At 70.6% G+C, this 57,474-nt stretch carries 48 protein-coding genes (1 of these 48 only partly in view); 27 read left to right on the top strand and 21 right to left on the bottom strand.

What is annotated here, in order from left to right; translation table 11 throughout:
- The 9 genes from ACIBH4_RS33480 to ACIBH4_RS33440 form a co-directional block, all read left to right on the top strand.
- Positions 1–849: the 3' portion of an ABC transporter permease subunit gene (locus ACIBH4_RS33480; RefSeq protein ID WP_362511035.1), read on the top strand. It extends 144 nt beyond the left edge of the window; only the last 849 of its 993 coding nucleotides appear in the window; the start codon falls outside the window, past its left edge; the stop codon is at positions 847–849.
- On the top strand, positions 843–1,718 hold the full coding sequence (locus ACIBH4_RS33475; RefSeq protein WP_362511032.1) for a carbohydrate ABC transporter permease: 876 nt from the start codon (positions 843–845) through the stop codon (positions 1,716–1,718). The genes ACIBH4_RS33480 and ACIBH4_RS33475 overlap by 7 nt, the downstream gene beginning before the upstream one ends.
- Positions 1,719–1,779: 61 nt before the next feature.
- A complete protein-coding gene (locus tag ACIBH4_RS33470; RefSeq protein ID WP_399173468.1) occupies positions 1,780–3,417 on the top strand; it encodes an extracellular solute-binding protein in 1,638 nt (545 codons plus the stop codon).
- 79 nt (positions 3,418–3,496) lie between these two features.
- Complete coding sequence (locus ACIBH4_RS33465) at positions 3,497–4,174, top strand: hypothetical protein (protein WP_362511026.1); 678 nt, start codon at positions 3,497–3,499, stop codon at positions 4,172–4,174.
- 70 nt (positions 4,175–4,244) lie between these two features.
- Positions 4,245–5,378, top strand: a complete 1,134-nt coding sequence (locus tag ACIBH4_RS33460; RefSeq protein WP_362511023.1) for a Gfo/Idh/MocA family oxidoreductase — start codon at positions 4,245–4,247, stop codon at positions 5,376–5,378.
- 2 nt (positions 5,379–5,380) lie between these two features.
- The gene (locus ACIBH4_RS33455) at positions 5,381–6,304 is read left to right on the top strand and encodes a PmoA family protein (protein WP_362511020.1); all 924 of its coding nucleotides are present in this window, start codon (positions 5,381–5,383) and stop codon (positions 6,302–6,304) included.
- An 84-nt stretch (positions 6,305–6,388) separates the two neighbouring features.
- Positions 6,389–8,089 carry a GAF domain-containing sensor histidine kinase gene (locus tag ACIBH4_RS33450; protein WP_362511017.1) on the top strand — a complete coding sequence of 567 codons (1,701 nt, stop codon included), beginning with the start codon at positions 6,389–6,391 and terminating at the stop codon, positions 8,087–8,089.
- A 132-nt stretch (positions 8,090–8,221) separates the two neighbouring features.
- Positions 8,222–9,076 (top strand): universal stress protein, encoded by an 855-nt coding sequence (locus ACIBH4_RS33445; protein ID WP_362511014.1) that lies wholly within the window; start codon positions 8,222–8,224, stop codon positions 9,074–9,076.
- 327 nt (positions 9,077–9,403) lie between these two features.
- Positions 9,404–9,958 (top strand): hypothetical protein, encoded by a 555-nt coding sequence (locus tag ACIBH4_RS33440; RefSeq protein WP_399173464.1) that lies wholly within the window; start codon positions 9,404–9,406, stop codon positions 9,956–9,958.
- 174 nt (positions 9,959–10,132) lie between these two features.
- Here ACIBH4_RS33440 and ACIBH4_RS33435 read toward each other — a convergent pair whose 3' ends face one another.
- The 6 genes from ACIBH4_RS33435 to ACIBH4_RS33410 all read right to left on the bottom strand — a co-directional run bounded on the left by ACIBH4_RS33435 (position 10,133) and on the right by ACIBH4_RS33410 (position 16,414).
- Positions 10,133–11,032: a cation diffusion facilitator family transporter gene (locus ACIBH4_RS33435; RefSeq protein ID WP_362511011.1), complete on the bottom strand. Its 900-nt coding sequence runs from the start codon at positions 11,030–11,032 to the stop codon at positions 10,133–10,135.
- Positions 11,032–11,388, bottom strand: coding sequence for a metalloregulator ArsR/SmtB family transcription factor (locus tag ACIBH4_RS33430; RefSeq protein ID WP_362511008.1), 357 nt, complete (start codon positions 11,386–11,388; stop codon positions 11,032–11,034). The genes ACIBH4_RS33435 and ACIBH4_RS33430 overlap by 1 nt, the downstream gene beginning before the upstream one ends.
- A 143-nt stretch (positions 11,389–11,531) precedes the next feature.
- Positions 11,532–12,605, bottom strand: a complete 1,074-nt coding sequence (locus ACIBH4_RS33425) for a thiopeptide maturation pyridine synthase (protein WP_362511005.1) — start codon at positions 12,603–12,605, stop codon at positions 11,532–11,534.
- The gene (locus ACIBH4_RS33420; protein ID WP_362765316.1) at positions 12,602–13,660 is read right to left on the bottom strand and encodes a lantibiotic dehydratase C-terminal domain-containing protein; all 1,059 of its coding nucleotides are present in this window, start codon (positions 13,658–13,660) and stop codon (positions 12,602–12,604) included. Before ACIBH4_RS33420 ends, ACIBH4_RS33425 begins: the two co-directional genes overlap by 4 nt.
- A complete protein-coding gene (locus ACIBH4_RS33415; protein ID WP_362765313.1) occupies positions 13,653–16,244 on the bottom strand; it encodes a lantibiotic dehydratase in 2,592 nt (863 codons plus the stop codon). The genes ACIBH4_RS33420 and ACIBH4_RS33415 overlap by 8 nt, the downstream gene beginning before the upstream one ends.
- Before the next feature lie 11 nt (positions 16,245–16,255).
- A complete protein-coding gene (locus ACIBH4_RS33410) occupies positions 16,256–16,414 on the bottom strand; it encodes a hypothetical protein (RefSeq protein WP_362510995.1) in 159 nt (52 codons plus the stop codon).
- Between the two features lie 605 nt (positions 16,415–17,019).
- Between ACIBH4_RS33410 and ACIBH4_RS33405 the strand changes: the two genes are divergently transcribed.
- On the top strand, positions 17,020–18,132 hold the full coding sequence (locus ACIBH4_RS33405; RefSeq protein ID WP_362765310.1) for a transposase: 1,113 nt from the start codon (positions 17,020–17,022) through the stop codon (positions 18,130–18,132).
- A gap of 43 nt (positions 18,133–18,175) precedes the next feature.
- Here ACIBH4_RS33405 and ACIBH4_RS33400 read toward each other — a convergent pair whose 3' ends face one another.
- Positions 18,176–18,889: a CBS domain-containing protein gene (locus ACIBH4_RS33400; RefSeq protein WP_362510989.1), complete on the bottom strand. Its 714-nt coding sequence runs from the start codon at positions 18,887–18,889 to the stop codon at positions 18,176–18,178.
- Positions 18,890–19,147: 258 nt separating this feature from the next.
- Positions 19,148–19,576: a pyridoxamine 5'-phosphate oxidase family protein gene (locus ACIBH4_RS33395; RefSeq protein ID WP_362510986.1), complete on the bottom strand. Its 429-nt coding sequence runs from the start codon at positions 19,574–19,576 to the stop codon at positions 19,148–19,150.
- 310 nt (positions 19,577–19,886) lie between these two features.
- Here ACIBH4_RS33395 and ACIBH4_RS33390 point away from each other — a divergent pair, with 310 nt between their 5' ends.
- Complete coding sequence (locus ACIBH4_RS33390) at positions 19,887–20,552, top strand: CBS domain-containing protein (protein WP_362510982.1); 666 nt, start codon at positions 19,887–19,889, stop codon at positions 20,550–20,552.
- A 303-nt stretch (positions 20,553–20,855) separates the two neighbouring features.
- On the opposite strand, the gene ACIBH4_RS33385 is transcribed toward ACIBH4_RS33390, so the two are convergent.
- On the bottom strand, positions 20,856–21,725 hold the full coding sequence (locus tag ACIBH4_RS33385; protein WP_362765307.1) for a universal stress protein: 870 nt from the start codon (positions 21,723–21,725) through the stop codon (positions 20,856–20,858).
- A gap of 332 nt (positions 21,726–22,057) precedes the next feature.
- Here ACIBH4_RS33385 and ACIBH4_RS33380 point away from each other — a divergent pair, with 332 nt between their 5' ends.
- On the top strand, positions 22,058–22,945 hold the full coding sequence (locus ACIBH4_RS33380; protein WP_362510975.1) for a universal stress protein: 888 nt from the start codon (positions 22,058–22,060) through the stop codon (positions 22,943–22,945).
- Positions 22,946–23,050: 105 nt separating this feature from the next.
- Here ACIBH4_RS33380 and ACIBH4_RS33375 read toward each other — a convergent pair whose 3' ends face one another.
- A complete protein-coding gene (locus ACIBH4_RS33375; protein ID WP_362510972.1) occupies positions 23,051–23,758 on the bottom strand; it encodes a CBS domain-containing protein in 708 nt (235 codons plus the stop codon).
- Between the two features lie 313 nt (positions 23,759–24,071).
- Here ACIBH4_RS33375 and ACIBH4_RS33370 point away from each other — a divergent pair, with 313 nt between their 5' ends.
- The gene (locus tag ACIBH4_RS33370; protein ID WP_362765304.1) at positions 24,072–25,784 is read left to right on the top strand and encodes a GAF domain-containing protein; all 1,713 of its coding nucleotides are present in this window, start codon (positions 24,072–24,074) and stop codon (positions 25,782–25,784) included.
- A 9-nt stretch (positions 25,785–25,793) separates the two neighbouring features.
- Here the strand turns inward: ACIBH4_RS33370 and ACIBH4_RS33365 are convergent, their stop codons facing one another.
- The 5 genes from ACIBH4_RS33365 to ACIBH4_RS33345 form a co-directional block, all read right to left on the bottom strand.
- Positions 25,794–26,471 (bottom strand): CBS domain-containing protein, encoded by a 678-nt coding sequence (locus tag ACIBH4_RS33365; RefSeq protein ID WP_399173458.1) that lies wholly within the window; start codon positions 26,469–26,471, stop codon positions 25,794–25,796.
- 126 nt (positions 26,472–26,597) lie between these two features.
- Positions 26,598–27,380, bottom strand: coding sequence for an HAD-IA family hydrolase (locus tag ACIBH4_RS33360; RefSeq protein ID WP_362510963.1), 783 nt, complete (start codon positions 27,378–27,380; stop codon positions 26,598–26,600).
- A gap of 146 nt (positions 27,381–27,526) precedes the next feature.
- Positions 27,527–28,201, bottom strand: coding sequence for a pyridoxamine 5'-phosphate oxidase family protein (locus ACIBH4_RS33355; RefSeq protein WP_362510960.1), 675 nt, complete (start codon positions 28,199–28,201; stop codon positions 27,527–27,529).
- Between the two features lie 300 nt (positions 28,202–28,501).
- Positions 28,502–31,150, bottom strand: coding sequence for a GNAT family N-acetyltransferase (locus ACIBH4_RS33350; protein WP_362765299.1), 2,649 nt, complete (start codon positions 31,148–31,150; stop codon positions 28,502–28,504).
- 173 nt (positions 31,151–31,323) lie between these two features.
- A complete protein-coding gene (locus ACIBH4_RS33345) occupies positions 31,324–32,817 on the bottom strand; it encodes an AAA family ATPase (RefSeq protein ID WP_362765297.1) in 1,494 nt (497 codons plus the stop codon).
- Between the two features lie 432 nt (positions 32,818–33,249).
- On the opposite strand from ACIBH4_RS33345, the gene ftsH reads away from it, so the two are divergent.
- The 3 genes from ftsH (at position 33,250) to ACIBH4_RS33330 (ending at position 37,241) form a co-directional block, all read left to right on the top strand.
- Complete coding sequence (gene ftsH, locus ACIBH4_RS33340; protein WP_362510951.1) at positions 33,250–35,157, top strand: ATP-dependent zinc metalloprotease FtsH; 1,908 nt, start codon at positions 33,250–33,252, stop codon at positions 35,155–35,157.
- Between the two features lie 120 nt (positions 35,158–35,277).
- Positions 35,278–36,636 carry a phosphoribosyltransferase family protein gene (locus tag ACIBH4_RS33335; protein ID WP_362765294.1) on the top strand — a complete coding sequence of 453 codons (1,359 nt, stop codon included), beginning with the start codon at positions 35,278–35,280 and terminating at the stop codon, positions 36,634–36,636.
- Between the two features lie 149 nt (positions 36,637–36,785).
- Positions 36,786–37,241 carry a cation transporting ATPase C-terminal domain-containing protein gene (locus ACIBH4_RS33330; protein WP_399173454.1) on the top strand — a complete coding sequence of 152 codons (456 nt, stop codon included), beginning with the start codon at positions 36,786–36,788 and terminating at the stop codon, positions 37,239–37,241.
- A gap of 6 nt (positions 37,242–37,247) precedes the next feature.
- On the opposite strand, the gene ACIBH4_RS33325 is transcribed toward ACIBH4_RS33330, so the two are convergent.
- The 6 genes from ACIBH4_RS33325 to ACIBH4_RS33300 all read right to left on the bottom strand — a co-directional run bounded on the left by ACIBH4_RS33325 (position 37,248) and on the right by ACIBH4_RS33300 (position 42,582).
- Positions 37,248–37,799 (bottom strand): hydrogenase maturation protease, encoded by a 552-nt coding sequence (locus tag ACIBH4_RS33325; protein ID WP_362765290.1) that lies wholly within the window; start codon positions 37,797–37,799, stop codon positions 37,248–37,250.
- A 25-nt stretch (positions 37,800–37,824) separates the two neighbouring features.
- Positions 37,825–39,111 carry a Ni/Fe hydrogenase subunit alpha gene (locus tag ACIBH4_RS33320; protein WP_362510939.1) on the bottom strand — a complete coding sequence of 429 codons (1,287 nt, stop codon included), beginning with the start codon at positions 39,109–39,111 and terminating at the stop codon, positions 37,825–37,827.
- Positions 39,101–39,892 (bottom strand): oxidoreductase, encoded by a 792-nt coding sequence (locus ACIBH4_RS33315; protein WP_362510936.1) that lies wholly within the window; start codon positions 39,890–39,892, stop codon positions 39,101–39,103. The genes ACIBH4_RS33320 and ACIBH4_RS33315 overlap by 11 nt, the downstream gene beginning before the upstream one ends.
- On the bottom strand, positions 39,892–40,710 hold the full coding sequence (locus tag ACIBH4_RS33310; RefSeq protein WP_362510933.1) for an FAD/NAD(P)-binding protein: 819 nt from the start codon (positions 40,708–40,710) through the stop codon (positions 39,892–39,894). Before ACIBH4_RS33310 ends, ACIBH4_RS33315 begins: the two co-directional genes overlap by 1 nt.
- Positions 40,698–41,771, bottom strand: a complete 1,074-nt coding sequence (locus tag ACIBH4_RS33305; protein ID WP_362510930.1) for a 4Fe-4S dicluster domain-containing protein — start codon at positions 41,769–41,771, stop codon at positions 40,698–40,700. Before ACIBH4_RS33305 ends, ACIBH4_RS33310 begins: the two co-directional genes overlap by 13 nt.
- Positions 41,772–41,895: 124 nt before the next feature.
- Positions 41,896–42,582, bottom strand: a complete 687-nt coding sequence (locus ACIBH4_RS33300) for a CBS domain-containing protein (protein ID WP_362765287.1) — start codon at positions 42,580–42,582, stop codon at positions 41,896–41,898.
- Between the two features lie 320 nt (positions 42,583–42,902).
- On the opposite strand from ACIBH4_RS33300, the gene ACIBH4_RS33295 reads away from it, so the two are divergent.
- From ACIBH4_RS33295 to ACIBH4_RS33245, 11 genes are all read left to right on the top strand, one after another.
- Positions 42,903–45,044, top strand: coding sequence for a glycosyl hydrolase family 65 protein (locus ACIBH4_RS33295; RefSeq protein ID WP_362765284.1), 2,142 nt, complete (start codon positions 42,903–42,905; stop codon positions 45,042–45,044).
- 26 nt (positions 45,045–45,070) lie between these two features.
- The gene (locus ACIBH4_RS33290; RefSeq protein ID WP_362510921.1) at positions 45,071–45,862 is read left to right on the top strand and encodes a universal stress protein; all 792 of its coding nucleotides are present in this window, start codon (positions 45,071–45,073) and stop codon (positions 45,860–45,862) included.
- 120 nt (positions 45,863–45,982) lie between these two features.
- Positions 45,983–46,849: a universal stress protein gene (locus tag ACIBH4_RS33285; protein WP_362510918.1), complete on the top strand. Its 867-nt coding sequence runs from the start codon at positions 45,983–45,985 to the stop codon at positions 46,847–46,849.
- Positions 46,849–47,331, top strand: a complete 483-nt coding sequence (locus tag ACIBH4_RS33280) for a CBS domain-containing protein (protein ID WP_362510915.1) — start codon at positions 46,849–46,851, stop codon at positions 47,329–47,331. Before ACIBH4_RS33285 ends, ACIBH4_RS33280 begins: the two co-directional genes overlap by 1 nt.
- A gap of 111 nt (positions 47,332–47,442) precedes the next feature.
- On the top strand, positions 47,443–49,740 hold the full coding sequence (locus tag ACIBH4_RS33275; protein WP_362510912.1) for a heavy metal translocating P-type ATPase: 2,298 nt from the start codon (positions 47,443–47,445) through the stop codon (positions 49,738–49,740).
- 231 nt (positions 49,741–49,971) lie between these two features.
- Positions 49,972–51,006 (top strand): 3-oxoacyl-ACP synthase III family protein, encoded by a 1,035-nt coding sequence (locus ACIBH4_RS33270; protein ID WP_362510909.1) that lies wholly within the window; start codon positions 49,972–49,974, stop codon positions 51,004–51,006.
- On the top strand, positions 51,003–51,236 hold the full coding sequence (locus ACIBH4_RS33265; protein WP_362510906.1) for an acyl carrier protein: 234 nt from the start codon (positions 51,003–51,005) through the stop codon (positions 51,234–51,236). The genes ACIBH4_RS33270 and ACIBH4_RS33265 overlap by 4 nt, the downstream gene beginning before the upstream one ends.
- On the top strand, positions 51,233–51,988 hold the full coding sequence (locus ACIBH4_RS33260; protein ID WP_362510903.1) for a 2-oxo acid dehydrogenase subunit E2: 756 nt from the start codon (positions 51,233–51,235) through the stop codon (positions 51,986–51,988). The genes ACIBH4_RS33265 and ACIBH4_RS33260 overlap by 4 nt, the downstream gene beginning before the upstream one ends.
- On the top strand, positions 51,985–53,067 hold the full coding sequence (locus tag ACIBH4_RS33255) for an alpha/beta hydrolase (protein WP_362510900.1): 1,083 nt from the start codon (positions 51,985–51,987) through the stop codon (positions 53,065–53,067). The genes ACIBH4_RS33260 and ACIBH4_RS33255 overlap by 4 nt, the downstream gene beginning before the upstream one ends.
- A complete protein-coding gene (locus ACIBH4_RS33250) occupies positions 53,064–53,828 on the top strand; it encodes an alpha/beta fold hydrolase (protein WP_362510897.1) in 765 nt (254 codons plus the stop codon). Before ACIBH4_RS33255 ends, ACIBH4_RS33250 begins: the two co-directional genes overlap by 4 nt.
- Before the next feature lie 111 nt (positions 53,829–53,939).
- On the top strand, positions 53,940–57,474 hold a 3,535-nt coding region (locus ACIBH4_RS33245; protein WP_362510894.1), incomplete at its 3' end, for a beta-ketoacyl synthase N-terminal-like domain-containing protein.

Here is a 57,474-nt window from a genome sequence, read left to right as displayed (position 1 = left end):
ATCCTCCCATTGCTGTTCTTCGCGATATTCCGGTATCTGCCGATGATCGGCAACGTGATCGCCTTCCGGAAGTTCGAGCCCGGTGGCAGCGTGCTGGGCGAGGAGTGGGCGGGCCTGCGCTACGTGCGGATGTTCCTGAACGACCCGACGTTCTGGCAGGTGTTCACCAACACGCTGGTGCTCGGCGCCCTGACCCTGCTGTTCTGCTTCCCGATGCCGATCGTGCTCGCACTGCTGATCAACGAGGTGCGGCAGCGGCGCCTCAAGCGGTTCGTCCAGTCGATCTCCTACCTGCCGCACTTCCTGTCGATCGTGGTCGTGGCCGGTCTCGTCATAGAACTGCTCTCGGTCGACGGGCCGGTGAACCAGATCCTGCGCGCGGCGGGCGACGATCCCATCTCGTTCCTGCAGCAGCCGGAGTGGTTTCGGACGATCTACGTCTCCTCGGAGATGTGGCAGACCGTCGGCTGGGGGACGATCCTCTATCTCGCCGCGCTCACCACCATCGACGAGCAGTTGTACGAGGCGGCGAGGATCGACGGCGCGGGCCGGTGGCGCCAGACCTGGCACGTGACCCTCCCCGGCATCCGGCCGACCGCGGTCACCTTGCTGATCCTGAACATCGGCGCGTTCATGGCGGTCGGGTTCGAGAAGGTCCTGCTGCTCTACAACCCGCTGACGTACCCGACCGCGGACGTGATCTCCACGTACCTGTACCGCATGGGCGTCGTTTCCAACAACTTCAGCTACGCCACGGCGATCGGCCTGTTCGAGGCCCTGATCGGGCTGATCCTGGTCCTGTCGGCGAATCTCATCTCCCGGCGCACGGTGGGGACGAGCCTGTGGTGACCGTGGACGCCTCCAGGGGCTACCGGGTGTTCCAGGCGGTCAACGCCGTCGTTCTGGCCACTGTCGTGATCGTGACGCTGTATCCCTTCGTCAACGTCGTCGCCCGTTCGCTGAGCGACGAGACCGCCATCCGCTCGGGTCAGGTCAGTCTCATCCCTCGCGGGTTCACCCTCACGACGTACGAGTACGTGATCTCTGACCCGACGTTCTGGACGAACTACCGCAACACCGTGGTGTACACGGTCGTGGCCACGATGATCGCGATGTTCATGACCACCTGTTACGCCTACGTCCTGTCCAAGAAGCACCTCAAGGGGCGCAGGTTCCTGATCGGGATCGCCGTCTTCACCATGTTCTTCTCCGGCGGCATCATCCCCAACTACGTCCTGATCACCAGTCTCGGGATGAAGGACAGTATCTGGGCCATCGTCCTGCCGAACGCCATCAGCGTCTTCAATCTTCTGATCATGAAGGCGTTCTTCGAGGCGCTGCCGGTCGAGCTGGAGGAGGCCGCCGCGATCGACGGCATGAGCACCTACGGCATCCTGCTGCGCATCGTGCTGCCGCTGTCGAAGGCGGTGATCGCCACGATGGTGCTCTTCTACGCCGTCGCCTTCTGGAACTCGTGGTTCGCCGCCTTCCTCTACATGAGCCAGTCCGATCTCTTCCCGGTGACCGTCTTCCTGCGCAACCTGATCGCCGGAGCCACCGGCGCGTCGTCGGTGGGCGCCGACGCGATGAACATGACGGTGGCCGCCAACATCAAGGCGGTGACGGTGGTGCTCACCATCCTGCCCATCCTGGGGATCTACCCCTTCGTGCAGCGCTACTTCGTCACCGGTGTCACGCTCGGCGCGGTCAAGGGATAGCCCCGCCGCCCTCACTCAACCCGTTTCCGATTCCGAGAAATAAGGGGCTTCCATGTACCAGATGAACCGGCGTCAGGCGATGGTCACGATGGGCGCCTTCGCCGTACTCGTGGGCTGCGGCAGCGACGACTCCAAGAAGCAGGCCGACGACCTCTCGGCGAACCGGGAGGGCGCGATGCCCGGCTACGGCGCCGGTACCGGGTTCAAGGCTGCCGCCCCGCTCTCGTTCACCGTCCTGTACAACAACCACCCGATCTACCCGATCAAGAACGACTGGCTGTTCTGGTCGGAGCTCGGCAAGCGGACCAACGTGACGTTCCAGCCGAGTGTGGTGCCGCTCAGCGACTACGAGAACAAGCGCAGCCTGGTGATCGGCGCGGGTGACGCCCCGCTCATCATCCCCAAGACGTATCCCAGCCAGGAGACCCCCTTCGTCGCCTCCGGCGCCATCCTGCCGGTGAGCGACTACCTGGATCTGCTGCCGAACTTCAAGGAGAAGGTCGCCAAGTGGAACCTGCAGCCTGATCTGGACACGCTGCGGCAGTCCGACGGCCGCTTCTATCTCCTGCCCGGTCTTCACCAGGAGCCCTGGGTGGAGTACTCCCTGGCGATGCGCGCGGACATCCTGGAAGAACTCGGGCTGGAGATCCCGGGGACCTGGGAGGAGTTGCGCACCGTGCTGAAGGCGATGAAGGAGAAGTATCCCGACTCCTACCCCCTGTCCGACCGCTGGGGAACCCTCACGCCCGGAGCCAGCCTGCTGAACGTCATCGGCACCTCCTACGGCGCCCCCGGCGGCTGGGGCTACGGGGAAGGGGTGAAATGGGACCCCGCCCTGCAGAAGTTCGCCTTCACCGGCGCGATGGAGCAGTACCGGCAGATGCTGGAGTATCTGCACACGCTGGTGGAGGAGAAGCTGCTCGACCCGGAGAGCTTCACGCAGTCCGACGACCAGGCGATCCAGAAACTGGTCTCCGGCAAGTCCTTCGTGATCAGTTCGAACGCGCAGACCCTGGTCAACGAGTACCGGCCGCCGCTGGAGAAGGCGAACCCCAAGGCGAGGCTCGTGAAGATCCCCGTGCCCGTCGGCCCGCTCGGACCCATCAAGTACGGCGCGGGCAACACCCGCCTGGAGAACGGCGTCATGATCTCCAAGAAGGCTCGCGACAGCAAGAACTTCGTCGCCATGATGCAGTTCATCGACTGGCTGTGGTACTCCGACGAGGGGCAGGCGTTCGCCAAGTGGGGCGTCGAGGGGGTCACCCACACCAAGGACGCGTCGGGGAAGTACAAGCTCGCCCCCGACGTCGACTTCGTCGGACTCAACCCCAAGGCGCCCAAGCACCTGCAGAAGGACTTCGGCTTCTCCAACGGCGTCTTCGCCTACGGCGGGTCCACCGAGCTGCTGCAGTCGACCTTCTCCGAGGAGGAGATCGCGTTCCAGAAGGAGATGAACGCGAGGAAGACCCTGCCGGTGCCGCCCCCGCACCCGCTCACCGACGAGGAGCGCGAGCAGGTGACGCTGTGGCAGACACCGCTGAAGGACCACGTCACCCAGAACACGCTCCAGTTCATCCTCGGCAAACGCGATCTGAGCGAGTGGGACGCCTACGTCAAGGAACTCGAGGCGAACAACATGCTCTCCTTCGTCAACATGGTGAACGGCGCCTACGAGCGGTACAAGAAGCAGCACGGGTGACGTCCCCCCTCCCGGGAGGGAATTCCCGCTTCACCGCCGGTCGTCCGCCAGGACGAGGTTTTCACGCTGGAGATGTTCGATGACCGACACGACGGCCGGAATCCGGTTCGGCGAAGGGCCCCTGGCGCGCGTCTGCGCGCTCGTCTACACCCTCGTGGTGGTCGAGTCGCTCTTCCTGCTCACGGCCGTGCCCGGCCTGGTCGGGCTGGTGCTGCTCGGCCGTGACGCCGGCAACGTCCCGCTGGCGGCGCTCTGCCTGATCCCGGCCGGTCCCGCCCTCTCGGCCGCGCTGTACGCGCTGCACCACCGCCGCCTGGATCTCACCGATCTCCGTCCCGGGGCGGCGTTCTGGCGTGGCTACCGGGCCAACCTCCGAGGGGTCGTGAAGCTCTGGGTCCCCTGGCTGCTGTGGATGGCGGTCATCGGATCGAACCTCGCCGTCGCCGGCGTCGGGGGATGGTGGGCGGTGTCGTCGGTCGTCATCGCCGTGGCGGCGACCCTCTGGGTCGCGAACGTGCTGGTGATCACCTCTCTTTTCGCGTTCCGCGCGCGAGACGTCGCCCGCCTGGCCGCGTACTTTCTCACCCGTTCCCCCCGGGCGTCGCTGGGCAACGCCTGCCTGCTGGTCCTGGTGGCGGCCGTCACGCTGATCGCCTCCGAGGTGGCGGCGGTGCTGCTCGCCTCGGTGCTGGCATCGCTGCTCCTGCTGAACGGCCGCACGATGATCGCCGAGGTGAGGGAGAGATTCACGGCCTGAGCGCTCGGCGTCGAGAGGTCGCCTCCACCGTCAGGTGGCCGCCGTCAAACCCAAAGGAGTCTCACATTCGATGACGAAGAGAACACCCGTACGGGTCGCGATCGTCGGCACCGGCGGAATCGCGACGATCTGTCACCTGCCCGCGCTGAAAGCCCAGGGCGACCGGGTACGGATCGTGGCGGCCTGCGACGTCGACACCGAACGCGTCAAGGCCTTCTGTGCCGAGAACTCCATTCCCGGTGTCCACACCGACCTGGCCGAGATGCTGGACGTCGCCCGGCCCGACCTGGTGCACCTGTGCACCCCACCGGGGCTGCACGCCCGGCAGGCCGAGCAGTGCCTGCTCGCCGGGGCCTGGGTGTGGCTGGAGAAACCCCCGTGCCTGTCGCTGGCCGAGTACGACACGATCACCGCGGCCGAGCAGGCCCGCGGCGCCTACGCCAGCGTCGTCTTCCAGCACCGGTTCGGCGCGGCGGGCCTGCACGCCGCGAAGCTGATCGCCTCCGGTGAGCTGGGCCGTCCCCTCGTCGCGCACTGCAGCACCACCTGGTACCGGCCGCACTCCTACTTCGAGGTGCCCTGGCGCGGGCGCTGGGACACCGAGGGAGGCGGCCCGACCATGGGCCACGGCATCCACCAGATGGACCTGTTGCTGGCGTTGCTCGGCGACTGGTCGGAGGTCACCGCCATGGCGGGGCGCCTGGACCGCGACGTCCAGACCGAGGACGTGTCGGTGGCGAGTGTGCGTTTCGAAAGCGGGGCCCTGGCGACGATCGTCAACAGCGTGCTGTCGCCACGGGAGGAGAGCTACCTGCGCGTCGACCTCGTCGAGGCGACCGTCGAGCTCAGGCACCTGTACGGCTACGGCAACGACGACTGGACCTACACCGCGGCGCCGCACCTGGCCGGCGCCGAGGACGGCGCGGCACGCCAGGAGCGCTGGTCGGCTCCCGGCTCTGAGACGCGCAGTTCCCACACCGCGCAGCTGACCGCTCTGCTCGACGCCTACGACCGGGGAGAACGGCCTCCGGTCAGCGGCCACGACGGGCGCCGCACGCTCGAACTCGTGACGGCGATCTACCGTTCGGCGTTCACCGGGACCACGGTGGCGCGCACCGACCTGATCCCCGGCGACCCCTTCTACCACCGGCTGCACGGCGACGTCGACGGCTGGGCGCCGACGGCCACCACAGGAGGAAACTGATCGTGCCCTCGACCGAATCCGCTCTGGCACTGACCCGCCTGGACGACACCGCCTTCACCCTGACCGGGCATGGCGTCGAACTGCTCGGCTACACCTTCGGCTCCGACGTCGCGCCCTCGGAGTGTCCGGCGCCCTACTTCCATCCGCTGCGTACCCTGGGCGGCCAGGTCGTCTCGGGGCACCGGCCGCACGATCACCGCTGGCACAAGGGCCTGGCCATGACCCTTTCCCACCTGTCCGGGCAGAACTTCTGGGGCGGCCCCACCTTCGAGGGCGGCCCCGGACACGGCTACGTTCAGCGCGACAACGTCGGGACCCTGCGCCACGAGGGATTCGACGCTCTGGAGTGCGACGGCCGGGAACTGACGTTCGCCGAGCGGGTCACCTGGCTGACCGCGCGCGGTGAGCGGTGGATCACCGAGCTGCGCACCGTGCGCGTCCACGACGTCGACCTCGCGAGCCGATCATGGATCCTGGAGTTCGGCACCGAGCTGACCAACGTGCGCGGGCAGGAGCTCAGGATCGGCAGCCCCACCACGGCGGGCCGGCCGAACGCCGGATACACCGGCCTGTTCTGGCGGGGGCCCCGCGACATGACCTGGGGGGGCATCCTGGCCGAAGGGGACCTCGAAGGCGAGGAGGTCATGGGACACAGAGCGGGCTGGCTCGCCTACGGCTCGCCGCACGACGAGGTCGACGCCGCCTCCACCCTGGTCTTCGAGCAGCACCCGGACAACGCCGACGCGCCCACCCACTGGTTCGTGCGCAACCAGCCCTTCCCCGCGGTCGCCCCCTCCCTCGCCTTCCACGAGGAACTCGTCCTGCCGGACGGCGACACGCTGGCCCGCCGTTACCGGATCATCGTCGCCGACGGGCTGTGGGGGCGAGACACCGTCGAGGGCCACCTCAAGGACCACCCGTGGTGATCTTCACCGCCAGGACCACGGTGTCCTGGTCAAAGAGCGGCACCCGACTGTCCTAAGCGTTGCCCGGATGCGAGACTTCGCGCTATGACGGAAAAGGAGCCGCGTTCCCTGATCCCGAACATGCGGCTGGACGAGTTGCTGTCAGAGTTGCAGGGGCGTCTGGAGGCGGTGCTGGCGACCCGTGACCGGGTGCACGCGCTGCTCGAGGCCGTGGTCGCGGTGGGCAGCGACCTGGATCTGGAGACGGTGCTGCGCAGGATCGTGGAGACCGCCACCACCCTCGTCGACGCCACCTACGGCGCGCTGGGGGTGGCCGGTGAACAGAACACGCTCGTCCAGTTCGTCCCGGTGGGGCTGAGTGAGGAGGAGATCGCGCGGATCGAGCACTGGCCGCACGGGCTGGGCCTGCTCGGGTTGCTGATCAAGGAGCCGCAGGTCCTGCGGCTGGCCCACATCACCGACCATCCCGCCTCCTACGGTTTCCCGCCCGGCCATCCGCCGATGGGGTCGTTTCTGGGGGTGCCGGTCCGGGTGCGTGAGGAGGTGTTCGGCAATCTCTATCTGACCGAGAAGCGCGGTGGCGGGGCGTTCGACGAGGAGGACGAGGCGATCGTGACGGCGCTGGCCACCGCCGCGGGTGTCGCGATCGAGAACGCCCGTCTGTACGAGGAGACGCGGCGCAGGGAGATGTGGCTGCAGGCGTCGGCGGAGGTCACCACCAGCCTGCTGTCGGGTGCGGAGCCACGCGAGGTACTCGGGCTGATCGCGCGGCGGGCGCGAGACCTGGCCGCCGCCGACATCACGATGATCATGCTTCCCGACGCGGGCCGCGAGGTCCTGCGAGTGATGATCGCCGACGGTCCGGAGTCCGGCGGGCTCGACCGGGCCGGGGTGGACGTCACGGGCTCGCTCCCCGGCCGGGCCCTGCTGGGCGGCGAGCCCGTCATGGTCGCCGATCTCGGCGAGGCGGACCTGCCCGCGGCACTCATCCGGGATCTGACGGTGGGACCCGCCGCCGCGGTGCCGCTGGGCGTGGCCGGGGTGGTGCGAGGAGTGCTGGTGCTGGGTAAGCGACCGGGCCGCATCCCGTTCAGCGGCAGCGAACTGCGGGCACTGCACTCCTTCGCCGGGCAGGCGGCGGTCGCGCTGGAGCTGGCCGAGGCCCGTCAGGACGCCGAGCGGCTGGGGTTGCTGGAAGACCGCGACCGGATCGCCAAGGACCTGCACGACGTCGTCATCCAGCGGCTCTTCGCCATCGCGATGACCTTGATGAGCATCGTGCGCTTCGTCGAGCATCCGGAGGCCTCCGAGCGGCTCCAGCACGGGATCAACGAGCTGGACGAGACCATCCGGCAGATCCGCTCGACCATCTTCGCCCTGCAGACCCCCCGCGATGCCGACGAGCCCAGCCTGCGCGCGCGGATCGTGGAACTGGTCGAGGGCGCGCGCGGGCACCTGGGCTTCATGCCCGGCCTGCGGATGGAAGGACAGCTCGACCACAAGGTGCCCGCGCCGGTCGCCGAGCACCTGCTGGCCGTCCTGCGCGAGGCGCTTTCCAACATCGTGCGCCACGCCAAGGCTTCCAAGGCCGACGTCTTCGCCGAGGCGGCCGATGACCGGCTCACCCTCACCGTCACCGACAACGGCGTCGGCCTGCCCGGCGAGGGCAAACGCAGCGGCCTGCGCAACATGCGGGAACGCGCCACGGCGCTCGGCGGCTCCTTCGAGGTCGACTCCTCCCCGCGAGAGGGGACCCGGCTGACCTGGCACGTCCCCCTCACCTGACGGGCGGGGCGGCGCCCGCACCTCGGACACGGTGACGGAGGTTCCTCGGCCAAGGGATCTTTACCGCCGTCGTGGGCCGGTCGCCCGCCGCTGCGATGATGCCTTGGACACCATGGGGAGAGGGAGGACATCATGATCGTAGTGGGAGTAGACGGTTCGCAGGCCGCGCTCGCGGCCGCGGGCTGGGCGGCGCGGGAGGCCGCGGCGCGTGGTGGCGCGCTGAGCGTCGTGCACGCCATGCCCGCATGGCCCTTGGAGATCTCAGAAAAAGACCGTTACGCCGATGTGGGCCGCTGGATGCGTGAAGGGGCCACGTCCATGCTGGACGCGGCGATGGAACGCGTCCGGCAGGAGGATTCACGCGTCGTGGCGGAGCCGCGGCTGCTGGGCGGCGACCCGCGCGCCATCCTGATCGAGGCCGCCGCGGACGCGGAGCTACTGGTGGTCGGCAATCACGGGCTGGGTGGTTTCACGGGGATGCTGCTCGGTTCGGTCGCGCTGGGGGTCGTCGGACGGGCCGCCTGCCCGGTGGCCGTCATCCGCGACCCGTCCGCCTGGCCTGCCGGGGAGGTGGTCGTCGGTGTCGACGGTTCGGAGGCGGGCACGGGCGCCCTGAGCTTCGCCTTCGCCGAGGCGTCTCTGCGCGGTGTCGGCCTGCGGGCGGTGCACGCCTGGAGCCGTCCGGTCGTCGGGGGCGATCCCTTCGCGGAGGATACGGCCGAGGTCGAACGCCGTCTGCTGGCCGAGGCCCTCGCCGGCTGGGGCGAGCGCTATCCCGACGTCAAGGTCACCGAACAGCTCGAAGACGGTCACCCGGCGCGCGTCCTGGCCGAGGTCTCGGCCCGTTCCGGCCTGCTGGTCGTCGGCTCACGCGGTCGCGGCGAGCTGACCGGGCTGTTGCTGGGGTCGGTGAGCCATTCGCTGCTGCACCACGCCACCTGCCCTCTGGTCGTCACCCCCGCCCCGGCCTCTCCCGGCTCCTCCTGACCGGTCCCTCCCGCGACCGGTGTCCCCTTCGGGCGGCGGCGGTCAGGGAGCGGCATGGCCGAAGGCCGTGCGTGTCGCCGACGTTCGCGGATCCGCGAACGTCGGCGACTTCGCCGGCGTTCGCATGCGTGCCGTCCTCTTCCCTGTGGTGAGATTCCCGGTTCCCGTCGTGCTCGGCGTGACAGGGCCGAAGGTCCCGCGCCGAGGGGACGTTCGAGAGCGTGACGCGGTCCGTACGGCACTGTGGCCGGGCTCCGGGAAACGGTGTGATGAGTACGTCACGAAGACCGCTGAACATCACGCGACAACATGGAAAGGGGAGCCGTCATGGCCACCACTCACGGGCACGACGTTCACACCGGGCCGGTCATGGACACCGTCCCCGCGCCGGCCGTCAGGCGTCCGGTCGACTACGTCTGGGCGATCGCCCGGATCAGCCTGGGCTGGATCTTCCTGTGGGCGTTCCTGGACAAGACCTTCGGCTGGGGGTTCGCCACTCCCGCCGAGCGCGCCTGGATCAACGGCGGCAGCCCCACCACCGGCTTCCTCAAGGGCACCGGCGAGAACGCCCTGGGCGGACTGTTCAGCGGCCTGGCCGGACAGGCGTGGGTGGACTGGCTGTTCATGCTCGGCCTGCTGGGCGTCGGTGCCGCCCTGCTGCTGGGCGCGGGTCTGCGCGTCGCCGCCGTGGCGGGCGGCCTGATGATGGTCCTGATGTGGGCCGCCGAACTCCCTCTGCAGACCAACCCCTTCATGGACGACCACCTCGTCTACGCCGTCGTGCTGACCGGCCTGGCCCTGAGCGGCGCCGGCACCACCTGGGGCCTGGGCGCCTGGTGGGCCACCACCCCCCTGGTGCGTCGCTACCCCGTCCTCAGATAACCACCCCCGGACACATCCATCCCCTGAACACCACCCCCGGATCACACAAGGCTCGCCCCCCCGTACGGGGAGCGGGCCTTCTCGTGTCGGTCTGGGGTGGCCCGGACGTCCTCCACCGTGCCGACACCGTCATGCCGACACCGTCGCCGCGTGAGCGCGGCGACGGTGAGGTTCTCACCAGCCCAGTTCGTCGCAGCCCAGGTGGTCGGCCGGTTCGACCTGCAAGGTCGCGTGGGCCACGTTGTGGCGCCTGAGCAGCAGGTCGCGGGCCTGGTCCAGGACGGCGTGGCTGTCGGCGCCCTCGGAGGTGACCAGGTGGGCGGTGGCGACGTTCATGCCGGAGGTCAACGTCCACAGGTGCAGGTCGTGGACGTCGCGCACGCCCTCGACGGACTCCAGGTCCCTGGCGACGGCGGAGGCGTCCATCCCGGCCGGGACGTGCTGGCCAAGGACCGCGAACACCTGCCGTCCGAGTGAGACGGCGCGCACCGCGACGAAGGCACCGATGGCGAGCGCGATCAGCGTGTCCCAGATCGGCTGGCCGGTCGTCGCGACCAGCCAGCCGGCGACGATGACACCGACCGACCCGGCGGTGTCGGCCACCACCTCGTAATAGGCGCCCTTGACGTTCAGGCTCTCGGCCGCGCCCGCGCGCAACAGCAGCAACACGATCACGTTGATGACCAGGCCGATGGCTCCCACGACGAGCATCGGGCCGAAGGAGACCTCGGCGGTGGCGCCGATGCGGCCCACCGCCTCGGCCACCACGTACACCGCCACGCCGAGCATCAGCAGCACGGCCAGCAGGGAGGCGAACACCTCCGCGCGGTAGGAGCCGTAGCTACGGCGCCCCGTGGTGTCGGGACGGGTGGCGATGCGGGTGGCCACCAGGGCGGCGCCCAGCGTCACCACGTCGGCGGCCATGTGCCCGGCGTCCGACAGCAGTGCCAGCGAGCCCGACAGCAGCCCGTAGACCAGCTCGACCACGAAGAAGGAGCCGATCAGGGCGAAGGAGACCGCGAGCCGCCATCGGTGCCGGCCCGCCGCGTGTCCGTGGCCGTGCCCGGTGCCCATCAGCGGGTTCCGTCGCGTTCGGGGTGGATGGCCTGGGTGTGCTCGGTGTGGGCGAGCGCGAGGTCGAGCAGCATCCGCACGTGCGCGTCCTCCAGCCGGTAGAAGGCCATCCGGCCGGCCCGGCGAGCCGTCACGACGCGGTGCGCCCGCAGCAGCCGCAGCGCGTGGGAGACCGCCGACTCGCTCTGGCCGCTCACCGCGGCCAGATCGCACACGCACATCTCGCCCTCCAGCAGAGCGAGCAGCAACCGCAGGCGGCCGGGATCGGACAGCAGCCCGAACACCTCGGCGGTGTCGGTCAGATCCTGCGCGGCGGGCATCCGCTCACGCACCGCCGCCACCCGCGGCGCGTCCACGATCCGGGCTGTACACCCATCTATCGCCACGAATCGCTCATCTGAAGAACTATTCATATATAAAGATTAGCGTTCGCCGGAGGCGGCCTGTCAAGCGGTGCCGTGCCCGGGGACGGCCCACGGCCTGTCCGGCGGGTGGCGGCTCAGCCACTGAGCAGGTAATCGCGGGCCCTCTCCAGCGGGGAGACGCCGTACTCCTCCTCCACCGCCGAAGCGATCAGATGGCAGAACAGGTGCCGCTGGATCGGGGTGACGCCGAGCCGGGCCAGATGGGCGTAGAGCATGTTGACCGCGAGGCGGTGGGCGAGGAACCAGTCCGATTCGAGGATCTCGGTGCGGTGCCGGTCGGTGGACATGAGCACGTCGAAATAGTCGACCCGGTGGCGCTGGAGCACCGGCTGGTCGGAGACGTCCAGATCGATCTCCTTGCGGGCCAGCAGCGGCAGGGCGATCTCCTTGTGGCGGTGGGTGAAGGCGATCCAGTCGCGTACGTGCGGCGCCGGGTCGCCCGCGTCGATCGATGCGACCACGTCGACCACCGTCGCGCGCATCTGCCTGGCGTTCTCGCGGTACCTGGCCTCGAACGCGGCCATGATCGCGTCCCGGTTCTCACAGCACGAGGCCGCCGCCGCGACGTGAGATCGATAGGACATGTAACCGCGGCTGACCGGAGGGACGCTCACGTGCGCCACGGCGACCATGAGGTCGATGGCGACCGCGAACAGCGCGAGCTCACCCCGGCGGACCAGGTCCAGCGTGCCGAAGACGAGCCGGGTGCTCTCCGCGGCGGACGCGTCGATCAGGTTCGCCAGCGACCGGCCGCCGAAGACGCGCAACCGGTCGTCGTACGGCTCGATCTGCAGGGAGTTGTCCGGATACCACGGCCGCAACGGCCCGGTCTCGTGCTCCCGTACGGCGAGCAGGCGGTGGGCGGCGAGGTGCTCGTGCTCGTCGAGGCGGGTGGTGGAGGGATGCTCACGCAGATAGCCGGTGATCGCTTCGGTCGCGACGGGGAGGATCTCGCGTTCCCAGTCTCGCGGGGTCGCGCGGAAGTTGAGCCGCAGGTGCGGCCCTCGGCGCCAGTGGCGGACGAGGTAGGGCTGCTGGATGAGGCCGTCCAGACGCTGGAACAGCGGGCGGACGCAGTCCAGGATCAGCGCGTCCTTGTCCTGGTCGTAGTAGCGGATCTGGATGCCGTGCCAGGGGAGTTCGCTCACGAGGTTTCCTCGCATCGTGCCGCCCCCTCCAGGGTGACTGCGGTGAGGTAGCGCAGGTGCGCCTCTTCGGCGATCGACAGGCCGAGACGGTTGCAGAACAGGTGGACGCACCGGTCCAGCACGCTCAGGATGTCGTGGCGGTCCGTGTCCGCCGGGGCGTCGACGGCGCCGGAAGTACGGAACGCGCCCTGGGCGCGGACCGGGGAGAAGCGCCCGGCCCGCTGGAGCGCGACAAGGCGCCGGTGCAGGGTGTCGACCGAGCGCCACCAGGCGCCGGGCGAGTCGTACGTGTCGCCCGTATCGAGGACGCCGCCAAAAGATGGCCCGCCGACGGAACGGCCGGCCGTGGCGTGGTTCTGGGAGGAGACGGCGCGGGCGGCGATGAGCCGGCACCTTTCCGCCTGCGCGGTGAGGGCTTCGCGCTGCCTCGTGAAGATCTCCACCTGCCGGGCACGGGCCGGTGCCGGATCCCAGCGGTCACGTTCCCCGGCCAGCAGAGGGCCCAGGCGGCGGGGGTCGGGCTCCCAGGCGATGAGGGCGAGCATCATCGCGGAGAGGGCGTGGCCCAGCCGCCGCCGGTGGTCGTGCTCGCCGCGCAGGATCGCGAGCGCGATCCGGCTGGAGTCGGTGAAGTGCCGCTCGACGGCGGCGATCGCCTCCGGCCCGCCGAACGTCGCGTACTCGGGCCGGTAGGCGACGGCCTCCACGTGGTCGTCGGGCCGCAGCCGCCGGTCGTAGGTGTCCATGCCCTCCCGCCCGGCGAACTCCCGGGCGAGCAGCGCGTAGCCCTCGCGATCCCACGGGTCCGTCGTCGGATGCGCCGCGAGGTGCTCTTGGAGCACGGCTGTGGCGCGTTTCTCGATCGTCGTCGCGTCGCCGGGGACGCGCGGCAGCAGGCGGAGCCGCAGATGCGGGCCGCCCTCCCAGTACCGCAGGAAGAAGAACCGGTCGAGCCGTTCGTCCAGCTCCCGCACCAGGCCGTGGACGGCCGTGCCGAGCAGCAGGTCGGTGTCGGTCCGGTGGAAGGCGTGCAGGGAGATCCAGCGGTCAGGCATGGCCCACCTCGACCACGTACTCGCTCACATGGCGGCGGCGATCGGGGTGGTCGCCGTCTCCTCCGAGGTCGGCCGCCGCCTCGAAGTCCGGGAGTGGCTCACGAAAGACGACCATCGATCCGCTCGCGTCCAGCCCCCGGTCGAACAGCGCGACCAGCGCCGGATCGGCCAGATCGAGATAGGTCGGTTTGGCGAGCCGCCCCACGCGCAGCCTGTCGCGGACCGGCGCGCCGGGATCGGCAGAGGAGACGAAACAACGTTCCGGCAGGGCGTGCTCGGCGAACCAGGCCGCGAGCGCGAGCAGGTGCGTCGCGGCGGAGTCGCCCCTGCCCCGGCGCGGGATCTCGCGCACCGGGACGTACCAGGCGGCACGGGCCACGGTGACCCGGCCGACCGACACCCGGGCCGTACGCCCGACGCGGGCCGGCACCGCCTCCGGCGGCCGGGAGAAGATCGACTCCAGCCCCATCACCGGGCTGGGCATGTCGCCGAAGAGCTGGAGCAGGAGGCGTGCCGTACGCGGCAGCAGCATGGGCGCGACCATTCCGGTGTACACCGGCAGGAGCGGGGTGTCGTGCCCGGCGTGCGTCAGAACGAGACCGCCGGCGCCTGGCTCGTGCCGGACGGCGAGGTCACGCAGGCCGAGCACGGCCGGGCCACTCGGGACCACGCCCGGATAGCCGATCTCCTGGGTCGCCACCGCGGAACGCAGGTTGACGTTGCTGCCGAACAGCCCGGTGATCTCCACCGGCACGCCGCGTTCCGTCCCGAGCGGACGGTTCTCACCGGCGGGAACCCCGGCGACCCGCAGCAGGCGGTGCACGCGGCTGCGCATCGCGCCGTGCCCGGGGCCGAACCCGTTGAGCACCAGCCGAACCGGCGTGTCCTCCGGCGGGCCGATCGTCTGCACGAAGCATGACAGCGACCCGACGGGACGGACGAACGCGGGACGGCCGGCGGTAAGACCGGCCAGCACCGTCGGATCGACGGTGAGCGGGTCCGGGGTCTGGGGCAGCAGCCCGCGCACCGCGGCCAGCGCCGCCGCGCGGGCGTCTCGAAGCTCGTCGAGCCGGGGCACGGCGGGCGTCCGGCCTTCTGGGTGCCGCTCCTGCCACGGATACATGAGCGCGTGCAGTTCACCGGCGAGGGTGCCGGGTACGGCCCGATGGGTTCGCTCGGCGAGCGTTCGGTGGAACCGGCCGAACGACACCCGCGCGCCGGCGCCGAACCACTGCGCGAACAGGTCGGCGGCGAGCAGCCGGGCGACGCCGTCCCGATCGAAGACCGCGGCGAAGTCGGTGATCGCGTGCAGGTCGCCCAGGGCGGGACGCCAGGCGGCCAGGCCCAGCCGAGGTCCGGGCGTGGTGACCACCGCGTTCTCGTGGAAGAGGTTGCGGTCCGGCAGGCGGTCGGCGTCGTCTTCGGCCAGCCGGGTGAACGCTGAGCGCACCTTCCGTCGCAGCGCCTCGCGTTCCGACACGCGGGCCGCCTCCGGGTAACGGGCGAGCGCCTCCTGCGCGGCGGCGAGCGCCTTGCCCGCGGGATGTGTGCCGAGCCGATCGGTCAGGTCGGCGAGGTGCGCGGCGGCCTGGTCGGCGACCGGGGGATGGAGTTCCAGCACTCCCAGGTCGAGCAGCCGGCCGAGCGCGTCACCGGCCCCGGTACGGAGATCGCCGTACGGCGGGCGCAGCAGCCGCCGGAGCGGTTCGGAGGCGGCGATGCCGTTGTAGGCGTCCTCCTGGCCGGTCACGTACCACAGGCGGCCGTCGTCCTCGTCGAGGCTCGGGTTGGGCCTGATCTCGAAGAGGTCCGCGAGGCCGTCGTCGGCGCGGGCCAGGTCGGTGAGCAGCCGCAGCAGCAGGGGGACATTCGGCTCGACCGCGCTGCGCCACGCCCACGGCCCGTCCCAGCGGACCGGCTCGCCGTCGTCGCTCCACCGTCCGAGAGCCGCCATCATGAAGGTCGCGTGCGGGCTCGTCTTCGCCACGACGCGGGCCAGGTAGCGGCTGAGGCGGAGCGCGACCTGGCGCGGCGGGGCGGTGCCGGGCGGTGCGGCCAGCCACCGGCGCAGCGCGGCGGACATCGCCGGTCCCGCCTGGAGCACGCCGTGGCCGAAGGCGTCGGTGCCGACCCATCGGCGCAGCGCCTCGTAGGTGCCCCGGCACTCCTGATCGAGCTCCTCCGGTAGCCGCCGGACGAGCGCGTCATGCCGATCGAGGTCCGCGATCCAGGCCGCGACGCGCGGAGCGAGGCCGGAGCCGACCTCCACCGGCCAGGCGCGGCCCGCCGGGCGTCTCGCGTTGTACAGCGCCCGGCGCAACGCCACCAGCGCCGGCCGCTGCGGGCCTGGCCCGACCGCTCCGATCACCGTCTCCAGCTCGTCCGCGAGCCGTCGGCCCTCGTCGGCCAGCCGATCACGAATCGCCAGGATCTCCTGGACGCTCCGCCACGTGGCCGTGCACCTCAGCTCCGCGAGCGCCGCCACCGGTAGCGCGGCGATTCTGGCGACCACGGTCGCGTCCACCGTGCGATGAGCCGCGTCGATCTCGACGCGTCCCGGCAGGCCACGACGCGTCGAGACCATGTGCGGGGAGCCTAGACGAGCCAGCTCGTGCGCCCGGTGATGCCCGAGGCGCCCACTTCGGTGTTACCGAGACCCATGCCCAGGGCCTTCACGAGATCCTCGCCGGGGAGCTCGACCGTCATCACGTCGAGCGCCTCCAGATCGAGGTGGAGTGGTTCGTTCGTCGCCATCTGCACTCCCATTCCTGCCCGCCGGAGCGGGCTGTGTCGGTGACGATCGTTATCGTAGGCGCGGTCAACGATCTCGTCACTCGGTGGAAGGGGGAATAAATGACCGGGAGGCGCGGAGGTCGAATGTTAATCGCCCCTCGGTGTCGCGGTGATGAGTGTCGTCGCCTTTTCCACCAGGCATGAATAACCATCAGTGAGATCGCCGAACCATTTGGTTCCACGATGGTAAGAGATTGCTGTCCATCGAAGTAGGGGCATTTATCGGTGCCCATGGAGGGTCTTCGGGCAAGCGGCAGAGTGGTCCTTTATTAAGCTTCGGAAGGCCGATGTGATTAACGGTGAGTCATCGCGTGTTACGTTCTTGTTTCGCTGTCGCACGGTCGTGGGATCGCGAAGCCGAATCGCGTGGCCTCGCGCTTTCCGGCGACCGGGTCGCGTTCTTCTTCCAGGATCGTTCGCCGCTCGGGAGGATCCTGGCCGGGACGCGTGAGGGGCGGGGGAGCGACCGGTTCAGCATGTCACTTGCGAGGAGCCCCGGGCCTTCGGGCCCGGGAGGAATCGCATACGGACCGCACGTGTCGGCCTGAGTGGTTACGCTTCGCAGCGTGAAATTCGTGGTGCAGGTCCGGCTGTTCCCCACGCCCGCCCAGGAGGCGGCGCTGGCGGACACGCTGCGCCTGTGTAACGAAGCAGCCAACCTCGTCGCCGGTATCGCGTGGCAGACGAAGACGTTCCGCAACTACGACCTGCGCAGGCACACCTACGGCCGGCTCAAGGAGATGGGCCTGTCGGCCCAGCCCGCCCAGCACGTCATCAAGAAGGTCACCGACGCCTACACGACGGTGAAGGCGCAGGCGAAAGCGAAGCTGCGCAAGCCGGTCGCCTTCCGCGCCGACGCCGCCCAGCCGCTCGACGACCGGTGCCTGTCCTGGCAGACCGCTGAGCGGACCGTGAGCATCTGGACCACCGGCGGCCGGATGAAAGGCGTCCGATTCGGCTGCTCCGATGAGCAGGCCCACGCGCTGGCCGCCTACCGCAAGGGCGAATCCGACCTCATCCACCGCGACGGCCTGTGGTTGTTGATCGCCACCTGCGATATCCCGGACACCGAGGTCATCGAACCCGACGGATTCCTCGGCGTCGACCTCGGCATCGCGAACATCGCCACCACCAATGACGGCGAACACCACTCGGGCAAGCACTTGAACGCCGTCCGGCACCGCAACCGAGAGCTGCGGCGGCGCCTGCAGGCCAAGCAGACCAAATCCGCCAAACGGCTGCTGAAGGCACGCCGCCGAAAAGAGGCCCGCTTCGCCCGCGACGTCAACCATGTCATCTCCAAGCAGATCGTGACCGAGGCTGCACGCACCGGACGCGGCATCGCCCTGGAAGACCTCCAGGGCATCCGTGAGCGGGTACGGCTCCGCAGGCCCCAGCGGGTCACGCTGCACTCGTGGGCGTTCCACCAACTCGGTGCGTTCATCGCCTACAAGGCCGCCCGTGCCGGGGTCGCCGTGGTCCACGTCGATCCCGCGTACACCTCGCAGGGGTGTTCGGCGTGCGGCCACATCGACAAGAAGAACCGGCCCGATCAGGCCACCTTTTCCTGCATGTCGTGCGGCTTCGCTGAGCACGCCGACGTCAACGCGGCCCGCAACATCGCCGCACGCGGCGTTGCGAGCTGGGCAGTGAGTCACGCTGCCGACGACGCGGCCTGAACCGTCGAATCCATCGACGGCGAGGAGCCGCAAGCTCGGTCGTTTACGACCGAGAAGCTGACCCTCCGCTCCAGGTGTCGTCGTCCTGGAGCCAGCGCACCTCGTTCACCACGTCGACGACGCCGTTGACGCGGCCGACCACCCGGGCCGCTATCTCGGCTTCGCTGCGACGTTCCATGGTGCCCGTCAGGGTGACGACACCATGGTCGACCCGGACGTTGACCTGCGCGGTCTCCATCCGCAGGGAGCGGCCGAGGACCTCCTCGCGCACCTCGTCGGCGATGTCGGAGTCGGGCCGGACGAAAACCCTGATGAGGTCGCGGCGGCTGACGATGCCCACCAGGCGGCCATCCTGGTCGACGACGGGGAGCCGCTTGATGCCGTGCGCCTCCATGAGCCTGGCGGCGCCGACCGTCGGCGTCTTTCCGGTGACGGTGATCGCGGGGGAGGACATCAGCTCGGCGGCGACGTCGCCCCGTGCCTTGGCCTTCGGGGCGCGGACCTCCTGGTTCAGCCGGTGCCGCAGCCGGGCGCGCAGCGGCGGCTGGTAGCCCTCACGGTAGTACTGCTCCCGGAACTCCTCCTTGGCGAGCAGATCCGCCTCGGAGACGATGCCGATGACACGGCCCTCCCCGTCCACGACGGGAACGGCGCTCACCGCGCACGCGATGAGCGTCTCGGCGATGTCCTTGAACGGGGTGTCGGCGGTGACCAGCGCCACGTTCCTGGTCATGACGTTCTCTACCTTGGTGCGCATGGCATGTTCTCCACCCGTGATGGTGCGGGCCTGCTCGCCCGGCTCGAAGGTCCGCCGGGCGGAGTTCTCCGGGAACGGCCCCTTTCCGCTCCCTGCGGACAAGTGATGAGTGTGGTCATCTGCCCGGCTCCGTGACCGTCTCTTCTCATCTCCATCTCACGCCCGGTGGACGGCGGGATGTAGGGCCGGAGGTCCCTGTCCGGCCGCCATTGGTCGCTGCCACCGGACGCGGCTGTGGGCGGTGCCGGAAACGGGCTGTCAGGTCTCCCGCTCGTCATGCCTGGACGAGAGGAGGCGGCCGGTTATCTGCTCGGCGCGTACCACGATGTAGTGGTCACGGTTGGCCGGCGCCCAGGTGCGCAGGGGGAGTGCGGACAGGCGCTCGATCTCGTCCGGTTCGCGTACGGCGCGTGCGGGGCCGACGGCGGTGACCGACCAGCCGGTGCGGGCGGTGAGGTCGAACTCGTCGGCCTCGAAGGCGACGATCGCGTCGCTGGCCGCGGCGGCGAGCTTGGATCCGAAACCCGTGCGGATCACGATGTTCTCGCCGTCGAGCACGAAGTTGACCGGTTGCACCGCGGGCAGGGCCCGGTCGGTGAACACGATGCGCCCGATCGAGGCCGACGCCAGGAGCGTGACGCACTCCTGGCGCGAGAGGATCTGCAGACCTGCCGAGTCGAGCTTCATGCCCTCAAGGCTGCCCGGTCGCTCTCCAGCGACGTTAGGGGCGAAAGTCCCCTTCATCACCGACGATCTGCCCTCAGGCCGGGCGCCGACGGGACATCGGGCGATGACGCGTACCGGGTCCGGGACGAAAGACTCTGCCCTCACGCGGTGAGATCGGGACCTGTGGCCCTGGAGCGGACCGCCGGGAGGGATGTCTGATGGGAGAGAAGACGGAGGATGCCACGCGCATCGCGGTGTGGCGATCGTCCACTCCGGGCGGCGCCCGGAGGGCGGGAGCATCCGTGAGGACTCGCAGGAATTGGAGAAGAAAATGTCGATCACCGTGAGTGACGTGATGGGGCGCACCGCCATCGCCGTGCGGCAGGACGCGGGTTTCGCCGACATCGTGGCCGTGATGCGACGCTTCGCCGTGGGCGCGGTGACGGTCGTCGACGTGGAGCGCCGTCCGGTCGGGGTGGTCTCCCAGGACGACCTGTTGCTCAAGGAGAGCGACGCGGTGCGTCACAGCATCTCCATCTTCGAGAGCGCCGCTCGCCGGCGCGAGCACGAGAAGGCCGCGGCGGTGGTGGCCAAGGACCTGATGACCTCGCCCGCGATCACCGTTACGCCGGGCATGCCCGCCAGGGAGGCGGCGCGACTCATGCACGACAAGAGGATCCAGCAGCTTCCGGTGATCGACCCGGTGACCGGCCGCCTCGCCGGCATCCTGCACCGGGCGAACCTGTTGCGCGTCTTCGACCGCGCCGAGGCCGAACTGCGCGCCGAGGCCGAGGCGGTCGCCAGCGACCTGACCACCGGATCCGAGGTGGTCATCGGCGTCGAGAACGGTGTGGTGACGCTCGACGGCAAGGTCGAACGCCGCTCACAGGTCGTCCAGCTCGTCGAGGCGATCCGCCTGCTCGAAGGCGTCGTCGACGTCACCTCACGGCTTGAGCACGGTGACGACGACCTGCTCGTCCTCCCGCCCCTGCTGTAGGCCCCTCGGGATCATCGCCGGACACGGCGGGGCATGCTCTGCGCCGCCGTGTCCGGCGGCGGTCGCGCGTGTCCGGAAGGTTCGAGGGGGTGAAAGACATTGCTGATCTACTTTGTAAAGGGAACGGGTTAGTTCAAAACCGACAAACAAGACAAAAAGGACTAAAGGGAGCGCTGAAAAAGCAGGGCCAGCGTGCGCTACGTGAGGGCCGGCCATCGTTCGCTCGTGAGGTGCCCGGTGCCGGGACATGTGCTTTCTCGTCGTACGGCAGGCGGTGCCACGGCGGTCTCGCGCCGGGAAGGCTCAACTCCGGGGAGCGTGCGAGGTGCGATGGACGGCGACGGGCGCCCGAGCGTGGTGGAGCAGGGCGCGTACGGTCGAGTTGAGGAACATCGCCCGGTCGCGGGCGCCCACGACGACCAGCTCAGCGGTCTCGGAGGCGTCGATGAGCGCCTTGGCCGGATGCTTGTGCACGACCTGCTCGATGAGGGGCACGTCGGGGAACCTCTCCCGCCAGCCACCGAGCGACTCGGCCAGCAGGCGGGCCTCCTCGTCGCCGACGTCTTCGACGTCGTAGACGAGTGGCTGCATGTCGCCGGGTGCTCTGCTGGCCGGGTGGGTCCAGGCGTGGACCGCTCGCAGTGGGCGCCGGTGCAGGGACGCCTCGCCGAAGGCGAACTCCAGGACGGGGTCCTGGTCGGCACGTCCGGTGACGCCGACGACGATCTCGCTGCCCCGGGTGGTGTGCGGTTGATTGACGATCACTACCGGGCACGGGGATCGGGCGGCCAGGTCGTGGCTGACCGAGCCCAGTAGCAGCCCGGCGAATCCGCCCAGGCCTCGGTGGCCGACGACGACCAGCTGTGCGTTCTCGGCCACGGCGGCGATCGCCTCGGCGGCGTTTCCGTCGAGGATCTCGGTGGTGACCTTCAGCGCGGGGTCGTGGGAGCGGACCTGTTCGGCTGCCCGGTGAAGGAGCTCCTCGCAGGCGGCTTCCTCGGCGGGGCCCCAGTGGCCGGGTTGGGGGACGAGCGGGACGTCGTAGGCCCAGCGCAGGGCGGCGTGGACGACGCGTAACGGCGCCTTTCTCAGGGTCGCCTCTCGCGTTGCCCAGGTCAGGGCCTGTAGCGAAGGCGTCGAGCCGTCGACGCCGACGATGATGGGTGCTGTCATGGTCACCGCCCTCGGTGCGTTGTCAGGGGTCGGTGCTCTGTCCCGGTGGCTGGGGCCGGGATCTGGCGGGTCTTGCGTGTTGCACGCCCCTGGCCCGTCTCATTCTTCGTGGCTCCGTCGTTCGCCGGGTAGGGACGAAGGTCCCCTGGGTTTCCTCGGGGGCCGCCTCGTCGCCCGGCCGGGTGAGGGTGGGTGGAGGATCAGGGTTCGTCGCCTGGGTTTCGCGGGTGGGCGCCGTGGGGTGAGCAGGGCGGAAGGTCCCACCGTGGTGGGACCTTCCGCCCTGCTCTTCTGCGTGTGCCCTGGCGAGCATGGAGAGGGAGGTGAGGGCGATGAGCGATATTCGTGAGGTTGTCGTCGGCTATGACGGTTCCGACTTCTCCATGCAGGCCCTGGAGTGGTCGATGGACGAGGCCGAGCTCGGGAGGTTGCCGCTGAAGGTGGTTCACACGTGGCGGTGGCCGTATGGGGAGGCCGATGAGGATGCCAGGCTTCACCTGCGTAACGCCGCCGAGCATGTGCTGTATCACGGGGCCGACTGCGCTCGCGCGTGTAGCACGCTGACCGATATCACGACGGATCTGTATGAGGGCGCGGCCGCCGAACGGCTGGTCGAGCTGTCGGAGCGTGCGGCGATGATCGTCGTGGGTTCTCGGGGCATGGGCACCCTGGCCAGGACCGTTCTGGGGTCGGTCGCTGGGTATGTGGCGGCTCATGCGGGGTGTCCGGTGATCGTGGTGCGCGGGCCCGGTCCGATCCCGGTGCCGAGGGAGCGTGGTGCCGTGGTTCTGGGGATGAGCGGCGACACCCCTGACGGGGTGATCGAGTTCGCTTTTCGTGAGGCCGCCCTCAGGCGGTTGAAGCTGACGGCGGTGCATGCCGGGCGCCTGCAGCCGTTGGTGCACGACACGCGGGTCGCGGCGAACGCGGCGGAGGACGGCATGCTGGAGCGGCTGGGGCCATGGCGGATCACCTGTCCAGGAGTGTTGGTCCGTACCTGTTTCGCCGCGACGTCCGCGAAGGACCTGCTGGAGGACGTGTCCAGGGAGGCGAGCCTGGTGGTGGTCGGCGGAGCGCGTGATCACGGCAGGCTCGGCTCGACCTCGAGGTCGGTTCTTCAGCATGGCTTCTGCCCCGTGGCGGTCGTTCCCGCAGGCTGGGAGAGTCCGTCGCGGAACGAGCCCGTCCTGTCGGGTTCCGACACCTCCGGTGATCTCTAGGGTCTCTTCGGGTGTTCGGAAGGGCTGATGGGGTGAGGGCTTCAGGTCTTCGGGAGCCGCCCGGGTCACGGCCGAGGGGCTGAAGAACCCGGGGGAGGTGAATTTTTACCTTCGGTGTCTTGTCCGGGCTGGGACGTCGTCGACGTCCCACTCCAGGTTGTCGATCACATCGACGACTCCGTTCACCCGCTGGGTTATCCGTACCGCGAGTTGGGCGTCCTCGCGTCGGTGCATGTGGCCGCTCAGGGTGACGACGCCGTGCGCGACGGTGGCGGTGGCGGTGTTGGGGGCGGCCCACAGGGAGTGTCCGAGAATGTTCTCCTCCACCTCACGGGCGATGTCGGCGTCACCGCGGACGAAGACCTTGAGCAGGTCGTGGCGGCTGACGATGCCCTGGAGCGATCCGTCGGCATCTACTACCGGCAGCCTTTTGACTCCGTGTTCGATCATGAGGCGTATGGCGGACACGACGGAGGCGTGCTGCTGGATCGTGATCGCGGGGGCGGTCATCAGGTCGGCGGCGGTGTCGCCACGGGCCTTGGCGCGGCCGTCGCCGCCCTTCTGGCCCAGGCGGTGGAGTAGCCGGATGCGTAGCGGTGGCTGGTAGCCCTCGCGGTAGTAGCGCTCCTTGAAGCCCTCCTTGTGGAGCAGGTCCTCTTCGGAGACGATGCCGATGACGTGCCCTTCGTCGTCGACGACGGGAAGCGCGCTCACCGTGTGGGTGATGAGCGCCTCGGCGACGTCCTTGAACGGGGCGTCGCCCCTGACCGACGTCACCTTCGTGGTCATGACGTCTTTGACCGTGGCGTACATCGACGACCTCCTTCGGGACACGCGGGTCCTTCGTGGTGTGATGGGCGGCCCTGCGCGGATCGGGGGCGGCTCGCCGCTGTCCGCCGGGTTCCCGGATCTCCATCTCACTGCCGGGAGGGCCGTTCGGGCAGAGGCCACAGGTCCTCGATGTGGAGGTCTTTCGGCCACCGGGTGCCGGGATCCCGAGCGGGCCGACGAGGTCGTGTCTTGTCGGTCAGGTGTTCGTCATCGGAGGGTAAACAATGGCCGGAAGAGTGGACACGGTCTCCTTGGCGGGGCGGGTGTCCGCGTGCCCGGGTGCGAAACTTGGGGTATGGCGAAGATCGAGCCGGGTGCGTTGATCACGCACATGCGCCTGGACGAGCTCTTGGCGGAGTTGAGGGTGCGTCTGGAGGCGGTGCTGGCGACCCGTGACCGGGTGCACGCGCTGCTTGAGGCCGTGGTCGCGGTGGGTGGCGATCTGGATCTGGAGACGGTGCTGCGCAGGATCGTGGAGGCCGCCACCGCGCTGGTGGACGCCACCTATGGGGCGTTGGGGGTGGCCGGTGAGCACAGCACGCTCGTTCAGTTCGTTCCGGTGGGGCTGAGTGAGGAGGAGATCGCGCGGATCGAGCACTGGCCGCATGGGCTGGGCCTGCTCGGGTTGCTGATCAAGGAGCCGCAGGTTTTGCGGCTGGCCCACATCACCGACCATCCCGCCTCCTGTGGCTTTCCGTCCGGCCATCCGCCGATGGGGTCGTTTCTGGGGGTGCCGGTCCGGGTGCGTGAGGAGGTGTTCGGCAATCTCTATCTGACCGAGAAGCGCGGTGGCGGGGCGTTCGACGAGGAGGACGAGGCGATCGTGACGGCGCTGGCCACCGCCGCGGGTGTCGCGATCGAGAACGCTCGCCTGTATGAGGAGACGCGGCGCAGGGAGATGTGGCTGCAGGCGTCGGCGGAGGTCACCACCAGCCTGCTGTCGGGTGCGGAGCCACGCGAGGTGCTCGGGCTGATCGCGCGGCGGGCGCGGGAGATGGCAGGGGCCGATGTCGTGGCTGTTCTGCTGCCTGATGAGGGTGGCCGGGTTCTGCGTACGTTGATCGCCGAGGGGGAGGCCTGTGATCAGGTGGCTCATGCCGAGGCGTTGATCGCCGATTCTCTGGCCGGTCGCGCTTTCGTCACCGGTGAGCCGCTCATGGCGACTGATCCGGGCGAGGTGAAGGTTCCGGTGGTGATAGCCGGATACATCTCGCTCGGCCCGGTGGCCGCGGTGCCGATCGGAGCGTCGGGAGGTGTGCGGGGGGTGTTGTCGCTGGGTAAGCGTTCGGGGCGTCTCCCGTTCAGCGGGGATGAGCTGCGCACCCTGCACTCTTTCGCGGGGCAGGCCGCGATCGCCTTGAAGCTGGCCGAGAGCCGGATGGACGCCGAGCGGCTGGGGCTGTTGGAGGATCGCGACCGGATCGCCAAGGACCTGCACGATGTGGTGATTCAGCGGTTGTTCGCCGTGGCCCTGACCTTGATGAGCACGGTGCCGCTGATCGAGCGGCCGGAGGTCTCGTCGCGGCTGCGTGGCTCCATCGACGAGCTCGATGGCACGATCCGGCAGATCCGTTCCACCATTTTCGCCTTGCGTGCCTTCCCTCAGGAGGGCGATCCCGGTTTGCGTGCGGGGATCGTGGCCCTGGTGGAGGGGGTGCGCGGCGAACTGGGTTTCATTCCGGGCCTGGAGATGGGGGGCCGGCTGGACGGCGCGGTGCCGGAGCCGTTGGCCGAGGACCTGCTGGCCGCGTTGCGTGAGGCGTTGTCCGATGTGGTGCGTCATGCCGAGGCCTCGAAGGTGGAGGTATCGGTGGACGCCGGTCAGGAGCGGCTCGTCTTGACCGTGGTCGACAACGGGGTCGCCGTGTCCGCGGACGGCGGGCACGATGGGCTGCGTGATCTGCGGGAGCGGGCCGAGCGGCTGGGTGGGTCCTTCGTCGTCGGCTGCTCGCCGGAGGGTGGCACCCGGCTCATTTGGAGCGTTCCACTGGGTGAGGGCAGGTCGTGATCGCGAAGTTCACAGCCGTTCTTCGGTGCGGGTGTTGTCCCGGTCCCAGGCGAGTTCGTTGATCACGTCGATGACTCCGTTGATCTGGCGGGTCATCTCCAGGGCGATCCTGGTGTCCCCGCGCAGGGTCATCCGTCCGCTCAGTGTCACCATGCCGTCCTTGACGGTGACCTGGACGAGGGAGGTGTCCATCCACAACGAGCGTGTCAGGACGTCCAGGCGGACTTCGCGTTCGATGTCGTGGTCGGAGCGGATATATGCCTTCAGCAGGTCGCAGCGGCTGACGATGCCCGCCAGGCGGCCTTGTCCGTCGACCACCGGGAGCCGTTTGACGTCGTTCTCCCTCATGAGGTGGCCGGCGTCCGTCACCGGGGCGTCCTTCGAGATCGTGATCGCGGGGGCGTGCATCAGCTCCCTGGCGACGTCGCCTCCGGTTCGGTGTGCGTAGGGCTGCCGTTCGTGCGGAGTGGGTGGTGGAAGGTGCTCGCCGGAGAGCGTGTCCTTGGCTTCCTGTCTGCGGAGCAGGTCGGCCTCGGAGACGATCCCCACCACGTGGCCGTCGCCGTCCACGACCGGCAGGGCGCTCACCGTGTGGGTGAGAAGCGTTTCCGCGATGTCCTTGAAACAGGTGTTCTCGCCGACAGAGATCACCTTTCGGGTCATCACGTCCTTGACGGTGAGGTGCATCTCGCCTCCGAACAGGTGGTGACACGGGCCGGCCTGGTCATCGGGGCTTCCGCGCTCGTCGGCCGTGACTCGTCCATACGGGCAGCATCGTTCGGGTTCGCGGCGTTTTCCAGGGTCCAAGGGCTCTTATGAGCCGGGACTGTCGGCTCTAAGGGGGTGCGGGGCGCCTGAGCGATCAGGGGGCGGTTTCAGTCGTAGTTCGGCCAGGTCGGTGACGGTCAGGTCGGCTCCGGCGGCCCGCAGGGCCTGTCCCCGGGTGTGCCGATCGACGCCGATGACGAGTTTGAAGTGGCCTCGCCTGCCGGCTCGCACACCGGCCAGGGAGTCCTCCACGACGGCCGCCCGGCTCGGGGCCACCCCCAGTCGCCGGGCCGCGTACAGGAACAGTGCGGGATCGGGTTTGCTCGCGAGTCCAAGCCGGGCGGCGGTCACGCCGTCGACCAGGATGTCGAACAGGCCGGTGGCGTGCGCGGCGTCGAGCACCCGTGCGCAGTTGCGGCTCGCGGAGACGGCGGCGGTGAGTACTTTTCTGCGTCGCAGTTCGCGAACGAGTGCAAGGGTCGAGTGGAAGGGGGTCACGCCGCGGGTGTCGAGTTCGGCCAGGAAGAAGGCGTCCTTCGAGGCGGCGAGATTCGCCGCCGTGTCCGGATCGATGGTGATGTTTCGGGATCGTAGAAAGTCGTTCACCCCGTCCAGCCGGGATTTGCCGTCGACGTGAGACAGATAGTCCTCGTCGGCGTCGAACATCCGGAACGGCTCGCCGGACCGTTCGGCGTGCTCGCACAGGAAGGCGTCGAAGATCTGTTTCCACGCGGCGGCGTGCACGGTGGCCGTGTCGGTGATGACCCCGTCGGTGTCGAAGATCATCGCGGAGATCTCTTCTAGGTCCACCACTGCGGGAGGCGTCATGGAGCGGTCCCTTCCCGCCGGGTGCGGCGGCTGCCCGATCCCGCCGTCGGGGCCGGTCGGCCCTGACGGTCCCGCGGGCCGGCGCCCTTTCCCAAAGGCGACGTGCCGGAGGTGGACGGTCGCCCGGGCGGCCGCACCGGTGTGGATCACGGGCCGTGCAGGATGCGGCGGCCGGTGATCTCGGAAGGGGTGATCTTGACGTAGAGTTCGCGGTCGCCACCGGCCCAGGGGTGGACGCCCAGGGTCATCACGGCCGCCTGTTCCTCGGCGGTGGTGACATGATGGACGCCGCCTCGGATGAGGACGCTCCAGCCCTCGCGGTTGGCGTCGTCGATTCGATCGACCTCGAAGGCGACTTTGAACTCGACCCCCTTCACGCCGGTCCTCAGGCTCTCGTCGAGCGGGCCGCCGAAGGCGGTACGGAAGATCACGCAGCCTTCGTGCAGGACGTAGTTGACCGGCAGGATCATCGGGCCGCCGAGGTCGTCGAAGGCCAGCCGGCCGACCCCGCCGGGGGAGATGAGCCGCAGGCACTCCTTCGCGTCCAGGCGCTTCAGCTCAGGGTGGAGTGCGGCTCGTCCCTGCCCGGGGGGCTGGTCGACGGTCCCTCCGAGGAGTTCGGCGGTGCTGGTGTCCAGGGCGGAGGCGAGGCGCTCGATGGTCTCGATGGCGGGTGCGGCCGCCCTCTGCTCCACGTAGGCGAGGTAGGAGGGGTTGATTCCCGCGCGCTTCGCCAGTTCTTCCCGGTCGAGGCCGAGGCTTTCACGTCGCCGGGTGATCCGGCGGCCGAGGTCACCGGGAGCGGCGAGGCGTTCAGCCATGGGGTTTTCCCCTTTCAAGGTGGGTGTCGTCCGCGGAGGCGGGCGTTTCATGCCGTCGCGGTGTTTTTCAAACCTCCCCGCATGCGACGCCGGGCTCTGGTGGCCGGCCTTCGGGGAATCTCTTCACTGGGAACGCTATGGCGCGAGGAGGGGGCGGTAACAGGGTCGAAAGTCCTGTGCGCCGCGGCCAGGTGACCTTGTCGGCCGCATGTCGGCCGCATGTCGGCCGCATGTCGGCCGCACGCCGGCCGCACGCCGGGTCGCATGCCGGTCGTGTGCCGGTCGTGGGACGCCGGCTCGTCAGCGGAGCCGGCGGCGCAGGGGGGAGGGGACGGGCGAGGCCGGGGCCAGCCGGATCCGCGCGTCCACCACGACGGCGTCGGCGGGACCGGCGACGATCGGGTTCAGGTCCAGCTCGGCGATCTGGGGAAGGTCTTCTGCGAGTTTCGCCACCCTGACGATGTGATCTTCCAAAGTGGCGGTGTCGGCCACCGGGCGACCCCGGTAGCCGAACAGGAGTGGGGCGCAGTGCAGCTCCCGGATCATTTCCGCGGCGTCCTGGCCGCTCAGCGGGGGGCTGCGGAAGGCGCGGTCGGTGAGCAGCTCGGCGCTCACGCCTCCCAAGCCGACCATGACCAGAGGGCCGAAGGAGGGGTGGCGGACCGCGCCGACGATGATCTCCACACCGTCGGGGACCATCCGCTGGACGATCGCGCCGGTCATCTCCTGGCCGACCATGTCCTTCATCGCCCGGTAGGCGCCGCGAACCTCCGCCGGGGTGCGCAGCCCGAGCCGGACGCCGCCGACGTCGCTCTTGTGCACCGGTCCCGTCGCCTTCAGCGCGACGGGGAATCCGAGGTGGGTGGCGGCGAGGGCGGCCTCTTGCGGAGTGTCCGCCTCGATGAACTTCGCCACGGCTACCCCGTAGCAGCCGAGAAGCCGGGCGGCCGTCACCGGGTCGAGCCAGCGGCCCTGAGGATGGCGCGACAGGTCTTCCTCGACGAGTTCCCGTGCCGCCTGGATGTCCGTCCCCGCTGGGGGGACGAAGGGCGGGACCGGACGTGAGCGCCACCGCGCGTAGGCCGCGGCCCGGCTCACCGCCTGCACGGCCTGCTCGGGAAAGGCGTAGACGGGCACCGGGCCGGTCGTCCCGTCACGGCCCACCACGCAGGCGACGACGGTCTTGTTCGCCGAGCCGGCCACCCGTGCGATCGCCTCACGGGTCCGCTCGGGACCGGAACCGAACGGCGGGGTGTAGACGATCAGCACGGTGTCGATCTTCGGGTCTTCCAGCGCGGTCAAAGCGGCGAACTCCAGCTCCTCGGCCTGCCCGTCGGCCGTCAGGTCGACCGGGTTGGCGACGGCGGCGGCCGGGCGCAACCCGGAGCGCATTCGTCGCCGGGTGCCGGGCGACAGTTCCGGGACGAGAAGGCCGTGGCGTTCACAGGCGTCGGCGGCGAGCGCCTGTGGCCCGCCGGAGTTGCCGACGATCGCCACCCGGCCTCCGGCGGGCAGCGGCTGGGTGGCCAGCAGTCGTGCGGTGTCCAGCAACTCCTGCATGCCGTCGACGCGGATGACTCCGGCGGCGCGCAGCAGGGCGTCGACGGCGACGTCCGGGGTCGCGGCGGCGGCGGTGTGCGAGCGTACGGCCCGGTCTCCCGAGGTGCTGCGGCCGCTCTTGATCGCGACGATCGGCTTGTGCCGTCCCACCCTGCGGGCGATCCTGCCGAACCTCCGCGGGTTGCCGAAGGACTCCAGGTACAGGGCGATGACCTTGGTCTGGGGGTCGTCCTCCCAGTACTCCAGCAGGTCGTTGCCGCTGACGTCGGCCTTGTTGCCGACCGAGACGAAGGAGGAGATCCCGATGTCGAGTGTGGTGGCCCGGGCGACGAGCCCGGCGGCCACCGCTCCGGACTGTGACATCAGCGCGACGGCGCCTGGAAGCGGAGGGTGGGGCAGGAAACTGGCGTTGAGGGCGGCGCCGGTGTTGACGATTCCGAGGCAGTTGGGGCCGATCAGCCGCATCCCTCCGGTACGGCAGATGCGCAGCAGTTCCGCCTGGCGCTTCGCGCCAGGCGGGCCGGTCTCCGCGAAGCCGGCGCTGACCACGACGAGCCCGGCCAGGCCGTGGCCGGCGCACTGGCGCGCGACGTCCAGGACCGCGCTCGCGGGCGTGGCCACGACGACCAGGTCGACCGGCTCGTCGATCGAGGACAGGTCGGGATGGGCGGGGACGCCGAGGATGTGAGTCGCCTTCGGATTCACCGGGTAGACCGGGCCGGGAAATCCGCCGTCGAGCAGGTTTCCCAGCAGCCGATGCCCCACCCGGTCCGGCTCGCGGCTCGCACCCACGACGGCGACCGAGCGGGGAGACAGTACCCGCCTCAGTGAGGCGCGCTCCGCCTCGTGGTCGCGCCGCTCGATCGCGGCCGTGAGCGTGTCCGTGGGGCGCAGGTCGATCCGGACGCGTATCTCGTCGCCGGTGAACTCGCGCGTCGTGGTGAGGCCGAGGTCGGAGAGGACTTTCAGCATCGTCCCGTTTCCGGTGCGCACGTCGGCCACCAGCTCGCCCACGCCGCGGGCCGCGGCGTCGAGCGCGAGGTGTTCCAGCAGAAGGGTGCCCAGGCCACGGCCGTGGACGTGGTCGTCGATGAGGACGGCCACGTCGGCGCTGTGCCGCCTCTCGTCGGGGATGTACTCCGCGACCGCGACGAGCCGCCCGGAAAGGAGGGCGACCTGGGCGTGCCCGCGGTAGTCGGGGCCGGTCAGCCGGTCCATGTACAGGTGGGCCGTGGCGCGACCTCCGGTGAAGAACCGCAGGTAGGCCGATTTCTCTGAGGTGTGGTCCACCAGGGCGTGCAGGGCCGCGCGGTCCGTGTCGCGCAGCGGTCTGATGTGGGCGATCTCCCCGGTTCGAAGCAGTACGTCACATTCGTCCAGGATCGACATGAAGCAAGCCTTTCTCGGTGCTCCGCCGCCTGTCAGGGGTCCTTCGGCCTCATCGCCCGGCCGAAGGCCACCGTCAAAGTCACCCTCAGGGTCGCTGTCAAGGTCACCGTCCTAAAGTCCGGTGACGGATCCGGGTTTCGTGTCGATCTTTTCTTCGGCCTCCGGTGGTGTCCTCAGCCGGGTTCCATCTGAGGGCGCCGGAACCGCCGGGCGACGACGGCCGAGGGAGGATGGATCGCTGCCAGGGCCCGCTCAAGTGCCTGTTCCACGGTCGTGCCGGTGTCGATCTCGGTCGCCTCCGGCCAGGGCGCCGTCCTCGCCGCCATGGTCGCGGCGATCGCCTGATCGGCGTCGGACACCCCGCCGGTTCGCCGGGTGAGCCGCCCGGCGGTGATCTGTGGCGGGGCGGTGCAGCGCAGCGCCACGAGGTCGCTGAAGGTGCGCCGGGCGAGGTGCTCGGCCGCCGCCCGGTGCTCGGCGTCGGTCCAGGAGGCGTCGAGGATGACCGGCTCGCCGTGCCGGAGCAACCTCTCGGCTCGAAACAGCAGCTCGTCGTAGGTGCGCTCGGTGCGCTGCCGGTCGTAGATGCCCTCGCCGAAGGGTGCCGCCGCCGGTTGTTCCGGCGCGATGCCGGCGAGTTCCTTGCGAACGCGGTCGCTGTTCAGCAGCGTGTGTCCGAGGCGGTCGGCGAGGGCGGCGGCCAGGGTCGACTTGCCGGTTCCGGGATTTCCGCCGACGAGGACCAGGGAGATCGCCCCCGCTCGCAGGTGGCGGAGTGTGAGCTCGGCGAGTTGCCGGGCCTCTCGCACCGAGCCGGAGTCCTCCTGCCGCTGCCGCAGGCAGGCGACCTTGGCGCGGACGAAGGCCCGATAGGCGACGTAGTGGTGCCAGAGCGAGGGCGGGGCGGGATCGGCGGTGAACTCGATGTAGTGGTGCAGGAAGACCTCGGCCAGGCGAGGTGCCCCGAGCCGCTCCAGGTCCATGGCGAGGAAGGCCACGTCGTCAAGGCCGTCGAGAAAGCGGAGCCGTTCGTCGAACTCCAGGCAGTCCAGGATCCTCGGCCCGTCGTGCAGGCAGAAGATGTCTTCTGCGAGCAGGTCGCCGTGGCCGTCCACGATGCGGCCCTCGTCGACGCGGGCGGTGAGCAGGGGTTCGCGGCCGTCGAGGAAACGCAGTGTGAGCCGTTCGATCTCCGTGACGATCTCGGGGTCGAGGACCGTGTCGGGAAACGCGCGGATCTGGTCGAAGCTCGCGTTCCAGCGGGACCGCAGTGCCTGTCTTTCCCCGTTCCGGTCGATGCGCGGGTTGTGGGGGGATCGGGTGTGCATGCTCGCGATCATCCGTGCGATGCTTCGCAGGGGTTCCTCGACCGGTTGGCCCAGACGGACCATGACGGCGAGGCGGCGTTCCTCCGGCATGCGCCGCATCACGACGAGATGATCGCAGACCTCTCCGTCCGGGCCCAGTACGTCGGCGACCCCCTCGTAGACGTCCGGGGCGAGCCGCCGGTTGAGTTCCACCTCCCGCAGGCAGGCGGCTCGCCGGGCCTCACGGGTGGTGAAGTCCAGGAAGCCGAGATCCACCGGCTTCTTGAGCTTGAAAACACGATCTCCGAGCAGGAGCACGACGGCGATGTGCGTCTCCTTGATCTGTGCCCACGGTCCCATCGGCAATGCCTTCCACGCTCAGCTCCACCCTCGGATGACCGAAACCCCGGTTGAACGGCCGGATCCGCCTTTGAGGTGATCTTGGGCGGGTGGGCGGACTCCCCATCTCCCAGTCCTTCCCCTGGTCGCGACCTGTGACGCGGCCGCCGACGGTCGGTCAGGGCGGCACAGGGAGACAGTGAAGGGCATCAAAGGGCACAGAGGGGTGCAGAGGTGCGGGGGGACGCGGGGAAACACGGTGTGGGCGGGATGGATGTGTCTGTTGCTCGCCTTGCCCGCGGCCTACCCAAAAAAGGATTTATGTCATGATTTCGGGTCTTTAGGCCCTGCACGGCCCCCGCCGGGTGGCTGAAAACTGGCAGGTGAGGGGCACATCGGGGAGGCCAGGTGGTGATCACGCGAATCCGGCCGCATGGCCGGCACAGTCGGCACATGACCGGTAAGGCGAAGCCCGGACCGCCGAACGAGCCCCCGCCGACGCCCCCTTCGTCCTCCCCGCCGCCTACCGGCTGGCGGCGCTGGCTGCCGACGATCGGCATGCTGATCGTCGCGCTGTGGTTGCTGGTGCCCCTGCTGTTCACCGGGCCGTCGAACGCGTCGTACCCCTACAGCGATTTCGTCGCCAAGGTGAGCACGGGACAGGTCAAGGCGGTGACGATCGACGATCAGGGCGCGGTGTCGGGCACGCTGAGCAACGGAACCACCTTCACCAGCCAGATCCCCACCGCGCTCAACGCCGGTCGGCTGGAGGAGCAGCTTCGCTCCAATCACGTCCAGATCACCGCGACGCGAGCGGACAACTCCCTGATCTCGCTCCTGGTCGGCTTCCTGCCGCTGGTACTGCTCATCGCCCTGTTCGGCTGGATGGGAAGAAAAGCGCAGCAGTCCATGGCCGGTGGCATGGGAGGTTTCGGCCGGTCGAAGGCGAAGATCATCGAGGCCCAGCGGCCGGCGACCCGGTTCGGCGACATCGCCGGTTACGACGGCGTCAAACAGGAGATCAGCGAGGTGGTGGACTTCCTGCGTGCCCCCGCCCGGTATGCGGCCGCCGGCGCGAAACCACCCCGAGGAGTGATCATGGTCGGTCCTCCGGGAACGGGCAAGACGCTCATCGCCCGGGCGGTGGCCGGAGAGGCGGACGTTCCCTTCCTGTCGGTCACCGGCTCGGCGTTCGTGGAGATGTTCGTCGGCGTGGGCGCCTCACGAGTCCGCGACCTCTTCGACGAGGCGCGTAAACGCGCCCCCTCGATCGTCTTCATCGACGAGATCGACGCCATCGGCGGCCGGCGTGGCAGGGCGATCGCCGGCAACGACGAACGCGAGCAGACGCTCAACCAGCTGCTGGCCGAGATGGACGGCTTCGACCAGGGCAGCGGGATCGTCGTCCTGGCCGCGACGAACCGGCCGGAGACCCTTGACCCGGCCCTGCTGCGTCCCGGCCGTTTCGACCGGCAGGTCACCGTCCCCCTGCCCAACCAGGCCGAACGCGCGGCGATACTGGCCGTTCACGCGGCCGGCAAGCATCTGGCCCCGGACGTCGACCTCGGCGTGATCGCCCGTGCCACTCCGGGATTCTCCGGCGCCGACCTGGCCAACCTCGTCAACGAGGCCGCGATCAACGCGGTCAGGGCCGGCCGCACGACCATCAACGCCAGGGATCTCGACGCGGCACGCGAGCGGGTGCTGCTGGGACGGCGGGAGACGACCAACGCGCTGCTTCCCCAGGAACGCCACTCGGTGGCCGTGCACGAGTCCGGGCACGCCCTGCTCGCCACGCTGTGCGAGCAGGCCGACCCGGTCGCGAAGGTGACCATCCTGCCCGCCGGCCTGACACTCGGCGTCACCGAGCAACTGCCCGAGGCCGAACGGCATCTCTACAGCGAGACCTACCTCACCGATCTGCTCACCGTGCGGCTGGGCGGCCGGGCCGCGGAACTGGTCGTCTTCGGTGAGGGCTCCACCGGCGCCGCCAACGATCTCGCGGCCGCCACGCAGATCGCCACCCGCATGGTGCGCGACTTCGGCCTGTCACCCGCGCTCGGTCCGGTCGGCTACTCTCCCGCGGGCCCTCAGTTTCTCGGCGAGGACGGTGAGGATCTCCAGCGCAGGCCGTACTCGGAGCGGACGCAGCAGGTCATCGACGAGGAGGTCGCCCGCCTGATCCGCGAGGCCGAGAAACGCGCGGTCGACCTGCTGAGGGTGCACCGTGGCGCCCTGGACCGGCTCGCCACGATCCTGGTCGAGAAGGAGACGGTCGACGGTGCCGTCGTCGGCGGCGTGCTGCGCGACGAGCGGCAGGCGCATCCGGACCTGAACACCGCCGACGACGTCACTGTCTGAGAGGGGGACGTTTCCCGCATACAGGGAGGTGAATCGGGACCTTCAGCCCTATCGCCGGCGTGATTTTCCCATCGACGCTGGTGAATGGGGTGTGGTTTCGCGGATTGCGAGGTGGACGGGGTGTTCGTCGATCGCCATGAGGCGGGAATGCGGCTGGCCGAGCGACTGCGCGGGCTCGTCGATGTCAAAAACACCGGGAACACCGGGAACACCGGGCACGCCGGGGACACAGTCGTCGTGGGACTGCCCAGAGGGGGAGTGCCGGTGGCGTTCGAGGTGGCCAAGGCCCTCGGCGCCCCGCTGGATGTGATCATCGTCCGCAAGCTCGGGGTGCCGTTCCAGCCGGAGGTCGGGTTCGGTGCCCTCGGGGAGGGAGGGGTACGCGTCGTCGATCGCGACATCGTGTGGCGCGCGAATCTGACCGAGGAGGAGATGGCCGCGGTGGAGGAGCGGGAGCGCGCCGAGCTCCTGCGCCGCGGTCGCCACCTGCGAGGTGAGCGCGCCCCGGCGGATCTGACGGGCCGCACGGTGATCGTGGTGGACGACGGTGTCGCCACCGGCGGAACGGCTCGTGCCGCCTGCCAGGTGGCCCGTGCGCGCGGGGCCTCCCGAGTGGTGCTGGCGGTTCCGGTCGGAGCGCCGAGAACGATCGAGAGCCTGCGTGAGGTCGCCGACGAGGTGGTCTGCCTGCGAACACCGCACGCCTTCTACGCGATCGGTGCCTGGTACCTCGATTTCAGCCAGGGCACCGATGACGAAGTGGTCGAGTTGCTGCGGCGGGCCGAAGCCTGGGGCGGCAGGGGTGAGGAGAACGCGGGGGGAGGCGATCCTCCCGGCCCGGCCGAGGAGGTCTGGGTGGACGCCGGCCGGGTCCGGCTGCCCGGCAGGCTCGTCGTTCCCGAGAACCGCGCGGGGGTGGTCGTGTTCGTGCACGGCAGTGGCAGCAGCCGCCACAGCCCGCGCAACCGGTACGTGGCCTCGACATTCAACCGCGCGGGTCTGGCGACGCTGCTGTTCGACCTGCTCACCCCCGAGGAGGAGTTCGACCGGGGCAACGTGTTCGACATCGGGTTGCTGGCGGAAAGACTTGTCCGGGTCACAGGCTGGCTGGGGGATCAGCCTGAGGTGGCGGGCGTCCCGATCGGTTATTTCGGGGCCAGCACCGGAGCCGCGGCCGCGCTGTGGGCGGCGGCGGAGCCGGGCTGCGAGGTCGCCGCCGTCGTCTGCCGGGGTGGGCGGCCCGATCTGGCCGGTCCGCGACTTCCCGCGGTGCGGGCGGCGACCCTGCTGATCGTGGGAGGCCGCGACGAGGTGGTGATCGACCTCAACAGGGCGGCACAGGAACGGTTGCTTTGCGAGAACCTGCTCCGGATCGTCCCCGGCGCCGGTCACCTGTTCGAAGAGCCTGGAACGCTTGAGAGCGTCGCGGCTCTCGCACAGGAGTGGTTCGCCCGCCACTTCGGCCCACCGGTGAGCTGAGAGGCATCGCAGCCACCTCGCCGAGGCGAGCCGTGCCGCTCGGCCGTGCCCCGGCCCGGATGCCTGAGGGACCTTGGCCTCTAACGCGCCGGCGGCGCGAGCGCCCAGGATCTGAACAGGACCAGGGCGCGAGGTAAAGGGAGCCGATGATGGTTGCGACGGCCCGCCTGGGCGGCGCGGCCCGGCTGGACGTCGCCCATGCGAGCCCTGGACGCAGCGACTGGTTCGTCGAGTCCCTCGCCACCCAGACCTTGGTGATCTTCGCCATCCGTACCCGCCGCGTCCCGTTTCTGCGCAGCCACCCCAGCCTGCCCCTGCTGCTGGCAGCCCTCGGCGTCGTCGGTGTCGGTGCCCTGCTGCCGTCCACCCCGGTCGCCGGCGCACTCGGCTTCCAGCCCCTGCCCGCCCTGTTCTTCCTCGCGCTGGCCGTCATGGTGATCGTCTATCTGGTTCTCATCGAGTTCGGCAAGCGGTGGTGCTACCGCACCGTGCCCGCCGCACTTCCCACCCGCCCGCGCCCTCCCGGTCACCGCGTCCACCGCCGCGCGAGCCGGTTCGGCACCCCGGAGCCCGTCGCGTCCGCCGAATCCGCGAAACACCCGTGATCCGGTTCAACGGGGCCGCGTCGGCTCCGAGCGGACAAGCTCGGTCACCGTCTTGGACACGGTCTCGGCGAGCCGTTCGACGGCGAGTCCGACGGCGGGCGTCACCGGGGCACCGAGTCCGAAGTCGGCGCCCTCGACGGTGTGGAGCACGAGCTCACGAGGCAGGCGGCCGAGGGTACGGCCGAGCGCGAGCGCGTCGGCGATGCCCAGGGCGTGTGAACTGCCGTGCCGAACGGCGGGCGGCGTCCAGCGGTCGCCTCGGGCGCGGGGGCCGGAACCGAGGACGGCGCGGCGGCCGGTCGTGCCCGGAGGCGCGCCGGAGACCACCGTGTCGATCACGATCGCGAGCCGGGCGCCGGTCCACGCCTCGATCAGTTCGGCGGGGTCGCCCGCGTTCTCCAGCACGGTGACCCGCGCCGGGAGCGTGCCGCGCAGCAGCCGGGCCACCAACAGCCCTGCGGCGTCGTCTCCCCGGAACTCGTTGCCGATCCCGACGATGACGACGTCGGCGGTGGCGGCGGGGGCGACGGGGGCGACGGGGGCGACACGGTCGCACATGGGCCCTCCCGGGTGCGGATCGGCCTCACCGGTCCAGGTGAAGGCGCAGGAAGTGGGTCGAGCAGGAGATGCACGGGTCGTGGTTGCGTACCGTCCGCTCACACAGTGCCGACAACTCCTCCTGTGGCAGGCCGAGGCGGGGCTCGATGAGATGACGCAGATCCATCTCGATGCGGGCCTGGTTCTGCGAGGTCGGAGGCACGATGTCGGCCTCGGTGATCAACCCGGCGCGGTCGATCCGGTAGCGGTGGTAGAGCGTGCCGCGCGGAGCCTCGGAGACGCCGTTCCCGACCCCCGGGCGTGGTTCGACCGCAATGGCCGGCGCGTCCGGTTCGGTGTAGTTCTCGATGATCCGCAGTGCCTCCTCGCAGGCGTGCAGGACCTCCACCGCCCGGACCACGATGCTGCGGAAAGGGTTGCGGCAGACGGGGCCGAGCCCGGCGTCGGAGGCGGCCGAGCGGGCCAGGGGGGAGAGCAGGTGGGCGTTGAGGGCGTATCGGGCCAGTGCGCCCACCAGGTAGCCGGTGTCTCCGTCGAGCCGCGCGTGCAGGGCGGTGGAGTGCGGCACCTGGTCCTCCACGACGTGGTCGGGCCAGTCGGCCGCCGCGAACTCGGTGCCGTCGCTCACCGCGATCGAGCCGGACAGGATGGCGTACTCGGCCGGATGGCGCAGGGCCAGGAAGCGGTAGTCGTGTTCCACCTCGGGAAAGTCGAAGCCGGCCACCCAGCCCACCGTCTCCAGCGCCGCGTCGCGGGCCCGGCGCAGCCGTTCGGCGAGCGGGGCGAGCTCGGCGCGGGCGGGCACCCGGTAGAAGCCGCCCACCCGCACGTTGACCGGGTGGATGGCCCGGCCCCCGAGGGCGGCCACCAGCTCGTTGCCGGTCTTCTTCAGCGCGAGCCCCCGCTCCACGGCGTGGCGGTGGTCGGCCGCCATCGCCACACCGCTGTCGTAGCCGAGGAAGTCGGGGGCGTGCAGCAGGTAGATGTGCAGGGTGTGCGACTCGATCCACTCGCCGTAGTACATCAGCAGCCGCAGGTCCCGCAGCGGCCCGGCCACCTCCGCCTCGCAGGCCGCCTCGATCGCCTGGCAGGCGCTCATCTGGTAGGCCACCGGGCAGATGCCGCAGATGCGGGCGGTGATGTCGGGAGGTTCGGTGTGCGCCCTTCCGCGCAGCAGGGCCTCGAAGAAGCGGGGCGGCTCGTAGATGTTCAGCTCCACGTCGGTGACGCGGCCGTCGCGGGCGCGCACCAGCAGCGAGCCCTCGCCTTCCACCCGGGCCAGTCCGCTGATCCTGAGCGACCTATGCGTCATCGACGGCCTCCTCGGCTGCCTGAAGGAACGGTTCCTCGGTGGCGTTGAACGTCCGGTAGACGCGCACCAGCTCGGGGGTGCTCATGCCGAGCTCTCGCAGCCGCGCGTTGAGCGCCCGGGCGTTGGGGCTCTCCATCGGGCCGAAGCAGCCGTAACAGCCCCGGTTGAACGCCGGGCAGAGCGCTCCGCAACCGGCCTGGGTGACCGGGCCCAGGCAGGGGGTTCCGTGGGCGACCAGGACGCAGATGTTGCCCCGGGCCTTGCACTCGACGCAGACGCTGTGGCCGGGCACGAAGGGGCGGCGCCCGGCCAGGAAGGCCGAGATGACCTCCAGCAGCTGCCGCCTGTCGATGGGGCAGCCGCGCAGTTCGAAGTCCACCGGCACGTGGGCGGAGATCGCGGTGGAACGCTCCAGTGTGGCGATGTAGTCGGGCCGGGCGTAGACGACGGAGAGGAACTCCTCGACATCGGCGAAGTCGCGCAGCGCCTGGATGCCTCCCGCCGTCGCGCAGGCGCCGATCGTCACCAGGTGCTTGGAGACGCGGCGTACGTGCCGGATCCGGCGAAGATCGTCTGGGGTGGTGATCGACCCCTCGACGAGTGACAGGTCGTACGGCCCGGGCCCGACCGCGCTCGAGGCCTCCAGGAAGTAGGCGATGTCCAGCTCGGCGGCGACCGAGAGCAGCTCGTCCTCGCAGTCCAGCAAGGTGAGCTGGCAGCCGTCGCAGGAGGCGAACTTCCACACCGCCAGCCGCGGGCGCCGGGGCGCGGGCCGGGCCATCACAGCTCCGGAACCGCGAGCAGCCCGGCCGCGCGCTCGTAGCTCAGTACGGGGCCGTCCAGGCAGGTGAGCAGCGGGCCGAGCTGGCAGTGGCCGCAGCGGCCGACACCGCACTTCATGTCGCGCTCCACCGACAACGCCACCCGCCCGGCGGGCACACCCCGCCGTACCAGCCGATCCGCGGTCTCCCGCATCATGAGTTCGGGGCCGCATACGAAGGCGAAGGTGCGGCGAGGCTCGAAGACGATCCGGTCGATCAACCGGGTGACCAGCCCCACCGGCCCCTTCCAGGCGTGGTCGGGATGATCCACGATGATCTTGACGTCGATGTCGTGTTCGTCGCGCCAGCGGGCCAGCTCACCCGGATACATCAGGGTCGCGGGGGTGCGGGTGCCGACGATCAGGCTGACCCGCCTGTACCGGGAGGCGTGGGCGGCCAGCTCGCGGATCACCGGTCTCAGCGGGGCGAGGCCGAGGCCGCCGGCCGCCACGACCACGTCCAGCCCGGCCGCCGCCGGCAGGTCCCACGACGTGCCGTACGGGCCGCGGACCCCCACGACGTCACCGGGGCGCATCCGGCACAGCGCCGCGCTGACCGCGCCCACCGCGCGGATCGTCTGCACGTATCCGCCGGAGCGGGCGCGGCCGCTGATCGAGATCGGTATCTCCCCGACACCGGGGGCGTACAGCATCGTGAACTGGCCGGGCAGGAACGGCAGGCAGTCGCCCTGGAGCGGTCTCAGCGTCAAGGTCACCGTGTCGGCCCGGTCCGGGCGGCGCGACCGGACGCGGTAGGGCACCGGCGTCATAGGATGCATCCCAGCTCCTCGGTGACGTCGATACCGGTCGGGCACCAGGTGATGCACCTGCCGCAGCCCACGCAACCGGACATGCCGAACTGGTCGTACCAGGTGGAGAACTTGTGCGTCAGCCACTGCCGGTAGCGGGCCGGCCCCGAGGCGCGTACGGGGGATCCGCCGACCTCGGAGAAGTCCAGGGTGAAGCAGGAGTCCCACAGTTCCGTCCGCTCCGCGACGGTGCCGGTGAGGTCGGTGGAGTCCTCGACCGTGGTGCAGAAGCAGGTGGGGCAGGCCATCGTGCAGTTGGTGCAGGCCAGGCAGCGGGAGGCGACCTCGGCCCAGCGCGGCGAGTCGTGGGCCGCGGCCAGGCGCTGCTGGATGTCCGTGGTGTCCACCTGACGGCCCATCCGGGTGGCGGCCAGCCGTGAGACCTCCGCCGCGGCGGCGAGGTCGTCGTCGGTGCAGGGCCGGTGCGGGAGCGCCGCGGCGATCCGCGAGCCCTGCTCGCTTCCCGTCTCGACCAGGAACCGGTGCGGGCCGCTCAGCTCGGTGAGTGCCAGGTCGAACCCGCTGGTGGCCTTAGGCCCGGTGCCCATGGAGACGCAGAAACAGGTGCCGCCGGGCACCGCGCAGTTCACCGCGACGAGGAACAGCGCCTCACGACGCCTGCGGTAGGCCGGATCGGGGTGCCTGCCGCCGAGGAAGACCCGGTCCTGGACCGCTATCGCGGCCAGGTCGCAGGAGCGCACGCCCAGCAGGGCGATCCGGGGCGCCCGCTCCTCGACCTCCTCCACCGTCTCGCCGTACGTCCGAGACAGCCTCTGCCGGGGCGGCTGGGTGTAGCGTTTGGCCGAGTCGGGGCTCGCGGCGAAGCCGAAGACCAGCTCGTCGTCCCGCTCGGTGAGCCGGTAGTGGCCGGGGCGCTGCTCGTCGCCCCGTCCCGCGGGGAGTTGGGCGGAGCAGGAGAGCTCGGCGAACCGGATGGCTCCGTCCCGTGCCGTGGGACCGACCACGGTGAAGCCACGCGAGCGCAGCTCGGTGATGAGTGCTTCCAGCGAATCTGTCACAACGGTGCTCATGAGCCGTTCCCCCCGGTCCCCGCTGTTGTCATGCTGCCGTACGAGGGCTCCACCTCCTGGTGGGAATCGCCGTACGGTGAGGCGCCGGTTCGCGAACCTCGCGATCGGCGGGTGGTGCGGCGGCTCAGGCCCCGCCCCAGATGATCGAGAGAGGTACGACGTCGTCCTGCCGCCAGGTGAGCTCGTTGGTCACCTTGACGACTCCGTTGAGGTTTCGTGCCTTCTGCGCGAGGGTGACGGCCTGGCTGTGCTCGTCCACCTGCCCCGAGAGCCGCACGAGGCCGCCTCGGACCTCGATCCCGACGCCTGCGGGATCCATTCCCAGCTCGTGGACGACGAGGTCCTCGCGGATGCGGCGCCCGATCTCGTCGTCGCTGCGGACGAAGACCTTGATCAGGTCCCGGCGGCTGACGATACCGGCCAGCCTGCCGTCGGCGCGTACGACCGGCAGTCGTCGCACCCCGTGCAGGTCCATCACGCGAGCGGCGAGCAGCACGGGGGAGTCGGCGGTGATGACGACGGCGGGGCGGCTCATCAGCTCGCCGGCGGTCTCACCCGCGGCCTTTCCCCGCAGGCCCCCCTCGCCGCTCATCCGGTGACGCAGCCACGCGCGAAGCGGCGGCCGGTAGTGTTCGCAGTGGTAACGCTGTTTGAACTCCTCCTTGCGCAGCAGGTCGGTCTCGGAGACGACGCCGAGTACGCGGTCGTCCTCGTCCACCACCGGTACCCCGCCGACGCCGGTGGCGATGAGGAGTTCGGCGACCTCGCGGAACGCGGTGTTCTCCCGCACCGTGGCGACCTCGGTGCTCATAACATCCTTAACAGTCATTTTCATGACAAACCCCCGCATATTTCTAAATGTTCACGTTATGGCGTGCCGGGGGTCGTGAGCAGAGCCGAAGGTCCTTCACGGCGTGGCCGGACGGCCCGATCCACCGCCAGGTGTCCCGGCCCGGGACCCGAGGTCCCCGGTCCGGGCAAGGATCCGATACCCGCCGGCGGCAAGCCTTGACGGGACGAAAGTCCTTTTCGACCGGGGCGGAAGGCTCTGCCGCGACGGCGGGGACCACGAGAACCTGTGGTGGCCGCCGTAGCCGCTCCCGGCGCCGGCGCGAGGCGATATGGGAGCCGATGGACGACCCGGACCGCCGATGGCGTGATCGCACCTTCGCGGTGGTGTTCGACCGGTGCGCCACCGGTGTGCCGCACGGGGCTCGCGACGGGCGGGTTCCCCGGGTGGACGACGATCCGGCGTGGACGATCCGCGAGACGGGCACCGATCCGTCGCGGCACCGGGTGACCGAGACGCTCTTCACCCTCGGCGCCGGAGGTTTCGCCACCCGAGGGTCGGTGGAGGAGTCCGTCCCCGGATCGGTTCCGCTGGTGCTCGCCGAGGGGATCTACACCGGGACCGGATCGGGGCAGCACCTGCTGCCGGGTCCTCAGTGGACCGGGCTCGTCCTGCGCCCGCCTCCCGAGGAGGACCTGCGCGTGCTCGACCTGCGCGGTGGCGTGCTGGTCCGGGAGGAGATCGGCCAGACCTGTCCGGTACGGACGCTGCGATTCGCGTGCGTGAGCCGGCCCGGGGTGGTGGCGATGCGCGCCGAGGCGGGCATCGGGCGGCTGCGGGCGGGGCCGGCCCTGCGGTCGCCCCCGGAGGGCCAGGTCACCGAAGGCCGGCTCGACGGCCACACCTGGTCGCGCGTCACCGCCGACCACGCGGGTATGGCCGCCGTGGCGACGCAGCGTACGGGCCGTGACGGCGAGGTACGCACCCTGGAGCGGATCGTCGCCTACACGGCCGACCCCGCTCGCCGGCCGGTGCCGCGCGACGCCGTCGCGGCGCTGGAGGCGGCCAGAGGGCTCGGCTTCGACCGGCTGCTCGCCGAGCAGCGGGCGGCGTGGGCCGCACGCTGGGGGGCCGTGGACGTCCGCATCCCCGACGATCCCCAAGCGCAGCTCGCCGTACGGTTCGCGCTGTTTCACCTGTGGAGCGTTGCCGGGCGCGGTGAGGAACTGGCCGTCGGCGCGCGAGGGCTCTCGGGTGGCGGCTACGCCGGTCACGTCTTCTGGGACGCCGACGTGTTCGTCCTGCCCGCCCTGGTGAGCATTCATCCGGCCGCGGCCAGGGCGATGGTCGTCTACCGGCTCCGCCGCCTGGCCGCGGCGCGGGCCCGCGCCGCGGCCCTGGGTCTTTCCGGCGCGCGCTTCCCCTGGGAGTCCGCCGCCACCGGAGAGGAGGTGACCCCCGCCCGAGGGTGTCTGGGCGGCGAGCCCCTCGCCATCCTCACCGGGCGGATGGAGGAGCACATCACCGCCGACGTCGCCTGGGCCGCCGCCCACTACGCGCGCTGGAGCGGCGACGGCGCCTTCCTGGCAGGACCCGCGCGCCCTCTCATGATCGAGACCGCCCGCTACTGGGCGTCGCGCTGCCGGGTGGACGAGGAGGGGCGGGCCCACATCGGGGAGGTGATCGGGCCGGACGAGTACCACGAGGCGGTGACGGACAACGCGTTCACCAACGTGATGGCCCGGTGGAACCTGCGGCAGGCGGCCGACCTCGTCGCCTCCGGCTGTGCGGAGGGCCGCCGGTGGCGCGCGCTCGCCGACCGCCTGGTGGACGGCTACGACCCCGCCTCGGGAAGATACGAGCAGTTCGCCGGATATTTCCGGCTGGAGCCGCTCACGATGGAGGGAATCGCCGTCCCTCCGGTCGCCGCCGACCTGCTGCTCGGCCACGAACGGCTCGCCGCCACCCAGATCATCAAACAGCCCGATGTCCTCATGCTTCACCACCTGGTGCCCGAGGAGGTCGAGGCGGGCTCGCTGGAGGCGAATCTCGACTTCTACGGCCCCCGTACCGCCCATGGCTCGTCGCTCTCACCGGCGATCACCGCCTGCCTGCTGGCCAGGGCGGGCCGCCCTGAGGAGGCGCTGGGCCTGCTGCGCACCGCGCTGGTCCTGGATCTGGACGACCTCACCGGGACCACGGCCACCGGCCTGCACATGGCCACGTTCGGGGGTGTGTGGCAGGCGCTGCTCACCGGCTTCGCGGGAGCGAGGGTACGCGAGGGAATCCTGTGCCTGGATCCCCGGCTTCCCGCGTCGTGGGGAAGCCTGGGCGTGCGATTTCGGTGCCTGGGCCGCCGGGTGCGGCTGGAGATCACCCCGGAGGCGGTCGACGTGCGAACCGACGGAGCGCTGCGGGTACGGCTGGGTGCGGGCGACCCGCAGGAGGTGGTCGGCTCCGCCCGCCTGCCGCTGGGCCGATGACGCCGGAAAAAGGGAGGGGAGTGGACATGGTCGAGGTGCTGGCCGTGGTCGACGACGGCGGCGACGAGGGTGAGGCCGCGGCCGTGACCGGCGTCGCCCGGGCGGTGGCGGAAATTCTTCGCACGGGTATTCGAGAGATTCACCTCGCCGCCGGCTCCGGGGCGCGGGAAACCACGACGACGGTACTCCGCGAACTGGAGCGGGCGAGCACGCTTCTCGGCGTCCTCGCCGACGGCGCCTCATCCGGGGTCATGTCCTGGTGGGTCGTGCGCCGCTGCACCAAGCCGGTCGTCCTGCTGCCTCCTTCCCCGGTGCCTTCGGTGGCGCCTGTGACGCCTGTGGCGGGAGGGACGCCGGTGGCACCTCACCACGTCATCTCCCGGGTGCTCCTGCCGTTGGACGGATCCTTCGAGGCCGCGGCGGCCGTCATCGAGACCGCGCGGCTGTTCACCCGTACCGGCGTCGATCTGGTGGTCCTGCACGTCTTCGACGAGGTGACCGTTCCCCGCTTCTGGGATCAGGCCGTACACGCCCGGCAGGCGTGGGAGCAGGAGTTCCTGGCCCGTCACTGCGCATGTCCCGGGGTGCGCATGGAGCTTCGCAGCGGAGTCGCGGGAGAGCAGGTGGTGAGCGTGGCGGCGGCCGAACACGTGGATCTCATCGCGCTGGGATGGTCACAGCACCTCGACGAGGGAAGGGCGCGGACCGTGCATGAAACCCTTGCCGGCGCCCGCGTCCCGGTCATGCTGATCCCGGTGGCGCGGCACGAGGACACCTCACCTGGCAAAAGCAGGGCGCGAGAGTGGCCGGCCCGATGATCGGACCCGCAGGCGACGGGCCGGTGGCGCGGGTCGGAAGTCCCTGACGGACGGGCCTTTGGCCCGCTGCGAAAAACGCCGCCGGCCGGTCGAATGGAAGCAGAACCCAAGGAGGTCGACATGGCAGCTCACATAGTGGTGGGCGTGGACGGCTCATCTCCCTCGGACGGCGCGGTCGAATGGGCCGCCGACGACGCGGTCCGGCGCGGATGCGCCTTGAAGATCGTTTATGCGTGCGAGGCGTGGCCCGGTGACATCCCGCTCCAGACCCCTCCGGGTTTTCGTGACTCCGTCGCCGAGTACGGCCTCCAGACCCTGGAACGCGCGGCCGCACTCGCCCGGGAGCGCGCCCCGCACCTGGAGGTGGACACCCTGCTGGGGACGGGCCCGGTGATCGAGGTCCTGCGGCGGGAGGCCGAGGACGCCGAACAGGTCGTGCTGGGCAGCCGAGGGCTGGGCGGATTCACCGGGCTGCTGCTCGGATCGGTCTCCCTGGCCCTGGCAGGGCATGCCGCCGCCCCCGTCGTGATCGTCAAGGGCGCCCCCAAGCAGACCTACGGCCGCATCGTCGTGGGCTTCGACGGCTCCGGCCACTCGGCGGTGGCGCTGGAGTACGCCTTCGAGGAGGCCGCCCGCCGCGGCGCCGGGCTACGGGCGATCCACACCTGGCAGATGCCCGTGGTGGGGCCGGGCGCCCTCGTCTACACACCGCTGGTCGAGGACATCCTCGCCGCCCAACAGCACCTCTGCACGGACACGCTCACCGCCTGGCGGGAGAAGTACCCGCGGGTCGAGGTCGAGCAGACGCTCGTCTGCGGGCATCCGGTCGGCGTCATCTGCGAGGCCTCGGCCACCGCCGACCTGGTCGTCGTCGGTTCCCGTGGACTGGGCAGGGTCGGCTCGGCCCTGCTGGGCTCGGTCAGTCACGGAGTCCTGCACCACGCCCGCTGCCCCGTCGCCGTGCTCCGGACCCGAGGGGAGGCGTGATGGACACCGGTAACCTCACGGTGGCGCAGGTGATGAGCCGGACGCTGGTCGCCGTCGACCTCGGGGAGTCCCCGCTCATGGCCTGGGAGATCATGCAGCGCGCGGGTGTCCATCACCTGCCGGTCGTCGACGGGCACGGCCGCCTGCGCGGGATCCTGACCCGAGAGGACCTCACCGCCCACTGGTCCGGCGGCCCGATCGAACAGTCACGCGTGCCGGTCCACGCGTTGCTGGCCGACCGACGCCGTCCGCACACCACACCCGACACGCCTCTGGCCGACGCCGCCGCCGCGATGATCGACGCCGGCGTCGACGCGATCGGGGTCATGGGGAGAAATCACCGGCTGGTGGGCATGATGACCGCCACCGACGTGCTGCGAGCCGTGGCCGGCCGCGTCACCGAGCGACCGGAGCCGCCGGAGCTGATGACGGGGATGTTCCGCCTGGTCCCTGTGGTGCCGTCCCACGTCCCCGCGGGATGAGCCGGACGCCGCGAATCGGCTCCCACCGCCGCCATCCGTCCGCGGCCCCAGAGCCCTGACCGAAGCAGACCTCCGTCCCTGGGCCGGGACGCCTACCCGCGGGAGGCGCGGATGACGAGACGCCTTGGCATGGTCGTCTTCCTCGCGGTGACCGCGTGCGGGCTCCTGGCAGGAGCCGTACTTCACCTCGCCGGCGCGGGCGCCGCCGGTGATCTTCTGTGGGCGGCGGTCACCTGCGTCGCCCTGGTGCCCGCGGCGGGATGGGTGGTGTCGGCGCTGCGCGGTGGCCGGCTGGGCGTGGACGCCATCGCCGTACTCGCCCTGGCCGGAGCGCTCGCCGTGCGGGAGTATCTCGCCGGAGCCCTGATCGGCGTGATGCTCGCCACCGGCAGGGCGCTGGAGGACTACGCCTCACGCCGAGCCCGCCGGGACCTGACCGCGCTGTACGAACGCGCGCCCCACTCGGCCCGGCGCTACCGGGACGGGGTGGCCGGCCTCGTGGAGGTCGAACAGGTGCGGCCCGGCGACCTGTTGCTGATCCCCCACGGTGAGACGGTCCCCGTCGACGGCGTGATCGCGAAGGAGCCGGCACTACTGGACGAGTCGGCCCTGACGGGAGAGTCCGTCCCGGTGAAGCGCGCCACGGGTGAGAGCGCGCGCAGCGGCGTCGTGAACGCCGGCCCCGCCTTCGACCTGTGGGCCAGCCGCAGCGCGGCCGAGAGCACCTACGCGGGGGTGGTGCGGCTGGCACGGCAGGCGGAGGCGGACAGTGCCCCCGTCGTACGGCTCGCCGACCGGTTCGCCGTCTGGTTCCTGCCCCTCACGCTCCTGCTGGCGGGAGCCGCCTGGCTGTTGTCCGGCCAGCCGGTACGGGCTGTGGCCGTACTGGTCGTGGCCACCCCCTGCCCGCTGTTGCTCGCCGCACCGGCGGCCATCGCCTCAGGACTGTCCCGTACGGCGCGGCACGGCGTGGTGGTGAAGGGCGGGGCGGCGCTGGAAAGGCTGGGGCAGGCCCGCACCCTCATCGTGGACAAGACCGGAACGCTCACCGCGGGACGCCCCCAGGTCGTCGACGTCGTGGCCGCGCCCGGCGCCCGCGCCGACGACGTGCTGCGCTGGGCGGCGGCGGTGGATCAGATGTCCTCCCACGTCCTGGCCGCCGCGATCGTCGAGGCCGCCCGCACCCACCGGGCCGAGCTGCCGCGGCCGACCGAGGTGCTGGAGCGGCCGGGCACCGGTACCGAGGGGGTGGTGGAGGGCCGCCGGATAGCGGTCGGCAAGGCGACGACCTCCCCTGTTGTGGACTCCGCGGGCTCTCCGGGGTGGGAGCGGACCCAGCGGGCGCGGGCCGCGCTGGACGGAGCCATAACGGTCTGGGTGACGGTGGACGGCGAAACGGCGGGCGTGATCCTGCTCCGCGACGCCGTACGGGCGGACGCGGCACGGACCCTGCGGCGGCTGCGCACCGCCGGGATCGAGCGGGTGATCATGCTTACCGGGGACCGGGCCGAGGTCGCCGAGAGCGTGGGCACGGTGCTCGGTGTCGACCGGGTACTGGCCGAGCAGAGCCCCGAGGCCAAGGTGCGGGCCGTACGGCAGGAGACGGCCAAAGCGGTGAGCGTGATGGTGGGCGACGGCATCAACGACGCCCCCGCCCTGGCCGCCGCCGACGTCGGGGTCGCGATGGGCGCCCGTGGTTCGGCCGCCTCCACCCAGGCGGCCGACGTGGTGCTCACCGCCGACCGCCTGGATCGGCTCGCCGACGCCATGGACGTCGCCCGTCGCTCCCGCCGCATCGCCGTGCAGAGCGCGAGCGCGGGGATGGCCCTCTCGTTGCTGGCCATGGCCGTGGCGGCGGCCGGAGCGCTGCCGCCCGCCTCCGGCGCCCTGCTCCAGGAGGTCATCGACGTGGCGGTGATCCTCAACGCGCTGCGGGCCCTGCGTCCCGCGAGGGGAACCCGCACGGTGGTCGACGCAGGCACCGAGTCCCTGCTGCGCCGCTTCAAGATGGAGCACTCCTCGCTGCGGCCGCCCCTGGAACTGATCCGGGAGACCGCCGACGAGCTGGCCGGCACTTCCCCGACGGAGGCCCTCGGCCGCCTGCGGGAGGTCCACACCTTTCTCACCGAACGCCTGCTCCCGCACGAACGGGCCGAGGAACGGCGGCTCTACCCGGCGATGGGACGCGTTCTCGGTGGACCCGAGGCCACGATGACCATGAGCAGGGCACACGCGGAGATCGAACGGCTCGTGCGCCGGCTGGGGCGTCACCTCGCACTCGCCGAGGACGGCGGGGTGCGCCCCGAGCAACTCGACGACCTGTGCGCCTGCCTGTACGGCCTGCACGCGGTCCTCCTGCTGCACTTCGACCAGGAGGAGGAGGCCTACTTCTCCCTGGCCTCCCTGTGACGCCGATCGCGACCGAGCGCAGGCGTCCATCGTCCGGCGTCTCCGTCCGGCGTCTCCGTCCGGCGTCTCCGTCCGGCAGGGCGGTTCATCACTCGCTTAGTGCTGCTTTAGCAGGCGTCATTAGCGTTCCGACGAGGAAGGCCGACGTGGGATCCGCGACGCCACCTCGGGAGTACCGGACCGCCTGGCGACGACACGCGTGACGCGGACACGGCTCGATGGAGGAGCAGCATGGGGGAAAGCCCGATACGAGTTCTGTCCGTGGGGACGGCCCTTCCCGGGCCTCCCGTCGACACCGCCGCACTGGCCGAACGTTTCGGGATGGACGACCTCTGGCGGCAATGGGTCGACACCTTCATCGGCACACGGACCCGGCACCTCGCGATCGACCTGAAATCGGGCGAGCGCCACCACGACCTGGCCGATCTCGGCGAGCTCGCGGCGGTTCAGGCCCTCGACCGAGCGGGGATCTCCGCCGCGGAGATCGACGTGGTGGTGCTCGGAACCGCCACCCCGGACACGCTGATGCCGACCACCGTGAACGTGATCGCCGACCGGCTGCGTATCGACGGCGTGCCGACCTTCCAGCTCCAGTCGGGCTGCTCGGGGGCCGTGCAGACCTTCGACGTGGCGGCCGCGCTGCTGGGCACCGGCCGGTACCGGACCGCGCTGGTGATCGGCGGTGACGTCATCGCCAAGCACTACGACCTCAAGGCCGACCTGGCCGCGTTGCCGCCCGACGAGGTCGTCAACTACCTGCTGTTCGGTGACGGGGCCGGCGCCGCGGTGCTCAGCACCGAGGACCACCCCCGGGCCCCGGTGGTCCGGTCGGTGCTCACCAGGCTGTCGGGCCTGGACCGCGCTCCCGGCCAGACCTTGCGGTGGTACGGCCTGGCGGACCGCGACACCGCCGAGGCGCCGGCGAGTGAGGACTACAAGGCCATCGAGAAGCTCGTGCCCGTCCTGGCCGAGGAGATCGCCGAAGAACTCCTGGACGACCTCGGCTGGGAGCGGGACCAGGTCGACTATCTGCTGCCTCCCCAGTTGTCCGTCACCATGACCGACAAGATCGCCAAACGGCTGGACTTCTCGTCGGCCAAGGAGATCTCCTGCGTCGGCGAGACCGGCAACAACGGCAACGCCCTGCTGTTCTTCCAGCTCGACCGCCTGCTGCCGGAGATGGCGACACCGTCGCGCGCGGTCGCCGTGGCGATCGAGTCGAGCAAGTGGATCAGAGCGGGCCTCGCACTGGAGCGTGACCGATGACGGCCGGAATCTCGCGGGCGGAGTTCGTGGACCTGCTCCAGGACGAGATCGGGCTCGACGTCGACGCGGAGAACCTGGGGCGGGCCTTCGACGATCTTCCCGGCTGGGATTCGGTACGGCTCCTGGCGATGCTCGTCCTGCTGGAGAAGCACCTGGGAAAGCCGTTGTCGCTCCCGGACTTCCTGGAGGCGGCGAACCTCGAATCGATCTACGAGGTGGTGAACCGTTGACCGAGCAGCCTTTCGCCAGCCAGCGCCGCCACACCCTGTTCTTCCTCGACCAGATCCGTGACTTCTCGCCGGTCTTCCTCGACACCGAGATCGACGCGACGGCGATCGTCGCGGGACGCGAGCGGGCGCGGCGAGTGGGGGAGCGCCGCTCGGTGGTCTCCTACGTCGTGCACGCGGCCGCGGGCGTGCTGCGCAAGCACCCCGAGGCGAACACGGCGATCCAGGGCCGCCTGGACCCGGTCGTCGCCACGTACGACACCGTCGCCGCCAAGGTCACCCTCGACAAGACGCTGGACGGCCGCAGGGTCGTGCTGGCGACGGTGATCCCCCGCCTGGAGAGCGCGAGCCTCGCCGACGTCCAGGCGCACCTGGACCGGGCGATCGAGGCCGACCCCGACACCGCAGAGGAGTTCGCCGGTATCCGGGCCCTGCGGCGGCTCCCGTGGCAGGTGGCGCTCGACCGGTTCCGGGAGGCCGCGGGACTGCTGGAGCGGCGCCCCGCCGTCACCGGGACGTTCAGCGTCACCTCGCTCGGCCACCGGGCGGTCGACGGCTTCCACTCCGTCGGCGGCACCACGATCACCCTGGGGGTCGGCCGGATCGCCGACCGCCCGGTCGTCAGGGACGGCGAGATCGTGATCGCCCCGGTCATGCGGCTCTCCATGGCGTTCGACCACCGCGTGATCGACGGCGCGGAGGGCGCCGACGTACTCACCGAGATCAAGGACGCGCTGGAGGGATACGCCGAATGAACGACCTGTCCGAGCTCAAACGGTTCGTGGTGGCGCACGCGATCTCCCAGAACCTGCCCACCGGCCACTACGCGAGCCCGCTGGAGCGGATCACCTCCGACAGCGGTGACGAGGCGGGCTCGTGGCCGTACGAGTGGATCCGCGCGGGGGAGGAGGCGGAGGCCGCGGGTGAGACGCTGGCGGCCTGCCAGTACTACAACCTGGGACGGTTCCCGTTCGTCGACGGCCCGGGCCGCAAGCGGGCGCTCGCGCGCTGCTTCGAGGCGTTCGAACGCTGGCGGCGGGAGCGGCCGGAGATCGAAGCGGTCACCGTCGAGGTCGGCGGGATGCCCGTCAAGGTGTGGGCCACGGGCCTGTCCGCCGAGGAGCCGCGCCCGCTGCTGGTGATGACCGGCGGCATCGTGAGCCCCAAGGAGCAGTGGGCCCCGGTGCTGCCGCAGATCGCGGCCTTCGGGATGGCCGGGGTCGTGGCCGAACTCCCCGGCGTCGGTGAGAACCCCCTGCGCTACGGTCCGGACGGCTGGCGGCTGTTCACCGCGATACTGGACGCCCTGGCCGGGCGGGCGAAGGTGTCCGAGACATATCTGCTCGCGCTGAGCTTCGGCGGCCATCTGGCGATCACCGCCGCGTTGCGCGATCGGCGGATCCGCGGCCTGGTCGGAAACGGGACGCCGATCCACGACTTCTTCACCGACACCGCCTGGCAGGCGAGGGTGCCGAGGATCACCAGAGACACCCTGGCGCATCTGGTGGGCGTGCCGCCCCAGGCGGTGTTCGCGCGCATCCGGGACTGGGCACTCGACGACGAGAGCCTGCGCGACCTGCAGGTCCCGTTCGCCACCGTGACCGCGACCAGGGACGAGATAATCCCGCCGGGCGACACCGAGCGGCTCAAACGCTCGGTGCGCGACCTGAGGCTGATCGAGCACTCCGACGTGCACGGCGCCCCGTCGCACCTGGCGGAGACCCGGGCGTGGAGCCTGCTCGCGATACAGGAGATGCGGCCCGACGCCGACCCCCGGGTCACGGCGGCGCTCGGTGCCGCCCTTGAGGCGGCCCGCGTGGGAACGGGCCGATGACCGCGACGGGAACGGCGGCGAGGAGCGACTGGCTGCGGCAGTTCGCCCCGGCCGACGCCGGCGCCCCCTGCGTGGTGGTGTTCCCCCACGCCGGTGGGTCGGCCGCCTTCTTCACCCCGCTGGCTCAGGAGCTCTCGCCGGCGGTGCGCGTGCTCGCCGTCCAGTACCCGGGCCGCCTGGACCGGCGCGGCGAACCGGCCGTCGAGGACCTGCGGGAACTCGCCCGCAGGATCGCCGCGGTGATCGCTGAGGAGCGGCCGGCCGCGCCCCTCGCCTTCTTCGGGCACAGCATGGGCGCCCTGGTGGCCTTCGAGGCCGCGCTGTTCGGCGAAAGAGGGCTCGGCGCCGTACCTGATCTGCTCTTCGTCTCCGGCGGGCGCGCCCCGGCCCTGACCCGGGTCGACCCGCGGATCCTGCGTGACGACTGCTCCCTGATCGAGGAGGTCGTACGCCTCGGCGGGACCTCCCGGCGGGTGCTGGAGGACGAGACCCTGCGCGACCTCGTCCTTCCCGCGCTGCGCAGCGACTATCGCGCGCTGCGGGCGTACGTCCCGGCGCCGGGCGTGCGGGTCGGCTGCCCGATCGTGGCGCTGACCGGGGACCGTGACCCGATCGCGGCCGTCGCCGAGGTGGAGCGGTGGCGCGAGAACACCTCCGGAAACTTTCGGCTCAGGGCCTTTCCCGGGGACCACTTCTACCTGACCCCGCGGTCGCGGGACGTGGCGGAGACGGTGTGGCTGGCGCTCACCGGCCGGGACTGAGCTCGCGTACCTCCCACCACGACATCAAACCCACGACACCGGCACGACACCGCACCCACGGCCTCGCACGGCCCTGCCGTCATGCCGTCACGAGCGAGAGTGAGGCAGCAGTTGAGCAGCAACGACCAGCGGGCGTCCCGGCCGATCGCGGTGATCGGAGCAGCGTGCCGTCTCCCCGGGGCATCGGACCCGCGCGCTTTCTGGCGGTTGCTCGACGAGGGACGCGGTGCCGTTCGCGAGATCCCCGCTCATCGGGGCCTCTCCGCCGTCCCGGCCGAGCTCGCCCAAGACAACCCGGGCCTCCGCTACGGCGGCTATCTCGACGACATCGCCGGGTTCGATCCCGAGTTCTTCGGCGTCTCACCGCGCGAGGCCGCCGCGATGGACCCGCAGCAACGGCTCGTACTGGAGCTGGCCTGGGAGGTGCTGGAGGACGCCGGCCTGGTCCCCGCCACGCTCCGCGACAGCGCGACCGGCGTGTTCGTCGGCTCCATCGCCGACGAGTACGCCGCGCTGTCACGCGCCTCGGCGATCGGGCGTCACACGCTCACGGGAACGACCCGAGGCATCATCGCCAACCGGGTGTCCTACGCCCTCGGCCTGCGGGGACCGAGCATCGCGGTGGACACCGCCCAGTCGTCGTCGCTGGTCGCCGTGCACCTGGCCGTCGAGAGCCTGCGGCGCGGCGAGAGCCGGCTCGCGCTCGCCGGTGGCGTGAATCTCATCGTGGACCCCGCCGGCACCGCCGCGGTCGCGCGCTTCGGCGGGCTGTCCCCTGACGGGCGCTGCCACACCTTCGACCGCCGGGCCAACGGCTACGTTCGCGGTGAGGGCGCCGGGCTGGTGCTGCTCAAGCCGCTGGACGCGGCGGTCGAGGACGGCGACCGCGTCTACGCGGTGCTGCTCGGGAGCGCCGTCAACAACGACGGCACGACCGACGGGCTCACCGTGCCGAGCGCGCGGGCGCAGGCCGAGGTGATCGGGAAGGCGTGGGCGGCGGCCGGGGTGTCACCGTCCGACGTGCAGTACGTCGAGCTGCACGGCACCGGCACGCGGGTCGGGGACCCGGTGGAGGCCAGAGCCCTCGGCCTCGCCCGAGACGGCGGCCCCGTGCTGCACGTCGGCTCCGTCAAGACCAACATCGGGCATCTGGAGGGCGCGGCCGGGATCGCCGGCCTGCTGAAGACCGTTCTCAGCGTCAGCGAGCGCCGGCTGCCCGCGAGCCTCAACTACTCCGAGCCGAACCCGGACATCGATCTGGACGCCTGGCGTCTGGCGGTACGCGACCAGGGCGGCGCCTGGCCCCGAGAGGACGACAGGCTCGTCGCCGGTGTCAGCTCGTTCGGCATGGGCGGGACCAACTGCCACATCGTGGTGGCCGAGGCGCCCGAGCCACACGGACATCCCACGTTGCACGGACATTCCGCGGTGCCGGGACCTTCTCGGGAGCCGAACGCCCGCGCGCCGCGGACCCCCCTGGTGCTCAGCGCCAGGACCGAGCCCGCGCTGAGGGAGCAGGCGGCGCGGCTGCGGGACCTCGTCGCCGGGCACGGTGAGATCCCTCCGGGGCTGCCGCGGAGCCTTGCCGGCACGCGGACCGTGTTCGAGTGGCGCGCCGCCGTCACCGGTGACGCACTGGCCGGGCTGGAGGCGCTGGCCGACGGCCGTCCGGCGGCCGGGGTCGTTACGGGGCGGGCAGGGAGCGCGCCGGTCGCGGTGCTGTTCCCCGGGCAGGGCAGCCAGCGGCTCGGCATGGGACGCCGGGCACACCGGGACTTTCCCGTCTGGCGGTCGGCGTTCGACGAGGTGGCCGCCGCTCTGGACGATCGGCTGTCACGCCCGATCAAGGACGTCGTCTGGGCAGAGCCCGACAGTGCCGAGGCCCGGCTGCTCGACCGGACCGCCTTCACCCAGCCCGCGATCTTCGCGGTCGAGGTGGCGACCTTCCGCCTGCTCGCCTCCCTGGGTGTCGAGCCGTCCTTCGTGGCCGGTCACTCCATCGGAGAGGTGGCCGCCGCACACGTCTCGGGCATCCTCGACCTGCCCTCCGCCGCGGAACTGATCGTCGCCAGAGGCCGGCTCATGGAGTCGCTGCCCGCGGGCGGCGGCATGCTCGCCGTGAGCGCCGGGGAGGCGGACGCCGCGGAGCTGCTCGCCCTGGCCGGCGGGACCGCGGTGGTCGCCGCCGTCAACGGCCCGCAGTCCGTGGTCGTCGCGGGTGGGACGCGCACGCTGGAGGAGGTCGCCGCGCTCGGTGCCGCTCGGGGGTACCGCACGCGCAGGCTCCCGGTGAGCCACGCGTTCCACTCCCCGCTGATGGACCCGATGCTCGACGACTTCCGGGAGGTGCTCGCCGGGATCTCGTTCGGCGGATCCCGCATCCCGTTCGTGTCCACCGTGACCGGTGAGCTCGTCGAGAGCACCGATCCGGAGTACTGGGTGGAGCACGCCCGCCGGACGGTGCGGTTCGCCGACGGGCTCACCCGGCTCCGCGAGCTGGGTGCCGGGATCTTCGTGGAGGCGGGACCCGGGGCGACCCTGAGCGGGCTCGGCCGGGAGGCGGAGGGCAGGAAAGCGGCATTCGTGCCGGCCCTCGGCAGGCACGACGAGGTGGAGGTCGCCGTCGGCGGGCTGTTCACCGCCGGTGTGCCGCTGGACTGGGACGCGGTCTTCCCGCCCGGCGGACCTCGCCTCGCCCTGCCCACCTATCCGTTCCAGCGCGAGCACCACTGGCTGGACGCCGTTCCCGGCGGGGAACCTGCCGTCGCAGAGGTCCCGGTTCCCGGCAGGGGATCCGCTCCTGCGGTTCTCGCGGTCCCCGCAGGGGCGGCCGGGGCGGCCGATGTGGGGCGCCGCGTCCTCGGTGAGGTGGCGGCGGTGCTGGGCTTCTCGGATCCGGCCCGCGTCGACCAGGAGGCCACCTTCAAGGACCTGGGCCTGGACTCGCTGGGCATGGTCGAGCTGCGCGACAGGGTCGGTGCCGCGCTCAAGGTCGACCTGCCCGCGGCCACGCTGTTCGGCTACCCCACCACCGCCGCCCTGGTCCGGCACCTGACCGCCGATACGGCACCGGACGCGCCGGCCCCCACCGCGGGTCACCGCGACGATCCGGTGGTGATCGTGGGGATGGGGTGCCGGTTTCCCGGTGGGGTGGCCTCGCCTGAGGAGTTGTGGGAGCTGGTGGCGTCGGGGACGGACGCGATCGGGGAGTTTCCCGCCGATCGCGGCTGGGATCTGGAGGCCCTCTACCACCCCGACCCCGAGCGTCCCGGCACGTCCTATACCCGGCAGGGCGGTTTTCTGAGCGGTGCGGGTGAGTTCGACGCGGCCTTCTTCGGGATGAGTCCGAGGGAGGCGTTGGCGACCGATCCGCAGCAGCGTCTGTTGTTGCAGGTGGCGTGGGAGGCGTTGGAGCGGGCGGGCATCGATCCGCTGTCGTTGAAGGAGAGCGACACGGGCGTGTTCATCGGCGCGACCGCGTCGGACTACACCCCCCGCCTGCACGAGGGCGACGGGGCGTCCGACGGCTACCTCCTCACCGGAGGCAGCATCAGTGTGGCGTCGGGTCGGATCGCGTATGTGCTGGGGTTGCGGGGTCCGGCGTTGACGGTGGATACGGCGTGTTCGTCGTCGTTGGTGGCGTTGG

Source organism: Streptosporangium sp. NPDC050284 (assembly GCF_044459525.1).
GTDB lineage: Bacteria > Actinomycetota > Actinomycetes > Streptosporangiales > Streptosporangiaceae > Streptosporangium.
Note: the sequence above shows the minus strand (reverse complement) of the source record. Positions and strands in the feature narration are given on the sequence as shown.

Coding starts and splice junctions, on each gene's coding strand:
- ACIBH4_RS33470 (WP_399173468.1), top strand. CDS start 1,780: ATGAACCGGCGTCAGGCGATGGTCACGATGGGCGCCTTCGCCGTACTC.
- ACIBH4_RS33465 (WP_362511026.1), top strand. CDS start 3,497: ATGACCGACACGACGGCCGGAATCCGGTTCGGCGAAGGGCCCCTGGCG.
- ACIBH4_RS33460 (WP_362511023.1), top strand. CDS start 4,245: ATGACGAAGAGAACACCCGTACGGGTCGCGATCGTCGGCACCGGCGGA.
- ACIBH4_RS33450 (WP_362511017.1), top strand. CDS start 6,389: ATGACGGAAAAGGAGCCGCGTTCCCTGATCCCGAACATGCGGCTGGAC.
- ACIBH4_RS33445 (WP_362511014.1), top strand. CDS start 8,222: ATGATCGTAGTGGGAGTAGACGGTTCGCAGGCCGCGCTCGCGGCCGCG.
- ACIBH4_RS33440 (WP_399173464.1), top strand. CDS start 9,404: ATGGCCACCACTCACGGGCACGACGTTCACACCGGGCCGGTCATGGAC.
- ACIBH4_RS33435 (WP_362511011.1), bottom strand. CDS start 11,032: ATGGGCACCGGGCACGGCCACGGACACGCGGCGGGCCGGCACCGATGG.
- ACIBH4_RS33420 (WP_362765316.1), bottom strand. CDS start 13,660: ATGCCTGACCGCTGGATCTCCCTGCACGCCTTCCACCGGACCGACACC.
- ACIBH4_RS33415 (WP_362765313.1), bottom strand. CDS start 16,244: ATGGTCTCGACGCGTCGTGGCCTGCCGGGACGCGTCGAGATCGACGCG.
- ACIBH4_RS33410 (WP_362510995.1), bottom strand. CDS start 16,414: ATGGCGACGAACGAACCACTCCACCTCGATCTGGAGGCGCTCGACGTG.
- ACIBH4_RS33400 (WP_362510989.1), bottom strand. CDS start 18,889: ATGCGCACCAAGGTAGAGAACGTCATGACCAGGAACGTGGCGCTGGTC.
- ACIBH4_RS33395 (WP_362510986.1), bottom strand. CDS start 19,576: ATGAAGCTCGACTCGGCAGGTCTGCAGATCCTCTCGCGCCAGGAGTGC.
- ACIBH4_RS33390 (WP_362510982.1), top strand. CDS start 19,887: ATGTCGATCACCGTGAGTGACGTGATGGGGCGCACCGCCATCGCCGTG.
- ACIBH4_RS33385 (WP_362765307.1), bottom strand. CDS start 21,725: ATGACAGCACCCATCATCGTCGGCGTCGACGGCTCGACGCCTTCGCTA.
- ACIBH4_RS33380 (WP_362510975.1), top strand. CDS start 22,058: ATGAGCGATATTCGTGAGGTTGTCGTCGGCTATGACGGTTCCGACTTC.
- ACIBH4_RS33375 (WP_362510972.1), bottom strand. CDS start 23,758: ATGTACGCCACGGTCAAAGACGTCATGACCACGAAGGTGACGTCGGTC.
- ACIBH4_RS33370 (WP_362765304.1), top strand. CDS start 24,072: ATGGCGAAGATCGAGCCGGGTGCGTTGATCACGCACATGCGCCTGGAC.
- ACIBH4_RS33365 (WP_399173458.1), bottom strand. CDS start 26,471: ATGCACCTCACCGTCAAGGACGTGATGACCCGAAAGGTGATCTCTGTC.
- ACIBH4_RS33360 (WP_362510963.1), bottom strand. CDS start 27,380: ATGACGCCTCCCGCAGTGGTGGACCTAGAAGAGATCTCCGCGATGATC.
- ACIBH4_RS33355 (WP_362510960.1), bottom strand. CDS start 28,201: ATGGCTGAACGCCTCGCCGCTCCCGGTGACCTCGGCCGCCGGATCACC.
- ACIBH4_RS33350 (WP_362765299.1), bottom strand. CDS start 31,150: ATGTCGATCCTGGACGAATGTGACGTACTGCTTCGAACCGGGGAGATC.
- ACIBH4_RS33345 (WP_362765297.1), bottom strand. CDS start 32,817: ATGGGACCGTGGGCACAGATCAAGGAGACGCACATCGCCGTCGTGCTC.
- ftsH (WP_362510951.1), top strand. CDS start 33,250: ATGACCGGTAAGGCGAAGCCCGGACCGCCGAACGAGCCCCCGCCGACG.
- ACIBH4_RS33330 (WP_399173454.1), top strand. CDS start 36,786: ATGGTTGCGACGGCCCGCCTGGGCGGCGCGGCCCGGCTGGACGTCGCC.
- ACIBH4_RS33325 (WP_362765290.1), bottom strand. CDS start 37,799: ATGTGCGACCGTGTCGCCCCCGTCGCCCCCGTCGCCCCCGCCGCCACC.
- ACIBH4_RS33320 (WP_362510939.1), bottom strand. CDS start 39,111: ATGACGCATAGGTCGCTCAGGATCAGCGGACTGGCCCGGGTGGAAGGC.
- ACIBH4_RS33315 (WP_362510936.1), bottom strand. CDS start 39,892: ATGGCCCGGCCCGCGCCCCGGCGCCCGCGGCTGGCGGTGTGGAAGTTC.
- ACIBH4_RS33310 (WP_362510933.1), bottom strand. CDS start 40,710: ATGCATCCTATGACGCCGGTGCCCTACCGCGTCCGGTCGCGCCGCCCG.
- ACIBH4_RS33305 (WP_362510930.1), bottom strand. CDS start 41,771: ATGAGCACCGTTGTGACAGATTCGCTGGAAGCACTCATCACCGAGCTG.
- ACIBH4_RS33300 (WP_362765287.1), bottom strand. CDS start 42,582: ATGAGCACCGAGGTCGCCACGGTGCGGGAGAACACCGCGTTCCGCGAG.
- ACIBH4_RS33295 (WP_362765284.1), top strand. CDS start 42,903: ATGGACGACCCGGACCGCCGATGGCGTGATCGCACCTTCGCGGTGGTG.
- ACIBH4_RS33290 (WP_362510921.1), top strand. CDS start 45,071: ATGGTCGAGGTGCTGGCCGTGGTCGACGACGGCGGCGACGAGGGTGAG.
- ACIBH4_RS33285 (WP_362510918.1), top strand. CDS start 45,983: ATGGCAGCTCACATAGTGGTGGGCGTGGACGGCTCATCTCCCTCGGAC.
- ACIBH4_RS33280 (WP_362510915.1), top strand. CDS start 46,849: ATGGACACCGGTAACCTCACGGTGGCGCAGGTGATGAGCCGGACGCTG.
- ACIBH4_RS33275 (WP_362510912.1), top strand. CDS start 47,443: ATGACGAGACGCCTTGGCATGGTCGTCTTCCTCGCGGTGACCGCGTGC.
- ACIBH4_RS33270 (WP_362510909.1), top strand. CDS start 49,972: ATGGGGGAAAGCCCGATACGAGTTCTGTCCGTGGGGACGGCCCTTCCC.
- ACIBH4_RS33265 (WP_362510906.1), top strand. CDS start 51,003: ATGACGGCCGGAATCTCGCGGGCGGAGTTCGTGGACCTGCTCCAGGAC.
- ACIBH4_RS33255 (WP_362510900.1), top strand. CDS start 51,985: ATGAACGACCTGTCCGAGCTCAAACGGTTCGTGGTGGCGCACGCGATC.
- ACIBH4_RS33250 (WP_362510897.1), top strand. CDS start 53,064: ATGACCGCGACGGGAACGGCGGCGAGGAGCGACTGGCTGCGGCAGTTC.